The 57,671-nt window shown below is 29.4% G+C and carries 52 protein-coding genes and 1 riboswitch (2 of these 53 cut by a window edge); of the genes, 8 read left to right on the plus strand and 44 right to left on the minus strand.

Annotation, left to right across the window (positions count from 1 at the left end; genetic code table 11):
• A protein-coding gene (locus IC218_RS07190) for a PTS mannitol transporter subunit IICB (protein ID WP_227432700.1) crosses the window boundary here: on the minus strand, window positions 1-124 show its 5' end (the start). 1,298 nt of this gene lie to the left of the window's left edge; only the first 124 of its 1,422 coding nucleotides appear in the window; the start codon lies at window positions 122-124; its stop codon lies off the left edge, out of view.
• Between the two features lie 539 nt (window positions 125-663).
• Between IC218_RS07190 and IC218_RS07195 the strand changes: the two genes are divergently transcribed.
• A complete protein-coding gene (locus tag IC218_RS07195) occupies window positions 664-2,163 on the plus strand; it encodes an IMP dehydrogenase (protein ID WP_227432699.1) in 1,500 nt (499 codons plus the stop codon).
• Between the two features lie 77 nt (window positions 2,164-2,240).
• Here IC218_RS07195 and IC218_RS07200 read toward each other — a convergent pair whose 3' ends face one another.
• The 9 genes from IC218_RS07200 to IC218_RS07240 form a co-directional block, all read right to left on the minus strand.
• On the minus strand, window positions 2,241-3,398 hold the full coding sequence (locus IC218_RS07200; protein WP_227482794.1) for a toxic anion resistance protein: 1,158 nt from the start codon (window positions 3,396-3,398) through the stop codon (window positions 2,241-2,243).
• A gap of 118 nt (window positions 3,399-3,516) precedes the next feature.
• The gene (locus IC218_RS07205; RefSeq protein ID WP_227432697.1) at window positions 3,517-4,434 is read right to left on the minus strand and encodes a 5-bromo-4-chloroindolyl phosphate hydrolysis family protein; all 918 of its coding nucleotides are present in this window, start codon (window positions 4,432-4,434) and stop codon (window positions 3,517-3,519) included.
• A 283-nt stretch (window positions 4,435-4,717) separates the two neighbouring features.
• Window positions 4,718-5,836 carry a 4-hydroxybutyrate dehydrogenase gene (locus IC218_RS07210; protein WP_227432696.1) on the minus strand — a complete coding sequence of 373 codons (1,119 nt, stop codon included), beginning with the start codon at window positions 5,834-5,836 and terminating at the stop codon, window positions 4,718-4,720.
• 19 nt (window positions 5,837-5,855) lie between these two features.
• Window positions 5,856-7,163, minus strand: coding sequence for an acetyl-CoA hydrolase/transferase family protein (locus IC218_RS07215; RefSeq protein ID WP_227432695.1), 1,308 nt, complete (start codon window positions 7,161-7,163; stop codon window positions 5,856-5,858).
• 25 nt (window positions 7,164-7,188) lie between these two features.
• Window positions 7,189-7,464, minus strand: coding sequence for a hypothetical protein (locus IC218_RS07220; RefSeq protein WP_227432694.1), 276 nt, complete (start codon window positions 7,462-7,464; stop codon window positions 7,189-7,191).
• Window positions 7,465-7,606: 142 nt separating this feature from the next.
• The gene (abfD, locus tag IC218_RS07225) at window positions 7,607-9,103 is read right to left on the minus strand and encodes a 4-hydroxyphenylacetate 3-hydroxylase family protein (RefSeq protein WP_227432693.1); all 1,497 of its coding nucleotides are present in this window, start codon (window positions 9,101-9,103) and stop codon (window positions 7,607-7,609) included.
• A gap of 194 nt (window positions 9,104-9,297) precedes the next feature.
• Entirely contained in the window at window positions 9,298-10,689 is a 1,392-nt protein-coding gene (locus tag IC218_RS07230) for an aldehyde dehydrogenase family protein (protein ID WP_227482796.1), read from the minus strand.
• Window positions 10,690-10,720: 31 nt separating this feature from the next.
• A complete protein-coding gene (locus IC218_RS07235; RefSeq protein WP_227824131.1) occupies window positions 10,721-12,265 on the minus strand; it encodes an acetyl-CoA hydrolase/transferase family protein in 1,545 nt (514 codons plus the stop codon).
• A gap of 26 nt (window positions 12,266-12,291) precedes the next feature.
• Window positions 12,292-13,695, minus strand: coding sequence for a hypothetical protein (locus IC218_RS07240; RefSeq protein WP_227482798.1), 1,404 nt, complete (start codon window positions 13,693-13,695; stop codon window positions 12,292-12,294).
• A gap of 427 nt (window positions 13,696-14,122) precedes the next feature.
• On the opposite strand from IC218_RS07240, the gene IC218_RS07245 reads away from it, so the two are divergent.
• Window positions 14,123-14,995: a LysR family transcriptional regulator gene (locus tag IC218_RS07245; protein WP_227824132.1), complete on the plus strand. Its 873-nt coding sequence runs from the start codon at window positions 14,123-14,125 to the stop codon at window positions 14,993-14,995.
• Between the two features lie 186 nt (window positions 14,996-15,181).
• On the opposite strand, the gene IC218_RS07250 is transcribed toward IC218_RS07245, so the two are convergent.
• The 11 genes from IC218_RS07250 to IC218_RS07300 form a co-directional block, all read right to left on the minus strand.
• Window positions 15,182-15,790 carry a hypothetical protein gene (locus IC218_RS07250; RefSeq protein ID WP_227482799.1) on the minus strand — a complete coding sequence of 203 codons (609 nt, stop codon included), beginning with the start codon at window positions 15,788-15,790 and terminating at the stop codon, window positions 15,182-15,184.
• A 113-nt stretch (window positions 15,791-15,903) separates the two neighbouring features.
• A complete protein-coding gene (locus tag IC218_RS07255; RefSeq protein WP_227824133.1) occupies window positions 15,904-16,983 on the minus strand; it encodes a M24 family metallopeptidase in 1,080 nt (359 codons plus the stop codon).
• Window positions 16,984-17,330: 347 nt separating this feature from the next.
• The gene (gene grdD / locus IC218_RS07260) at window positions 17,331-18,476 is read right to left on the minus strand and encodes a glycine/sarcosine/betaine reductase complex component C subunit alpha (protein WP_227824134.1); all 1,146 of its coding nucleotides are present in this window, start codon (window positions 18,474-18,476) and stop codon (window positions 17,331-17,333) included.
• A 10-nt stretch (window positions 18,477-18,486) separates the two neighbouring features.
• Complete coding sequence (gene grdC / locus IC218_RS07265) at window positions 18,487-20,019, minus strand: glycine/sarcosine/betaine reductase complex component C subunit beta (protein ID WP_227432685.1); 1,533 nt, start codon at window positions 20,017-20,019, stop codon at window positions 18,487-18,489.
• Window positions 20,020-20,271: 252 nt separating this feature from the next.
• Window positions 20,272-21,582: a glycine reductase complex selenoprotein B gene (gene grdB, locus IC218_RS07270; protein WP_227432684.1), complete on the minus strand. Its 1,311-nt coding sequence runs from the start codon at window positions 21,580-21,582 to the stop codon at window positions 20,272-20,274.
• A 31-nt stretch (window positions 21,583-21,613) separates the two neighbouring features.
• The gene (gene grdA / locus IC218_RS07275; protein WP_227432683.1) at window positions 21,614-22,087 is read right to left on the minus strand and encodes a glycine/sarcosine/betaine reductase complex selenoprotein A; all 474 of its coding nucleotides are present in this window, start codon (window positions 22,085-22,087) and stop codon (window positions 21,614-21,616) included.
• Between the two features lie 134 nt (window positions 22,088-22,221).
• A complete protein-coding gene (locus tag IC218_RS07280; protein ID WP_227482802.1) occupies window positions 22,222-23,508 on the minus strand; it encodes a glycine/sarcosine/betaine reductase component B subunit in 1,287 nt (428 codons plus the stop codon).
• 269 nt (window positions 23,509-23,777) lie between these two features.
• Window positions 23,778-24,095, minus strand: a complete 318-nt coding sequence (gene trxA, locus IC218_RS07285) for a thioredoxin TrxA (RefSeq protein ID WP_227432681.1) — start codon at window positions 24,093-24,095, stop codon at window positions 23,778-23,780.
• Window positions 24,096-24,171: 76 nt separating this feature from the next.
• Window positions 24,172-25,119: a thioredoxin-disulfide reductase gene (gene trxB, locus IC218_RS07290; protein WP_227824135.1), complete on the minus strand. Its 948-nt coding sequence runs from the start codon at window positions 25,117-25,119 to the stop codon at window positions 24,172-24,174.
• A 97-nt stretch (window positions 25,120-25,216) separates the two neighbouring features.
• Window positions 25,217-25,588, minus strand: a complete 372-nt coding sequence (locus IC218_RS07295) for a GrdX family protein (protein WP_227432679.1) — start codon at window positions 25,586-25,588, stop codon at window positions 25,217-25,219.
• 103 nt (window positions 25,589-25,691) lie between these two features.
• Window positions 25,692-25,802, minus strand: a riboswitch (glycine riboswitch).
• Between the two features lie 319 nt (window positions 25,803-26,121).
• A complete protein-coding gene (locus tag IC218_RS07300) occupies window positions 26,122-27,816 on the minus strand; it encodes a M3 family oligoendopeptidase (protein WP_227432678.1) in 1,695 nt (564 codons plus the stop codon).
• Between the two features lie 506 nt (window positions 27,817-28,322).
• Between IC218_RS07300 and yidA the strand changes: the two genes are divergently transcribed.
• A complete protein-coding gene (yidA, locus tag IC218_RS07305) occupies window positions 28,323-29,144 on the plus strand; it encodes a sugar-phosphatase (RefSeq protein WP_227432677.1) in 822 nt (273 codons plus the stop codon).
• Between the two features lie 127 nt (window positions 29,145-29,271).
• Here yidA and saoL read toward each other — a convergent pair whose 3' ends face one another.
• The 12 genes from saoL to nadA form a co-directional block, all read right to left on the minus strand.
• Window positions 29,272-29,913 (minus strand): MerB-like organometallic lyase SaoL, encoded by a 642-nt coding sequence (gene saoL / locus IC218_RS07315; RefSeq protein ID WP_255606497.1) that lies wholly within the window; start codon window positions 29,911-29,913, stop codon window positions 29,272-29,274.
• Between the two features lie 12 nt (window positions 29,914-29,925).
• Window positions 29,926-30,678: an ABC transporter ATP-binding protein SaoA gene (saoA, locus tag IC218_RS07320; RefSeq protein WP_227482806.1), complete on the minus strand. Its 753-nt coding sequence runs from the start codon at window positions 30,676-30,678 to the stop codon at window positions 29,926-29,928.
• Complete coding sequence (gene saoP / locus IC218_RS07330; RefSeq protein WP_255606496.1) at window positions 30,678-31,484, minus strand: ABC transporter permease subunit SaoP; 807 nt, start codon at window positions 31,482-31,484, stop codon at window positions 30,678-30,680. The genes saoA and saoP overlap by 1 nt, the downstream gene beginning before the upstream one ends.
• Window positions 31,445-32,242 (minus strand): ABC transporter substrate-binding (seleno)protein SaoB, encoded by a 798-nt coding sequence (gene saoB / locus IC218_RS07335; protein WP_255613172.1) that lies wholly within the window; start codon window positions 32,240-32,242, stop codon window positions 31,445-31,447. Before saoB ends, saoP begins: the two co-directional genes overlap by 40 nt.
• A 4-nt stretch (window positions 32,243-32,246) precedes the next feature.
• On the minus strand, window positions 32,247-33,335 hold the full coding sequence (gene saoX, locus IC218_RS07345; RefSeq protein WP_227824137.1) for an ABC transporter substrate-binding subunit SaoX: 1,089 nt from the start codon (window positions 33,333-33,335) through the stop codon (window positions 32,247-32,249).
• A 35-nt stretch (window positions 33,336-33,370) separates the two neighbouring features.
• Complete coding sequence (gene saoC, locus IC218_RS07350; protein ID WP_227824138.1) at window positions 33,371-33,829, minus strand: Cys-Cys-COOH (seleno)protein SaoC; 459 nt, start codon at window positions 33,827-33,829, stop codon at window positions 33,371-33,373.
• A complete protein-coding gene (gene saoE, locus IC218_RS07355; protein WP_227482810.1) occupies window positions 33,822-34,907 on the minus strand; it encodes an efflux transporter SaoE in 1,086 nt (361 codons plus the stop codon). The genes saoC and saoE overlap by 8 nt, the downstream gene beginning before the upstream one ends.
• A 26-nt stretch (window positions 34,908-34,933) precedes the next feature.
• Window positions 34,934-35,191: a thioredoxin-like (seleno)protein SaoT gene (saoT, locus tag IC218_RS07360; protein ID WP_255613171.1), complete on the minus strand. Its 258-nt coding sequence runs from the start codon at window positions 35,189-35,191 to the stop codon at window positions 34,934-34,936.
• A gap of 87 nt (window positions 35,192-35,278) precedes the next feature.
• Window positions 35,279-35,611, minus strand: coding sequence for a DsrE-related protein SaoD (gene saoD / locus IC218_RS07365; protein ID WP_227824140.1), 333 nt, complete (start codon window positions 35,609-35,611; stop codon window positions 35,279-35,281).
• A 306-nt stretch (window positions 35,612-35,917) separates the two neighbouring features.
• Complete coding sequence (nadC, locus tag IC218_RS07370; protein WP_227824141.1) at window positions 35,918-36,754, minus strand: carboxylating nicotinate-nucleotide diphosphorylase; 837 nt, start codon at window positions 36,752-36,754, stop codon at window positions 35,918-35,920.
• Window positions 36,735-38,036: an L-aspartate oxidase gene (locus IC218_RS07375; RefSeq protein ID WP_227432664.1), complete on the minus strand. Its 1,302-nt coding sequence runs from the start codon at window positions 38,034-38,036 to the stop codon at window positions 36,735-36,737. The genes nadC and IC218_RS07375 overlap by 20 nt, the downstream gene beginning before the upstream one ends.
• A gap of 12 nt (window positions 38,037-38,048) precedes the next feature.
• Window positions 38,049-38,963, minus strand: a complete 915-nt coding sequence (nadA, locus tag IC218_RS07380) for a quinolinate synthase NadA (RefSeq protein ID WP_227432663.1) — start codon at window positions 38,961-38,963, stop codon at window positions 38,049-38,051.
• A gap of 419 nt (window positions 38,964-39,382) precedes the next feature.
• Between nadA and IC218_RS07385 the strand changes: the two genes are divergently transcribed.
• The 3 genes from IC218_RS07385 to IC218_RS07395 all read left to right on the plus strand — a co-directional run bounded on the left by IC218_RS07385 (window position 39,383) and on the right by IC218_RS07395 (window position 41,864).
• Entirely contained in the window at window positions 39,383-40,840 is a 1,458-nt protein-coding gene (locus IC218_RS07385) for a carbon starvation protein A (RefSeq protein ID WP_227824142.1), read from the plus strand.
• A 225-nt stretch (window positions 40,841-41,065) separates the two neighbouring features.
• Entirely contained in the window at window positions 41,066-41,494 is a 429-nt protein-coding gene (locus IC218_RS07390; RefSeq protein WP_227432661.1) for a hypothetical protein, read from the plus strand.
• 61 nt (window positions 41,495-41,555) lie between these two features.
• Complete coding sequence (locus IC218_RS07395) at window positions 41,556-41,864, plus strand: DUF1540 domain-containing protein (RefSeq protein WP_021385244.1); 309 nt, start codon at window positions 41,556-41,558, stop codon at window positions 41,862-41,864.
• Window positions 41,865-42,006: 142 nt separating this feature from the next.
• Here the strand turns inward: IC218_RS07395 and IC218_RS07400 are convergent, their stop codons facing one another.
• The 11 genes from IC218_RS07400 to IC218_RS07450 all read right to left on the minus strand — a co-directional run bounded on the left by IC218_RS07400 (window position 42,007) and on the right by IC218_RS07450 (window position 56,068).
• Window positions 42,007-43,029, minus strand: a complete 1,023-nt coding sequence (locus IC218_RS07400) for an AI-2E family transporter (protein WP_227432660.1) — start codon at window positions 43,027-43,029, stop codon at window positions 42,007-42,009.
• Between the two features lie 170 nt (window positions 43,030-43,199).
• Window positions 43,200-43,706 (minus strand): NUDIX hydrolase, encoded by a 507-nt coding sequence (locus IC218_RS07405; protein ID WP_227432659.1) that lies wholly within the window; start codon window positions 43,704-43,706, stop codon window positions 43,200-43,202.
• A gap of 60 nt (window positions 43,707-43,766) precedes the next feature.
• Window positions 43,767-44,468, minus strand: a complete 702-nt coding sequence (locus IC218_RS07410) for a YczE/YyaS/YitT family protein (protein ID WP_227824143.1) — start codon at window positions 44,466-44,468, stop codon at window positions 43,767-43,769.
• A gap of 216 nt (window positions 44,469-44,684) precedes the next feature.
• Window positions 44,685-45,755 carry a butyrate kinase gene (gene buk / locus IC218_RS07415; RefSeq protein WP_227824144.1) on the minus strand — a complete coding sequence of 357 codons (1,071 nt, stop codon included), beginning with the start codon at window positions 45,753-45,755 and terminating at the stop codon, window positions 44,685-44,687.
• 53 nt (window positions 45,756-45,808) lie between these two features.
• Window positions 45,809-46,384: an indolepyruvate oxidoreductase subunit beta gene (locus tag IC218_RS07420; protein ID WP_227432656.1), complete on the minus strand. Its 576-nt coding sequence runs from the start codon at window positions 46,382-46,384 to the stop codon at window positions 45,809-45,811.
• A gap of 1 nt (window position 46,385) precedes the next feature.
• On the minus strand, window positions 46,386-48,173 hold the full coding sequence (iorA, locus tag IC218_RS07425) for an indolepyruvate ferredoxin oxidoreductase subunit alpha (protein WP_227432655.1): 1,788 nt from the start codon (window positions 48,171-48,173) through the stop codon (window positions 46,386-46,388).
• A 60-nt stretch (window positions 48,174-48,233) separates the two neighbouring features.
• Window positions 48,234-49,493 carry a pyridoxal phosphate-dependent aminotransferase gene (locus IC218_RS07430; RefSeq protein WP_227482820.1) on the minus strand — a complete coding sequence of 420 codons (1,260 nt, stop codon included), beginning with the start codon at window positions 49,491-49,493 and terminating at the stop codon, window positions 48,234-48,236.
• Window positions 49,494-49,753: 260 nt separating this feature from the next.
• Window positions 49,754-51,745, minus strand: a complete 1,992-nt coding sequence (locus tag IC218_RS07435) for a sigma 54-interacting transcriptional regulator (protein ID WP_255616328.1) — start codon at window positions 51,743-51,745, stop codon at window positions 49,754-49,756.
• 21 nt (window positions 51,746-51,766) lie between these two features.
• Complete coding sequence (locus IC218_RS07440) at window positions 51,767-53,593, minus strand: diguanylate cyclase (protein WP_413926664.1); 1,827 nt, start codon at window positions 53,591-53,593, stop codon at window positions 51,767-51,769.
• 83 nt (window positions 53,594-53,676) lie between these two features.
• Window positions 53,677-55,308 (minus strand): GGDEF domain-containing protein, encoded by a 1,632-nt coding sequence (locus IC218_RS07445; protein WP_227824147.1) that lies wholly within the window; start codon window positions 55,306-55,308, stop codon window positions 53,677-53,679.
• Window positions 55,309-55,648: 340 nt separating this feature from the next.
• Entirely contained in the window at window positions 55,649-56,068 is a 420-nt protein-coding gene (locus IC218_RS07450) for a DUF3785 domain-containing protein (protein WP_227432650.1), read from the minus strand.
• Window positions 56,069-56,393: 325 nt separating this feature from the next.
• Between IC218_RS07450 and IC218_RS07455 the strand changes: the two genes are divergently transcribed.
• Together IC218_RS07455 and IC218_RS07460 are read left to right on the plus strand one after the other, a co-directional pair.
• Window positions 56,394-56,576 (plus strand): hypothetical protein, encoded by a 183-nt coding sequence (locus IC218_RS07455; protein WP_227432649.1) that lies wholly within the window; start codon window positions 56,394-56,396, stop codon window positions 56,574-56,576.
• A gap of 332 nt (window positions 56,577-56,908) precedes the next feature.
• Window positions 56,909-57,671, plus strand: partial view of an alpha-hydroxy-acid oxidizing protein gene (locus IC218_RS07460; RefSeq protein ID WP_227824148.1) — the 5' portion only. 254 nt of this gene lie beyond the right edge of the window; 763 of the gene's 1,017 nt are visible here — the first part of the coding sequence; the start codon lies at window positions 56,909-56,911; the stop codon falls past the right edge of the window.

A 57,671-nucleotide genomic window follows, 5' to 3' on the forward strand; every position in this document is an offset into this window, starting at 1 on the left:
TAAATAATGCTGTTATAAGACCCCATGCTATAAAAGCTCCTATATTTGGCATTACCATCCCACTTAAAAACTTTCCTACTCGCTGTATAGATGTCTTTATTGTCGATTGATTAGAACTGCTCATAATTTTACCTCCATTTGAATTATATTCTATATCGATATGATTCCCTTTTGTTATACTTTTATTATAGAGTTTATATTTTATAGTAACAACTTTAAGAAATCGTTTCTATGTCACTTAAGATAATGACATTTGTCACTTTAGTTTTTGTTTAATTTTATTTATGTAGTATTTTAAATTAAGAATTTAATGAAATAAATTTTTTAGGGACACTTTTGGACATACTAATATAGATTTAATTGACTTATACTTTCAATAAAAAATACTATATACACAATATTAACAACAGGAGTATATAGACATAATGTAAGATCTTATATAATAAGAATTAACTTCAAATTAGCTACCACCTTAAATAAAACATTATTTAATATACAGTTTGATTGTATAAAGCAACATATATTAAACAGATTCAGTTAAAATAGTTTAAATTTTTCAAAAATCTCAATATCTGACAAAATACTTTAATAAAATTAAAGAATAAGTTATAATTAATACTATCAATTATAATAAAGTATAAAAATATAAGGAGTGATTAAAAAATGGCGTTTTATTTTGATACACCATCACATACTTTCAGTGAATACCTACTTGTACCAGGTTTCTCTTCTACTGACTGTATACCTGCTAATGTAAGTTTAAAAACACCTGTTACTAAATTTAAAAAGGGCGAGGAAGCAGATATTCATATGAATATACCTTTAACTTCTGCTATTATGCAATCTGTTTCTGATGACAAGATGGCTATTGCACTTGCTAAAGAAGGTGGCATCTCATTTATATATGGTTCTCAATCTATTGAAAGTGAAGCTGCTATGGTAGCACGTGTTAAATCTCATAAAGCTGGATTTGTTGTGAGTGATTCAAATATTAAACCTGACAATACATTAAAAGACATACTTGAACTAAAAGAGAGAACTGGTCATTCTACGGTTGCAGTTACTGAAGATGGTACTTCAACTGGTAAATTATTAGGTATTGTTGCAAGTCGTGATTATCGTATAAGTCGTATGGACTTAGACACTAAAGTTAGTGAGTTTATGACTCCTATGTCGTCCATAGTTTATGCTAACAAAGATGTTACTTTAAAAGAAGCAAACAATATTATATGGGACCATAAGCTTAATTCTCTTCCTGTACTTGATGACAATGGTAATCTTGTATATATGGTATTCCGTAAAGATTACTCTTCTCATAAAGAAAATCCACTTGAACTTTTAGATTCTTCTAAAAGATATGTAGTTGGAGCTGGTATCAATACTAGAGACTTTGCTGAGCGTGTTCCTGCTTTAGTTGAAGCTGGTGCTGATGTTTTATGTATAGACTCTTCAGAAGGTTTTTCTGAGTGGCAAAAAATAACTCTTGATTTTATTCGTGAAAAATACGGTGATACGGTTAAGGTTGGAGCTGGGAATGTAGTTGACCGTGAAGGATTCCTTTACCTTGCTGAAGCTGGTGCTGACTTCGTTAAAGTTGGTATTGGTGGTGGTTCTATATGTATCACTCGTGAACAAAAAGGTATAGGACGTGGACAAGCTACTTCTATAATTGAAGTTGCTCAAGCTAGAGATGAATACTTTGAAAAAACAGGTATTTACATTCCAATTTGTTCTGATGGTGGTATTGTTTATGACCATCATATAACTTTAGCCTTAGCTATGGGTGCTGATTTTATAATGCTTGGTAGATATTTCTCTCGTTTTGATGAGAGTCCAACTAATAAGGTTAATATAAATGGTAGTTACATGAAAGAGTATTGGGGAGAAGGTTCTGCACGTGCTAGAAACTGGCAAAGATATGACCTTGGTGGAGATAAGAAACTTTCTTTTGAAGAAGGTGTTGACTCTTATGTTCCTTATGCTGGTTCTTTAAAAGACAATGTGACACTTTCTCTAAGTAAGGTTCGTTCTACTATGTGCAACTGTGGTGCTCTTAGTATTCCTGAACTTCAAAAAAATGCTAAGCTAACACTTGTATCTTCTACTAGTATCGTTGAAGGTGGAGCTCATGATGTTATGCTAAAAGATAACAGAAACTTATAATATAAACAAAAGTGTAGTTAATTGTAAATCAATCAACTACACTTTTTATTTTAATATAAGCTATTATTTATGAGTTATTATTTAACTGTAAATTCAAGAAGCTTACTTTTAAGTTCATTTTCTATTTTTGATAATTCAACTTCTGCTTCCTGTCTCTTTATTCTACCATCATTTTGTATCTTAACTACTTCATCAATAGTTGATATTAAAGATTGATTAGTTTTCTTAATTGTATCTATATCTACAATTCCTCTTTCTGATTCTTTGGCTGTTTCTATTGTTCCCATTTTCAATGTCTCTGCATTCTTTAGTAGAAGTTCATTTGTCATATTACTAACTTCACGCTGTGCTTTCATAGCTTGATTCAAATGAGATATTCCAAGAGCAAGTACTATTTGATTTTTCCACAATGGAATAGTATTTACTATAGTAGATTGAATTTTTTCTGCCATTAGATTATTGCTATTTTGAACCAATCTTATCTGTGGAGCCATTTGAAGTGATACCATTCTAGTTAATTCTAAGTCATGAATCTTCTTTTCAAATCTGTCACAAAGTGAAACCATATCGTTTACAGATTGAGCATCTTCTGTTGAACCAGACAAACTTGCTCTTTCTCTTAATTTTGGCATCTCAAGTTCTTTCATATCTTTTAGCTTTTGTTTCCCTGCTATAATATACATTGTAAGCTCTTTTGAATAAGCTAAGTTTAATTCATACATTTTATCAAGCATTGCTATATCTTTCAATATTTTAACTTGATGCTTTTGAAGTTCTTTACTTACTTTGTCTACATTTACTTCTGCGCTATCATACTTAGTTTTTAAATTTGAAATTTTATTATTTGCCTTTTTAAAAATTCCTAAAAAACCACCTTGTTCTTTTTCGTCAGCTGAGAATGATTTTAAATCAGTAACTAGATTTGTAAGCATATCACCAACTTCGCCTAAATCTCTAGTTTTAACACTCTTTAAAGCGGTTTCCGAAAATCCCGCTACCTTTTTTTGAGCCCCAGCTCCATATTGCAAAATCATATTTGTATTTGTAATATCTATTTTTTCTGCAAACTCTTTTACCATTTTACGCTCAGCTTCTGATAATTTTTCTTCTTCTGGGTCTTTTTCATTCTTTTTCATTAATAGGTCAGAATTATTTATATCATTTGTTTTTGTTTCTTCACCAAATGGGTCAAGTGTTAGTGTTGGCATAACTGGTATATCATCTAAATTATTCATTCTATAGTTCTCTCCTCTTCCTTCATAAAGTACTAATTATATACTTATATCTTACATATTTTTATCCTTCATAACTACTTAACTGTTCAAAAATAACAGAATATTTTTTATATTACAGTTAAAACTTTCCACCTGTTAATCCCTCTTGAACTAACATATTTTCTAAAACAGTAATATCTGTAGATATGTCAATAGCTTCATCCTCAAATAGAGAATCCAGTTGGTTTTCAAAAGCCACTACAATTGTACTCATTGTACTTTCAATGCTTTCCATAGTTGTTGTTATATTTTCTCTGTCTATTCCTTGTTCTTCCAATATATGATATGAATTTAAAAGCTTTAAAGTAGTTGGAATATAATAATCCATAAATTTTTGTATCTGAATAAGTTTTGATGGGTCATGTTTTACAACATCAAATATTTTACTTGTAACATCTTCTACTTGTATAATTTTCTTGCACATTGATTCTGATTTAATATTTTCATTAGCCTCTTTTATTTGTCTCAAATAGTCCATTCCCTTTTTAATAATCATATCAGCTTCATTGCTATTCTCAACTTCATCTTCTTCAACTTCATATACTACATCTTCATATGTTGGTGGAACTCCATCTTCATTTGTCAATACAATTTGATTATTTCTTTTATCAATATAAGTATTTATAAAGTAATTTTTATCTATCATCTTTTGCACATCTTTTATTATAAATTTTAGTGATTTAGATGTACTTTCTGCAATAAGTTCTACTGGAATAATATTTTTATTACTTATGATTGTACAGTATTTTTTATAACGAGAAATTTGGTCTCCTAATCTTTTACCTTTAAAAATACAAACTCCACCTATTATTAAGAATAAAGCACATACTTGAATAGGAAGTATAACTGCCCATCCAATTATAATTGAAATAGTTGACAATACTAAGGCTGATAGTGTAAATAAGCCTACTAGACCCCATCCAACGATCTTCAAAAACTTACTTAAAAACGAATTTATTAATACAGATTTTTTAGAAAAATTCTCTGGTTTATACATGATTTATATCCTTTCATTTTTACTAATATTATTATTATATTTCAGTTTGATTATACAATTACTTACTTATTACTGTCAAGGAATTTGAAATTCTACAAATTATTTCAAATAAAGTAATAGACTTAAATGTAAGTACATTTTCTAACTAAAAATGTACTTACATTTAATGCTATACAAAAATAAGAGAACTTAATTTTAAGTAAATTTAAGCCCTCTCATTTTTTATATTTATATAATTATCATTATTTATCTCATCTATACTTAATCCAAATAAAAAATTATATTAATAAAGATTTGCAAATATCTCTCTTATTTCTTCTCTACTAAGTTCTACATAATTATTGGCAAGTAATCTCTGTTGATTGGCTATCGTACTATCAGTAAATTCATCTATCTGACTTTCTACCATTCCATACTCTCTTAGAGCTTTCTTAGTTATTAATTTGTTTAAGAATTTCTCTAATTCTCCATAAACGTCACAATTAGAGTCACATTCAAGAGCATCTGCTAAAATTTTTGTACATTGCGTAATCTTTCCATTAGGATTTTTTCTAGAGTACATCTTAAATACTTCAGTAAAGAACTGATAATTTGCTTCCCCATGTGCAACATGGAAAGCTGCACCTATCGAATAAGATAAAGCATGCACTGCTGCACAACCAGCATTTCCAAAAGCAATTCCTGCATAGTTTGATGCAAGTACAAAGTCCTTAAGATGATTGAATCTCTCTTCTTCTCCTTTATCCACAATCTTTTTATATCCATCCATAATCATTTTTATAGCCTGTAAAGAATATATTTCTGTAAATGGACTTGCTTTTGGAGATAGATAAGACTCAATAGCATGTATAAGAGCGTCCACTGAACTTGTTACAAAAAATTTATAAGGCAATCCTTTTACTGACTCTGGAATTAATACTGCATAATCTGCATAAGTTTCTTCTACTGCAAGACCCTTTTTAGTATGCTTAGATTTTAACTCTGCAATGGCTACATTTGTTACTTCACTTCCTGTACCACATGTTGTAGGAACTACCACCAATTCTTTTACTTTTTTAGGTGCTACTTCTCCTTCAAATAAGTCAATAGACTTCTCTGGAACATCAAGTGCTAATATCTTGCATATATCAACTATTGTACCTCCTCCAAAAGCGATAATTCTATCGAAATTGTATTTCTTCATTTCTTTTGTCATAGAATCTATCATTTCATCAGATGGTTCACCTGTTCCAAATTTTTCTTGGAAAATTAGATTGGTATCTATTCCAAGAGGCTTCATATATGGTTCATATATAAATTCATTTGTAATTACTAAATCATTTTTTCCTATTTTAAATTCTTCATTGAATTCTTTAAATGTATCAAAATAAAATATTTTTGGAACTACTCTAAGTGCTTCCATACTTAACACCCCTCTACTATTAATATTTCTCCTTAAATCGTTTTTCAAACTCTAATGCTAGATTTTCTCTTACACTTGGATGAGCAATATTGATTAAATTTCTTGCCCTTTCTCTAAGAGATTTCCCTTTTAGTTCTGCTATACCATACTCAGTTACAACATAGTCAATATCATTTCTAGATGTTGTTATAGGAGCACCTTCATCCACAATAGAGACAATTTTTGAAATTACTGTCCCATCTTTTTTTGTAGTTATTGAAGGCATTGCTATAATTGCCTTTCCATCTTCTCCCATAGATACTCCACGTATGAAGTCAACTTGACCTCCAACTCCACTAAATTGTCTAAGACCCATTGCCTCTGCAACTACCTGTCCCATCAAATCAACTTGTATAGCAGAATTTATAGACACCATTTTATGTTGTTTCATTATAACTGCTGGATGATTTACATAGTCTACAGGTTTCACTTCAACTACTGGGTTATTATTAGCAAAATCATATAATTTTTTAGTTCCCATTAAAAATGTAACTGTCATTTTTTCTTTATCAAAATTTTTATATTTACCATTTATAACACCTTTTTCATAGAGAGCTAGGGTTCCATCTGAAATCATTTCTGAATGAATTCCTAAATCTTTTTTATCTGTTAAAAATAGCATAACTGCATCTGGAATTCCACCAATTCCAAGCTGTAAAGTAGAACCATCTTCAATTAGAGAAGCACAGTTTTTACCTATTGCTTCTTCTACTTCTCCAATCTTAGCAGGTTGCAGTTCATATAAAGGTTGTGACTTTTCAACTATATAATCAAACTCTGATACATGAACTACTTCACCATAAGTTCTAGGAAATTGGTCATTTACTTGAACAATTACTGTTTTAGCAGTTTTAATAGCTTCATAAGTATAATCAACTGATGTTCCTAGGCTACAATACCCATGTTCATCTGGTGGAGTTACCTGAGCTAAAACAACATCACATTTTAATCTTTTCTCTCTAATTAATTTTGGTACTTCATGAAAGAATGCAGGAGTAAAATCTCCATCTCCATTTTCAATTGCCTTTCTTACATTTCCACTTACAAACATTGGATTTACTCTAAAGTGAGTTTCCATTCCCTCACCAGTATATCCACCACTGCCTAGACTTACCATATGCTTAATCTCAACATTTTTATACTGTTTTGCATTTTCAATCATTGCCTCTACTAGTGCAGGAGGCTCACCTACACAATGTGCAAATACTACTGTATCCCCATCTTTAATATGCTTTACAGCCTCTATAGCAGTACATAACTTACTTTGATACAATTCTCGCCAATTCAATGAAATCACCCCATCTAACTCTTATTTAAGCCTCACAAATCGCTGATTCTATTATATTTATAGCTCTTTCTATATGACTAAAATCCCAAATTTTAATATATGATTTCTTAACTTTATATTGTTGGTAGGATGCACATAAAGTTGTGCATCCTCCAATTATAAGTAATAAATCATATTCTACATCTTCTTCTGCTACGCTAAAATCTACTCTACCATTGAAGTGCTCTTTGATTATTGCTAGAGCCTTCCCTCTTTCGTATCTAGGGTTACAGCCCCCACAAAATCTAACTCCACAGGTCATGTGTAAATTCTCCTTCTAAAAGCTCTTTTTATAACTCAAACTACTACTTTATAATCATTCTTATACGATATATTTTTTCATTAATTAGTATAAGTCAATATATTTTCCCATTTATATATCAACTTTTTTATATATTAACTTTTTATAAATTTAGAGCTTTTTCTTTTTTTATTCCTGCAATTGTCTTAGCTAATTCTTTCTTCTGATTTATATTTCCTTGTCTTGAAATCATTATTCTTTGTGCCTGTGGTGAACCTGCTCCATGCATTGACTCAGTTCTATAACCAACAGCAGATGAGCCAAGACATATATTTTCTAAGAATCTTAATATTCTCATTCTTTCTTCTGTTGAAGCTACTGAAGAAGCTTTAAAATATTTATTACATACTTCACCTATTGTCATTCCACTTGTTCCAACTTTTAAATCTGACTTGAAGTCTTTTTCTGAAGGCATAGTAACCATAAGCCCACCAGCTATATCTTCTGCAAGTCTCACTATTTCATAAGGGAATCTAGTTACATTTTGTTTACATACATTTGCAAGAAGTAAATCTATTTGATAGTTTCCAGCCTCTGTCTTATGTCCTTCTGATGAACATGCTATACCACAACAATATAAACTTTCATTAAGGTGAGTCATTTCTATTAATTTATCTTTTATATGAGAAGCTTTGTTTGCTCCATTGTAATCAGCTGCTAAAGCTGCTGCTCCTATTATTACATCACCTACTCCAACTTTACATCCACCATAACTTTGTCTATGATATCCAGCAAATCTTTCTACCAACATACCAGAGAAATCCCACTCTCCGCATAAGAAGATTCTATCATTTGGAACAAATACATTATCAAATACTACTAGAGCTTCTTGACCTCCAAACTCTTTATTTCCTAAGTCAACATCTGCTCCCTCTTCTAATTTTCTAGTATCACAAGATTGTCTTCCATAAATCATAAATACACCTTCAGCATCTGAAGGAACTGCAAATGATACAGCATAGTCTTTATCTGCTTCAGTCATGCTTATAGTAGGCATTATAAGATGTTCATGTGAATTTATTGAACCAGTTTGATGTGCTTTTGCTCCTCTTACCACTATTCCATCTTCTCTTCTTTCAACTATGTGAAGGAACATATCTGGGTCAGGTTGAGCACTAGGTGATAATGCTCTATCTCCCTTAGGGTCAGTCATAGCTCCATCAACTACTAAATCGTTTTCTTGTATATAAGTTAAGTATTTTACAAAATTATCATGATAATTAGTTCCATGCGCTTTGTCGCACTCAAACGTTGTTGAATATACCGCATTAAAAGCATCCATACCTACACATCTTTGGAAACAAGAAGCTGTTTTTTGGCCACATAGTCTTTGCATTTTAACTTTTTTTATCAAATCATCAGTACTTTGATGAAGATGACCAAATCTATTTATTTTTTCTCCTGTAATATTTGAAGTAACTGTCATTAAATCTGCATATTCTGGGTCATGTGCCAAATCATAAGTAGCTGCTACACAATTTATAGATGGTCTAATCATTGGATGGTCAACCCAATTTTTAACCTCTTCACCAAACATATAAACTTTAGTATTTAATTTTCTCAAACTTTCAATATATTGAGCTCCTGTCATTAATGCCATAATAAAACCACTCCTTCTCTTTTATAATAATTTTTATTTATGTTAATTTATAATACTTCCTTCTTTTGTTCGTCTTTCAATCTTCTAAATTCACTTCAATATTTTAAATTAAATTCATTTTTAGTTTAGATTCATTCTAAATTAAAATATATTTCTATTTTAATTTAGAATGAATACTTTTTTATATTTGAATTTTATCCCCAAAGTTCTTCATCTGTAGGTACTTCATTTTCTGGCATATAATAAGCAATTCTAGAAATATTAATTAAATGTTTGTAATCAAGATTTTCAGAAATACTATTATTTCCCCAAGAACCACAACCTAAGGTATTTGTAGGTGCAAGACCATTAAAGAAGCTTCCTCCAGCACTTGTAGCACAACATTGATTAATTACAAATCTTGATACTTCTATATTTTCTCCTGCATATTCTATGTTCTTAATTGTATTTGAATGTATAGATACACTATGTCCTTTTCCTTCTACATTTAGATTTGCTTTTGCAATAGCTACTCCTTCTTCAAAGTCTTTATACTTATATGCAGATATAACTGGACACATTTTTTCTTTTGCAAGTATGTCTTCTTCACCTGGTCCATCTGCTTCTATTACTATTATTTTTGTATCTTTTGGTATTTCAACTCCTGCAATGTTTGCGATTGCATGAACTGATTGTCCTACTGCATCTTTATTCATAGATTTATTCACAAACATGGCATTTCTAAAAGCTTCTTTTTGTGCATTATCTCTAACTATAAATCCTTTGTTACTTTCAAATTCATCCATTACTTTATCAAACATTTCTTCTGCCACTATCACTGATTGCTCACCTGAGCAAATTATACCATTATCAAATATTCTTCCAGCTATGATTTTAGGTACTGCTTCTTTAATATCTACATCTCTGTCTATAATACATTGGACATTTCCTGCTCCTACACCAAGAGCTGGTTTTCCACTTGAATATGCAGCTCTTACCATTCCCATTCCACCAGTAGCAATTACTACATCTGCTGATGAAATTAAATTTCTCGTATTTTCTCTTGATTGTTGGTCAAGTATTTGTATTAGATTTTCTGGTGCTCCTATTTTTTCTAATTCTTCATTAATCATATCAACAGTCTTAGTACTACATCCAATTGCTTTATGATGTGGTGTTATAATAATTGCATTTCTTCCCTTTAATGCAAACATAGCATTACTCATAGGTGTAACTATTGGATTTGTACAAGGAGTTATTGCTGCTACAACTCCAATTGGTTTAGCTACTTTTGTTATTCCTGTTTCTCTATCTATATCAATTATACCAACTGATTTCTTATCTTTTAAATTATTATATATAACTTTCGCTTTACTTTTATTTTTAGCTACTTTATCTTCATATACACCCATTCCAGTTTCTTCTACTGCAAGTTTAGCTAAATATTCGGCGTTATAGTATACTACCTTTCCAACTATCTTCACTATTTTATCCACTTGTTCTTGAGTATAACATTCAAACTCCCTTTGAGCTTTTCTAGCCCTCTCAATGTATCCATTAATATATTCTTTGCTTAAATCTTCAAAGTTTTCTACTGCTTTTTCCATTTTTAATATTCCTCCAATTTATTAAATATTTTTATAGTGCACTTTCAAAAGTTTCTGACTTCTTCATTGTACCTGTACTCATAAATTTACTATGCCATGATAAAGCTTCGTCTAATATATGAGGAGTTTGTTTTGCTCCATTTTGACATGCTCTATTTAGGTAATCCATAAGTTGATCTTTATAATCTGGATGAACACAATTTTCTATTATCTTAATAGCTCTTTCTCTAGGTGCAAGACCTCTTAAATCAGCATATCCTTGTTCTGTTACAATTACCATTACATCATGTTCAGTGTGGTCTACATGAGATACCATAGGTACTATTGATGATATATCACCATTTTTTGCAATTGATTCAGTACTAAATATAGTTATTGCTCCATTTCTAGCAAAATCACCAGAACCACCGATTCCATTCATCATCTTTGAACCCATGATATGAGTTGAGTTTACATTTCCATAAATATCAACCTCAATTGCAGTATTCATTGCAATTACACCAATTCTTCTAGCTATTTCTGGGTTGTTACTAATCTCTTGAGGTCTCAATATAATCTTATCTTTAAAGAAATCTATATCATTTTCAAATTTTATTAATCCTTCTGGTGATGGGCTTACAGATGTAGTTGATGCCATTGTAACTTTACCCATTCTTATTAAGTCCAACATAGAGTCCTGCACAACCTCTGTATAACAAGTTAAATTCTCAAATTCAGATTCACATAGTCCATATAAAACTGCATTTGCTACACTTCCTACACCAGATTGAAGAGGAAGTAAATTTTTTGACAATCTACCTGATTTTACTTCTTCTCTAAGAAATGCAATAATATTATTTGATATTTTTTTTGAAGCTTCATCTACAACACCCAATGGACGTGTTTTATCTTGCATATTAGTGATTACTATTCCTGCAATCTTATCTAAACCACAAGGTATATATGTCGTTCCGATTCTATCTTTAGGATGATTTATTTCTATTGGTTTCCTGTTTGGCGGATTTTCTGTAATATATATATCTGCCATACCTTCCATCTCCATTGGTTTTGCCAGATTTATTTCAACAATTACTTTGTCTGCACTTTTTACAAAAGATGGTGAATTTCCTATCCCACTAGTTGGTACAATATCTCCATTTTCAGTTATGGCAAGTGCTTCTATTATCGCTACATCCACTTTAGGTATAGTTTTATAGTTTAAAAATTGAGTAGAATGACTTAGATGCATATCTATATAATTGACATCACCTTTATTAATACTGTTTCTAAGTATTGAATTAGTTTGATAAGGAAGTCTTCTTTCAATTATTCCTGCTTCTGCCCATGCTCCATCTACTTCTGGTCCTAAAGATGCTCCTGAATATACAGTTAATTTTATCTTATCTCCACTTTTAACCCTTTCTGAAACCGCTAATGGTACTGCTTTTGGGTAACCTGAAGGTGTGAATCCACTAAGTCCAACAACCATCCCATTATTTATAAGTTTAGCAGCTTCATCTGCATTCATAATTAAATCACATAACTTTTTATTTCTTAATCTTTCGCTTAATTCTTCAAATACTCCTTCATTATTCATAAATATCCCCCCATATAAAATCTTATTTACATTGGAAGTTTGTGTAAAACTATAACCAATATAACTTTAGTTAACAGTGCAAATGGATAGGTAGCACCATACCCTGCTGCTGGGTCATCACTATCAAGAGCATCAACAGCAGCTCCAAGACCTGGTGTTGATGTCATACCACCACAGACAGCTCCAGATAACAAAATCCAATTTAGTTTGAATACATACTTACCAACTAAAAATCCAATCATCATAGCTGTAATTCCTACTACTATAGCTACTAAAGCTAGATGCATCCCAGATGTCATAATTGAATCAACAACTTTACCACCATATCTTAATCCAACTATTGCTAAGAAAAATACTAGCCCTATTTGTTTTAGAATATTTAATACTTTTTCTTCCATTCTGAAATTTACTATACCTATCTTACCTATATATCCAAGTATTAGAGATACAATTAAAGAACCACCAGTTGCCCCTAATGTAAAGTATCCTAATGGTCCCATGAACACGTGTATTCCTCCAACTAAATATCCGGCAAGACATGTTAAGAAAAATGTTATTATATTAAATGGAACTTCTGGTATCGTTTTACCACCAACGCTATCTCTAGCTTCTTTCATTTCTTTTTCATATTTTCTTCTTTCTTCTCTAAGGTCCATTCTAAATATTTTAGGAAGGAAATTTACTCCTAAAATCACTATTAATACTCCAAAAGGATAGGCAACTGCATGCCCTATACCAACACCTGCTTCAGCATATGCGATATACTTATCTATTTGCTCTTGAGTTAGTGATGTAGTTGTAGCTACATCCAATTTTCCCTCTGGATCAACTACTTTTAATATTTCTTTTTTATCTTTTATTGATGCTTTCTCAAACTCTTTTGATACATCTTCTGCATGTTTACCAGCTGTTTCTAGAGCAGCAGCTAGACCAGGAGAACTTGTTAGTGCTCCTGTATAAACACCAGAAACCTCATATGCACTACTTCCTTTATTACTTGATAGCAAAGTCATTGCATAAGTCATAGAGCCTCCTATAAAAGTTATAAGCACTCCTAAAACTACAAATCTAGCTCCATACTTCTTAAGTACAGCTTTCATATCCTTAGCAGCCAATAAACCAACTGCTGCAACAAATATAATTAGAAAAAAATCAAAGAAATCAGAAGAAATAATTCCATTACCCATCATGATAGTTGCTGCCTTATACCCTGCTGCTGTCTCTCCTTTTGCTATTACTGAATTTCCTAAGCTATACACAAGCCATCCAATAAATAATCCTGTAAATAACGCTCCTGACACTCCAAAATTAAACTTCCCAAATTTAATTTTTCCAAATAATATTCCTGTAATTACAGCAGCGAACATAAGGACAAAAGGGTTCATTAAAAAATCCATTAACTCAAATTTCACCAAACCACTCCCTTTCATATTTTGTTATTAAATTAACGATATTTATTAAAAAATATATCTCTCCCCTCTTTGCAAACTTTACAAAATTATATTTTGTTATTAAATTAACATTTCTAATTAAAAAAATTTCATCCCTCTAACATTAGTTTTTTATGTTACAATTTAGTTAACAGTTAAATTACATAAATGCTAATTATTTTTAGATAGTTAAATTTTTAATATTCATTGATATAACTAGGTTTTAAATAGTTGTTACCTAAATTATATCAGCTATCATCTTTTGTTAATTTAATAATAGCACTATTCTTAATAGATTGAAAATATCAAAAACTTATGATATGATAGTTTAAAACTATTCTATTTTTCTACAATAATATACAAAACTTATATTGTTGTTAATTATATACTTGTCACTAATTACATAAATGAAAGGAACTATTAACCAATGAACATAAATTATCTATATTATTTCCAAACTGTTTGTAAATATAAAAACATGACTAAAGCAGCAGAAAGTATTCATATTTCTCAACCATCTATAACCTTAGCTATTAAAGAATTGGAAAAGGAACTCGGTTTTGAACTTTTTTTTAGAATAGGTAATAAAATAGATTTAACTCCTGAAGGTAAGATTTTCTTAGATAAGTCAATAAATTTCACGAGACAATTTGAGGATTTTCAAAGTGATGCACTAGATTTAGGAAAAAAAAGAAAAGCATCTCTAAAAATAGGAATTCCTACAGTTTTAGGTACTTTTTTACTTTCAAAAATACTACCTAGATTTAATGTAATTTATCCAGATATTGAGCTTAAAATTTTTGAAGTCCCAACCTTTGTGGGTGCCAAAATGATTGAAGAATCTACACTTGATTTTTGCATTGGTATAATTGATAGTGATATTTATGATGATATAGATTCAAAAACAATATATAAAACAGAATTATATTTAGTTACAAATCCTAAAAATGAATTAGCAAAACAGTCCATTATTTCAAACTATATGTTGAAAAATATTCCTTTTGTCATACTATCTGAAGGTTCTTATCACTACAAAATTATTACAAAAAGACTTGAGAAGGTTAAACCAAATATAATTTTACACTCAAATCAACTTTCTACTATTCGTTATTTATTAGAAAATGATTTAGCTTCAACGATACTATATAAAGAAATATTCCAGAATACCGAAAATCTCTGTTCAATTCCTTTAGAACGTGCAATTACTGCCAATATTGGTGTTCTTTGGAGAAAACATCAATATATATCTCATAGTATGAAACTTTTTATTGAATATATGGCTTCTATTCATATAAATTAATATTTCTACATATTATGTAAATACAGCATTATATATATTTTGATAAATATTATAAATATTTTTGAGTATCAGTATAACAATAAAATATATTATCTCAAAAGAATTACAATGATATACATTCATAACTTAAATATTATTATACTGATACCTTTAATATTAATTTTACCTATTTTAATACTCATATTTTTAATTGGGTTTACTTGGACAACCTAGCAAGAAACCCACGCATCCAGAGACAAAATCTCTCATCTGTGAAATAGTTCCTAGAGATGCTGTTGCTGGTGTTGTAAAATTTCTTACAATAAAAAGTACTATTAATGCTACTATACAAATCACAGTAGCTATAACAATTTGCAATTCACTAGTTTCTCCTTTTTCAATCTCTTCATCATTATTAACAGTCACTTTTTTATCATTATTTTGATAATTGTCACTTTCTAACTCAAATCCAATAGTATTTTTCACATTCATTATATTATTTTGACTTGGTACTTGACCGTTATTAGAAGAATTATCATCTATAAAAATATTTGAATATGCATCAGTATTTGTAACTTTTCTTGAAGTTCTACTTATAAAATTAGCACTTAAAAAGTATCCAAATATTGCTGCTGAAGTAGTTCTTATCACTACATCAATAGTAGTAGTATCTTGTGAGTTAACTTCATTGACAAACAATGTGTATATAGATTCAAACATGAGTATTGCCATAACAATTATAAGACATCTATCTATCAATTTAATTTTGTACCAGGCTTTTTTTATGTTTTTCATAAACTTATGTTTTTTATTCATGGATATTATCACCTCACATAATAAAATTAAGCCCTCTTTACTAAGATATGTAGAGAGAGCTTAATGGTGAGATTACAATATTATTTTGTGTAAAAAATTATATAAAAATTAAATTATTTGTCTAAAATCATCAAATTTTTAGGGAATTTAGTTAATCTTTCAGGTCCATTTTTTGTAATTAAAACAGTATCTTCTATTCTAACTCCTCCCCATCCTGGGAAATAAATACCTGGTTCCATTGTTATTATACATCCTTCTTCTATTGTTTTATCACCATAATTACCAATAAAAGGTTCTTCATGAACATCTCTTCCAACCCCATGTCCTATCCCTTGATAATAGTAATCTTCATATTTCTTAACAACTTTTCTTATTTCTGCATCTGGAATTGTAGCATGTACACCAGCCTTCATGTTTTCAACTCCAACATCTTGTGCTTCTTTAACTAAATTATAAATCTCTAATTGTTTTTCAGATGCTTCTCCAACTATAAAAGTTCTAGTTGTATCAGAAATATATCCATTGTACATAGCTCCATAATCTACAAGTACAAAGTCACCATTTTCTATAACCTTGTCACTTGGTTTACCATGAAGCAATGAAGTTTTTGCTCCTGATATCAATATAGTTTCAAATCCTATATTTTGAGCTCCATTCATTTTCATAAAATATTCTAGTTTTGTAGCTAATTCTATTTCAGTAACTCCAGCTTTTATATGTGGAACTAACTCTTCTAATGCTTTATCAGCTATTTCACAAGCTTTTCTTGTATTTTTAATTTCTTCTTCATCCTTTACATATCTAAGAGTCTCTACAATATTTTCTGTAGGTATCAATTCCCCTCCATCTTGTTCAACTAAATTTTTAAGTTCTTCATATTTATCAAATATTATATTTGTGCTTTCAAATCCAAGCTTTTTTATACATACTTTATCACACACACTTTTTACAGCTTTTGCCACACTTCTATCAAAATTATGCCAGTTTATAATTTCAAAACCTTTACAAACATTTTCAGCAAGCTCCATATATCTACTATCAGTAACTAAAAAATTTCCATCTTTACAAATAACTGCATATGCTTCTTCATCAGGAAAGCCACTTATGTAATTTACATTTGTTTTTTTTGTTAAGTATAATGCATCAAGTCCTTTAGCTTCTAACAATTCTACTACTTTTTCTACTTTACTCATGATTTTGCCTCCAAAAAATAATTTTTGCTTTAGTTATATTATATCACTAATAATGTTATTTTTTATCTTATAGATGCTTTATTTCTAAAATTTTTTCATATGTTATTAATATTGTTTATACATTTCCACTAATTTTTTACTTAGTATAAGTAACAACAAATAAGTAAAAAAATATTACTATGATAAAAACCCTTCCTATTTCTGTTTTATCAGTTATAAATATTTAATTATCTTTATATACTTACTTTGATAATAAAAATAATATAAGTTGAGTAACAAAAATAACATATAGTTATAGCGTAGAAGGCTATAACTATATGTTATTCATTTACATGTATAATTTATATTTATTTTGCAGTGTATCCAGCCTTGATTAAAGTTTCAACAGCTAAATCACCTTTAGCATCATTTACAAGAACTATTGGCCCTGTACAACCCATACCACTTTCAGCATAGATTCCATTTTTCCATAATTCAGATACTGCATCTTCTAAGTCCATTATATCAACACCAGCTATTTGACGAGTAACAACCTCTTTATCTGGCATCTTAACTTCTACTTTTTCAGCTTTAACTTCTTTTTTAGTAAGAGAAGCTATAATATCATCAAATTTTGCACTTTTAACTTTTGTAAATTCACTTCTTGCAATATTATTTATTTCTCCTTTTACAACATCATAAGCATATTTTAATGCATTAGCTACTACTGGAGAACCTGATGCTCTTGATACTATAAGTACTCTTCTATCATAGTCTTCTCCTACTCCAGGACCATACCCAAAGCCTTGGGCTTCATAGTCTCCACCTGTAGTATATGAAGAAAATACTTTCATAAATATATTTCCAGATAATGTATCAGTAACCATAACATCAGGTGCACCTACAAGTAAATCATTACCTCTCATAACACATCCACCATCTGCTCTAATTGAATCTGCAAATTCTATATCATATCCATTATCTTTTAACTCTTTTAAACATTTTTCAACTTGTCTAGCTCCATCAACATTAAGTATTCCAACTTTTGGATGTTTATTTCCCATTGATTTAGCTGTAGCAATACCATAAATAGCATTTCTTACCATTGCTTCTATTCTATTAGTAGCACTTGTTCCTGTTGTTGTTGCAAGTATCATTTCTTTTCCTTTTGCTGGAGTTATTACTCTACCTACTGTAGATACTCCTATTGGAAAATTATAATGCATAGTAACACAAGCATCTATATATCCTGAATCTAATAATTCTTCCATTTTTCCATGCATTTCTTTTTCATCATTAACTTCAACTACTTCAAGGTCAGTTTCCACTTTTGGACCAATAAGTACTATATCAAATAAGTTAGATTTTGCTAAGTGTGCACCATTAACCATGTTCTCTACACCATGTTCACTTCCAAGTGTAGTCACACCAATTCTTATTTTTTTGCCAAATTCGCCGCTTTCTATTGCATTAGCTACTTCTAAGAATACATCTGCGATTACTTTTTTTGACATATCCTCACCCCTATTCTTCTAACATATCTAATGCTAGTTTTTTCATAGATTCAGCTATTATCTTCTTAATTTCATCTTTAGATATTCCTGAAGTCTCTTCAGTAACACCTGTATTTCTTTCAGCTATAAAAGATACTCCATCAAATAAATTAGTCATTCTTCCTAAGAATAAACTACCTTTTCCAACTATCATAGCTCTATTTCTATCTCCTGTAGTTAAATCATCTATTAAAAATCCTATATAAGGAGCTCCTGATGGTATATGTCCTTGAGTTGGTGCCCATCCTGGTAATCCTTTATTAGTCACAAAATCTTTTAATTCTTTCTTCTCTAAGTCTCCACGCTTAACAGCAAGTGCACCTATCATTTTGTAGTTTGCTTCTGGAACATCTCCTGCTCCTGCTGGCTTAGTTATATCTGGATTTTGCATTTCAACTGAATATACATCAACATCTGTTATTTTTAAATTAGCTCTATCAAGACCTGAAGTTATAAGTGCTGTCATAACTGCTTGAGGTGAAGAACCAGTTCCCACTGTATGCTTACCTGTTAAATCAGTTCTTATAACTGGGTTTACACCATCATTTTCAGATACAAGTACTGCAAATCCTCCAACAACATCTTCAAGTACAGGAAGGCCTTTTTTAACATGGTCTTTAGCATTCATTCCAAGTTTAGCACTTGCTCCACCTGCTACTACCATTACATTTTTGTGTATCCCAGATTTTACTAAAGCTGCAGCTTGAATTAATGCATGTGTTGGTGCTGCACAAAATCCTCTTGTATCAGAACCAGTTGCGTTTTGAAGTCCAGCTATTTCAGCTATTGATTTAGCAAAGTTTCCTCCACCTCTTTGGTTTATATCTCCACAAGCTTCTTCTGAACACTCAATAACATAATCTATTTCAGCAGGGTCTATTTTACTATGTCTTAGCATTTGAATAGCAGATAAAACTCCAGATGCTTTTACTACTAAATTTTCAAACATTGTATGAGCATTTAAGTTAACATCTACGTCATGTGCTCTTTTTACATAGCCAACGAATTTTCCATCATGGTATAATCCTTCTGCTATGTGTGTTGCTACTAATTCCTTACCTTCTTCTATATCATCACCCTTTAATTTTCCTACAAATGGTGCAATTTCAGGGTAGTTATTTTCGATTTTTGGTTTTACTTCATCAATAAATTCTTGCGATAACTTTACTAAGTCAAATGCATCACTTATTTGCATTAAAGCTATAAACTCATCTTGAGGCATTATTTCACCAAATTTACCATTTCTAGTTCCCTCAACTTTTTGTTCACACCATGGCATTGGCAAATCTCTTAATTCTTCTGGTCTTCTGTTTCCTATGTAAACTTGATTTGGCATGTAGTTAACTACATCCTCATAACTTCTTATATGATTACCTACTTCTTGTAAAAATTCTGAATCTGGATTTGTTGCTCTTTCAACTGTACAAGTACTTCCATTTTGCACTATCATATCTGGAGTATGAATAAGTACATAGCCTGCCCCTTTTAAAACTGGATAAGTCATTTTGTGCACCTCCATAAATTTTATGAACACCTAATTTTAATTTCATTAAAGACTTCAATTATTATATTTTTATTTTATTGTATATTTTATTTTATTCTTTTTTTATGTATTTTGGTATTTTTTAAGATTTCATGAATGAATAACTCACATTTACCCATTCATGAAATCTATATTATTTTTTTGTGTATAGTTATTTTTTATTTTTAGTGTGTGTTTATATTTTTATCTATATAATATATGTGTGTGTTATTTTTATTTTTCAAATACTGTTTGACCATCAACTTCTGTAGTTAAAGCGTTTAATGCTTTTTCTACAAGGCCTCTTCTTAGGGCTTTTTCTTCTGTAGGGTCAAGTGCTGGATTTCCAAGTGGATGAGGTATTGCTATAGTTGGAACTATTCTGTTAGCCCCTACTGTTAACGAAATAGGTACTACTGTACACATATGAACTACTGGAAGTCCAGTTTTTTCTATTTCTTTTACCATCGTTGCACCGCAACGAGTACAAGTACCTCATGTAGAAGTTAAGATTACTGCATCTACACCATCAGCTACCAACGCTGCTCCAATTTCAGAAGCATATTTTTTAGAGTTTGCAACAGATGTACCATTACCTACAGTTGTGTAGAAAGTTTCATGTAATTTTCCTATTACACCTTCTTTTTCTAAGTCTCTAAGAACATCAACAGGTAATACTCTATCTGCATCTAAATTTGCATATACTGGGTCATATCCACCATGTGCAGTTTCATAAGTTTCTTCTGTTAAATCCATAACTCCTGCTATAGAATAAGTTCCATATTTAGAAGCTGAAGAAGATTCTATTCTATCTGGATTTCCTTTAGGAACTATACCACCAGAAGTAACTAAAGCTATTTTGCATTTTGATAAGTCTTTTACAGGATTACTTGGGTCAACTCTATCAAAATTTGGCATTGGATATTCAGTTTCAAATGACTCGCCTTTTATTTTCTTAATTAACATGTCAACAGCTCTCTTAGAACCTCTGTCTTCATGGAAGTAGTTAACTCTTATTCCTCTAGCTATGTATCCTTCTTCTTTAGGAGTTCCAATTTCTTCACCTTTAGCAAGTTTTATTGCAAGTTTAGCTATCTTAGGAAGTGCTTTTCTCATACCCGCTGCAGAATCAGAAGTTTCTACTACATAAACATCCTTTTTGAACATATCTGCACCTGGATTTTCAATGTACATACCTGTTAAAGCTGGTATACTTAAAGCATCTTTTACAACTTTAGTTATTGTTCCAGCAGCAACCCCATATCTACCAGCATTAAAGGCAGGCCCAGCTATAAAAAGTTGTGGTTCAAAACCTTTTATCATTGCTAAAACTTCTTCACTTGCGCTATCTATATTTTCATTGAAATAACTGTCTCCGCACACTACTGTACCAACTACTTCAATATCTTCACCTAATAATTTATCAAGTTGTAAACTTATTGGAGGTAAAGTTTCTGCCACATGTGGCTTAGTATCAGCTTTTTCTTCTCCACCTATACCAGCAAAGAACTGATTAATATAATGTACTACTCTTAGTTTTCCCATCTCTTAGTTTCACCCCTTTTGCTTTTAGGCATTAAAATTTGCAAAATTCTTCTCTTATACCAGACATTTCTTCTGCTATTTCTTCAACTTCTAAAACCATTTCCATCATACTTATTTGATCTTCATATACAGTTTCATCAAATAATTCTTTCATTTGTTCCTCTACAACATGGTAAACACTTAATCCTAAAGCAACTCCAGCAAGTGGTCCAGCGAAAGTTGGATCCCCCGCAGTTACTGTTTCGGCTGCAAGACCTGCAGCTTCGGCTTCAGCAGCACCTAGTAAAATCACAACATTTTCAGCTCCGAATTTATCAGCAGCTTCTTTAACTCTGTTTTGATTTTCTAAGTCCATAGCCCCAGCAGCTGTTCAGACAAAGCATTCTGTAGATGAGAAAACAACCTCTGCTCCTTCTACTGTTTTTACACATTCTTCTATTGCAGGTCCTGGTATACCATCACGGTCACCTATTATAAGAACCTTTTTATTACTAAGTAAACTCATAATAATCCTCCTCATTATATTTCTAATTATTTATATATCCATAACATTCATTATGTTTTGATAGATTTATTTACAATCTTTTTAATTGATATTACTCAATCATGATATTACTAAATCGTTTAATGAAATAACTCTTAATATCCTTTAGCAGTTAAATGACCAAATCCTGTTTCATTAGTTGCACCTGTTATAGCTTGTATTTCAACTTCAATAGTTCCATCAGCTTTTAAACTTCCATCAGAACCACCAGCTATTACATCTACTACTTCTAAGTGTCCAATTACCTTATCTAACTTAGGAAGTACTACAACTTGGTTAGCATTTCCACCTGTTACAACAGCATCTGCTCTTACATCTGCATCTGCAAGTGATTGAGAACCTCCATCACGTCCAGCATATTCATCTGTAACTATAACTGTTTTTACACCTTGCATTTCTATTTTTTTGCAGTTCATTATAAGGTCAGTATCTGGATTTCCAAAACCTTCTTGTGAAACTATAACTGCGTCTAATCCTAAGTATTTACATAACTTAGAAGTCCAGTTTGAAGATCTTTCTTTATCTGCTAGGTAAACATTTTCATTAGTTATAATTACACCTACAAAATTTATATCTTTACCATGTCTTGCATATAAGTCTTCAACAACTCCATTGTTTATATGAACATAACTTGGATTTTTATCACATGCAGAAACACAGTTACCACTTACAATTGCTCCGTCCATTAATTCTGTTGGATATAATAAAGTTGGTACTATTTGTTTTGCATCTACACCATATACATAAGTGTCATGTAATAATCCTTGAGTTTGAAGCATGTAAACATATCCTACTTTTGGAAGTTCTGGATACTCTTTTATTGACTCAAGAAGAGGTTTAGTTTCATACACTGAAACTTCGTCTGGAGTAAGATTTCTTGCTGCTTCTCCTAAATACATTGCTGCTTTGAATCCTATCATTCTAACAGCTTTCTCATGAGCGTATTGTTTTAAACCATCAATAGGTTCAGCTACTACTACTACATTATTTAATTTAGAAAATGGAGTGTATTTAGCCCCTTCTCCAGTCATATCTACTATACCTTCTTGGAAACCTACTATCTTTCCAGTAGTTACAACAGCTACACCTTTTAAAGCATGAGTTTTTCCTTCTCCTACAGTGTCAACCTTAGACATGATACCTGGGAATATTCCCCCATTACCTTCAACTTTTACTCTTGGCTCAATAACATCTTTTACAGGTGTTATTCTTATGCTTTCACCTGGACGAGCTAATTCTATATCTATAGACTTAATATGCTCATCTCCACCAATTTCTTGTAGCATCTCTTGCTTATTGATGAATAATACTCCATCTTTCACTTCTGTTACATCACCAAATTGAATATCTTTTATAAAGATTTTCCCTAATTCAAGACGCATACTTGCACCTCCTGTTATTTAATTTTGTATATATGCATTTGAGTTTTTCTCAAAGTTATATCAATATTTTCTAACTTATTTTAAAGATGTTTTCATATTGTGTTTTTATGTCTTGATATTTGTTTTATTACTAAAAATTCTTTATCGTAAAAAAAATATTTTATCCAAAATTATTTTTTTAACAAACTAAGACATAAAAATCCTTTTTATTTTACTTCTAGACTTAAATCGATTTTTTCTTTGTTTTTTGTTAATATTGTATCAATGTATTAAAGATATTTTTTAATCATATCTTCTATATTAGTAATTGTAGCATCATCCTTAGTAACTTCGTCTACTTTTTCTCCATCTTTGTATATAGCCATAGTTGGAAGTCCTAATACTTTTTGTTTTATCGCTAATCTTCTAGCTTTTGTTGTATCCATTTTACAGAATTTTATTTTATCCCCATAAGTTTCAGCTAATTTATGAACATCTGGCATTAAAGCTTTACAAGGTTCACAACCTTCACTCCAGAAATCAACAAATACAAAACCTTCTGCGTTTAAAACTTCTTCATCAAAAGTACTTTTATCTAAATCTAACATTTTCATGTTCCCCCTTGAAATTTTTATTTTATTTTAATATTTTAAATATTATTCATTAACTTTACTTTATAACTTTTTAGTTTTCAAACTTTTTATCAATATATTTTTCAGCTACTATAGATGCAATTGCTCCATCGTTAGTTGCAGTTACAACCTGTCTTAGAGTCTTAGATCTGCAATCACCTGCTGCAAATACACCTGGTATATTAGTTCTCATGTCTTCATCAGTTATTATGTAACCTTTTTCATCCATATCAACTTTGCCTTTGAATAAATCAGTTTGAGCATCTAATCCAACGAAAACAAATACTCCCATTGTTCCATCCTCTTCATCTGCAAAGTATTCATGAGTTTCTCCAGTAACTTTATTTTTAAATACAACTGATTCTAATATTCCATCACCTTTTATTTCTTCTATTACTGTATCTAGTAAAAACTCTATCTTTGGATTAGCCTTTGCTTTTTCTTCAACACTTTTAGCGCATCTAAATCCTTGTCTTCTATGTACAATTGTTACTTTTCTAGCAAACTTAGTTAAATACATTGCTTCCTCTAATGCACTGTCTCCTCCGCCTACAACAAAGACTTCAAAGTCTTCAAAGAAATCTGCATCACAAGTTGCACAATATGAAACCCCTTTACCAGTAAGTTCTTTTTCTCCTGGGCAACCAATTTTTCTTGGTGTTGCTCCTGTTCCTATTATTACTGCTTTTGCTCTATATTCTGCCTTTTGTCCTTTTAAAACTTTTATATCTCCATCTAGTTCAGTATCTACAATGTTGTCTCTTAACATTTCTGCTCCGAACTCTTTACATTGCTCAACCATTCTAGCTATTAGACTTGGTCCTGTTGCATTTGGAACTGACCCTGGATAATTTGCAATTTCATGTGTTATTACAATTTGCCCACCAGTCTTATCTTTTTCTAGGATTAGAGTTTTCAACTTTGCTCTTGCTCCATAAAGACCTGCTGCAAGCCCTGCTGGTCCTGAACCAATTATTACTAAGTCATACACATTTTCCATTTTGACTTATCCTCCCCAATTAAATTTCTTAATTTTTATTTAATATTAAATCAGATTTAATATTTATGCTATTTTAATAACTTTTTAACAAATTCATTTATTCATACTGCATTCTTTGTATTGTATTATAAAATATGTCATAATCGATTACTCTAAAGTCATCTTGAACGCTTTCTGTCCATGCTGGAGTCTTTTTATTATTCTGAAATTTACTTGCAGTTATGATTGCTTCTTCAATTAAGGTTAAAGAGTTTATATCCAAACGATTTCCTTGTTTTAGTATAACTGTTCTATAAGGTGTCTCATTTGGTTTTACACTCCCATATAGTGGATGAGATAAAAGTTCATATCCTTCATGTATCAAATCTCTACTTGTTTCTAAGATTCCAATATAAGTTGTATCTTTAAATAAAACTTCTCTGTCTTGAACTTCTTCTTTTACTTTTGGATTATTTGTGATTATTATCATTTTTTTACTCTCTTTCAAATTTTTATTTATTGCTCGATAAATAAAAAACAGGAAAAACAAATCTCCCAATTTGTCTTCCCTGTTAAAATCATTTTCAGAGACCCGTCCAAGTACAGTCATCTTTACCTGAGAATTTCATTTAATCTTCTGGGTATGTAAGATTAAATTTGTCCCTTCGGTCGCTTTTTATAAAGCAGTCTCCCATACTCTTCCCCCGGATTATTATATTTTCAGAAAATTGAAAAGTTAGCAATTTATCTTTTTATTTTTATAAATAGCTTTTTTCTATCTCTGTTGACTTAAGTATATAAACATTCTATAAAATTTGCAATAGTTTTTTTATATGTATTTTGTATACATTTTTACTTTTTTTTCCAAATGTTGATATTACATATTTCCTGTATTTTCTTTTTTTTTTAAGTACAAATCTTTTTTGGTTTATTATTTCATATTGATTAAAAACATAATCATTTTTGTAAGAAAGATATATGTTTTTAATTCTTAAGCTGGGAAAACAAATTTCTCATAATTTTTTACAAATTGATGTCATTTATTTCATCAAACCATGATTTCACATCACCTATAACAGATTTTATACAATCATTGTCAAATGGAGAATATAGATTTCCTATACTTACAATATCTAAAAATGACTTTGTTCCACCTACTTTACAGATGTTTATATAGTCATTCCATCCAGAGTCTTTGTCTTTAATCATTTTTTTCCAAAATTGTAATGCACAAATTTGAGCTAATGCATAATCTATATAGTAAAAAGGATTTTTAAATATGTGACCTTGTTTAAACCACCAGCAACCTCGTTCTAAAAAAGAATTATCATCATACTTTCTATGTGGTAAGTATTTTTTCTCTAAAAACCTCCATATTTCTTTTCTTTTTGATTTGTCAATATTAGGATTTTTATAAATATAATGCTGAAATTCATCAACAACTACTCCATAAGGTATAAATTTAATTGCAGATGATAAATGAGTAAACTTGTATTTATCTGTGTCTTCCTTAAAAAATAACTCCATCCATGGCCATGTTATAAATTCCATACTCATTGAATGAATTTCGCAACTATCCAGTGTAGGAAAATTAATCTCTGGCATTTCAATCCATCTGGACATATACAATTGAAATGCATGACCTGCCTCATGTGTCAATACATCTATATCATCAGATGTTTGATTAAAGTTAGAAAAAATAAATGGCGCCTTGTAGTCTGGTATATAAGTACAGTACCCGCCAGCCCCTTTTCCTTTCTTTGTTTCTAAATCCATAAGTTCGTTTTCTAACATAAAATTAAAAAATTCACCAGTTTCTTTAGATAATTCAGCATACATTCTTTTTCCATTTTCAATTATGTATTCTGAATTGCCCTTTAACGTTGGATTTCCTGTTAAAAATTCTAAGCCTTCATCTATGTAACTCAAAGATTCTAGACCGGTTCTCTTAGCTTGCTTTTCATAAAGTTCATCAGCCAGTGGTACAATATATTTTAATACTTGTTTTCTAAAATTTTCAATCCTATCTTCTCTGTAATTACTTCTCATCATTCTAATATATCCAAGCTCTACAAAGTTTTTAAAACCTAGTTTTTTTGCTATTTTATCTCTCAGTTTAACTAATTTATCAAATATATCATCAAATTTAGGTTCATTTTCTTCAAAGAAATTATAATATGCCTTATTCGCTAATTCCCTTGTTTTTCTAGACTTAGAACACATAAACATTCCCATTCCAGATAAGTTTCTCTCTTCTCCTTCAAACATTATCTGTGCAGATGCTAAAAGTTTAGTATACTCTGAACACAATTTATTTTCTTCTTGTAATTCCTTTATTATCTCTTTAGAAAAACTTTTTAAAGAATAATCCACTATTGTAAAAAATTGTTCTCCAAATTCTTTTTTTAAATTAGATTTAAATTTAGAATTTACTATAACATTATAAAAATATGAATTTAATTCTTCATATAAAGGCATGTATTCGTCCCAATATTTTTTTTCCTCTTGATAGAGTTTATTAAGAGTATTTATACTGTATCTTATAGATGCTATGTTTGACAACGTTTCTATTTTATTTCTCAAAAAATTAATTTTATGTATATTTTCTTGTTGTTCATCATAACAACAAGAATTATCTATTTCCTCTACACACTTTAAAAACTCTTTTTTTATACTATCATAATTTGGTCTTTCATACTTAAACTCTGAAAACTTCATTTAAAACTCTCCTTTATAAATTTGTTCTTTATTTATAAATATAGTTTTATATGCATTACATGCTATTATTTACATGTATTACATACTACTATGACTTTATAAATTATTATTTTGAGTAATATTTACATTATAATCATGTTGAATAATAACATATGATTATTGTAATTACAATATTTTATAGAATAAAACTAATTACTATACAAACTTTAATAAAGCTTTCATATAAAACTATTAACCTTTATAGTATAAGCTTATCTCTACATCAAAATGCAAACGATGCCATTTTTTATAGTTAACTTTTATACACTCATAAAAGATACAATTTTACATAAGTATGTTATATAAGTAATAATTTTATCAAAAAATTAATACTATTAAACTTTCTAAATTGCTTATCTCTTGGTATAATAATATACACATTAAATTTTCTACTGAAATTTTGTTCAACACTAGTTGTGTCAACGTTTTCATTAGGAAATTGAGGATATAAATTACTGGAGGTTGATATGTACAAATTAATCGCACTAGATATTGATGGAACAATATTAAATACAAAAAGAAAAGTTACTCCTGAAGTATTTGAATCTATTCAAGAAGCAAAGAAAGCTGGAGCTAAAGTAGTTATAACAACAGGTAGACCCCTTCCTGGTGTCAAAGGACTTTTAAATCAATTAAATCTAACAGATGAAGGTGATTATGTTATATGCTTCAATGGAGCTATGATTCAAGAGGTTAAAAGTGAAAAAATAATACATAATGTAGAGATGACTTTAGACGACTTTGATTTTATATACAACAATGTTTGCAAAAAATATAATACCAAAATACACATAAATACCATGACAAATTTAGTTACTCCAAACGAAATTCCTGGTAAGTACACACTTCATGAAGCTAAATTGAATGATATAGAAGTTAAATATATACATAAAGATAAAATTGATAAATCTATTAAAATCTGTAAGGTTATGATAGTTGATGAACCAGAAAGATTAGAAGAAATTATAAAACAACTTCCTAAGAATTTATTCAATAGATATACTATAGTAAGGTCTGCTCCCTTTTATTTAGAATTTTTAGGTAAAACTACTAATAAGGGTACTGCACTTCAAACATTATGTAATAATCTAAATATACCTATAGAAAATGCTATTGCTGTTGGTGATGAAGAAAATGACCAACATATGATAAAATATGCAGGGCTTGGTGTGGCTATGGGAAATGCACGTAGTAGCATAAAAGAAATTGCTGATTATGTTACTGATACCAACAATGAAAATGGAGTTGCAAAGGTTATAAACAAATATATACTTAATAAAGCTATCTAAATATCTATAAAAACTAAAAATATCCCTTTAGATTTAAATCCATCTCATATATATGTTAAATACTAATAGTGTATATTGTATGGATATTTTGTCTAAAGGATATTTTTAGTTTTTGATAGGTACATTCCTATACTAATACTTTTTGTTCAAGTTTAAATATTTTATACGATTCTACTATTGCTTCATTAATGTCCAAGCAATATATATCTTCATCATCTGATAATCCAGCTTCTTTTGTCCATGCATCAAAATCATTCTTCGTCCAGAAGAAATTCATTACATTTCAGCAACTTGCTGCCCAATTTGAATGCTTATCAAGGTTTATATGAAGCACTCTTAAATCTGGATTGTTTACATATTCAATTTTTTCATCTTTTATAAATATTTCTATTTCTTTACCTGTGGCACTACAAATAGAATTTATTCTTACATCTTGATTAAATGTGCAAGAAGTTCCTATTGCATCTATAGCACACATTGCACTGAAGCTTCTATTATCACTTAATGTAACTTTATGATTAGTAGGTAATGCTGATACTGGATATATAAAATTTATGCTATCTCCATCAACAACCATTATATTTTTATCAATAAAATGGTTCAGTGTAGTTTCTAGATATTCTTTTTCTAAGCTTAAATTTATACTTATATGTTCAATTACTTCTTTAAGTGTAACACTAGAACAATTATCTATTATCATATCCATAATAGATATTCTTATCTTTCGTTGTGTGTCATTTAAACTATTGTATTTTTCTATTTGACTCATTTCTACTCCTCTTTAAACATCATAACATTTTGACAAAATGTCAGTTAATTTATTCTTATATTCTTCATATTCTTGGCTCCCTCTAGCCCTAGGTCTTGGAATGTCTATATTTATATCGTCAAGAATTCTTCCCTTATCCCTTGACATTACTATAACTCTATCACTCATATATACAGCTTCATCAACATCATGAGTTACCATTAATGCAGTTATTTTCTTTTTTGTCCATATTCTTTCAAGTTCTTCTTGTAAGTTTTGTCTCATTTGAAAATCAACTGCTCCTAGTGGTTCATCCATTAATAATACTTCAGGATTACATGCTAAAGCTCTTATCATAGCAACTCTTTGTTTCATTCCTCCAGACAATTGATGAGGAAACAGATTTTCTTTCCCTTTTAAATCAGACATAACCAAAAGCTCTTCCAACATTTCTTCTCTCTTTTCTTTCGGTATTTTCTGCTGTTTCATAGGAAATAAAACATTGCCCCTTATAGTCTTCCAAGGAAATAGAGCGTAGTTTTGAAATATGAAAGCTCTATCTATACCTGGTTTTTTAACTATTTTATCATTTATAAAGACATCTCCACTTTCTGCCTTTTGAAATCCACCTATTATAGTAAGTAAAGTTGTTTTTCCACATCCTGAGGGTCCTAAAAGACAAACAAATTGACCATTTTCTATATCTATACTTATATCTTCCAAAACCTTTGTATGTATTTTGCTATTTACAAATGTTTTATTTATATCTCTCACACTTAATTTCATTAATCTGCAAACCTCCATCTACAAAGGATTTTATTTATAAATTTTAGTACTCTATCTATTATAAATCCTATTAAAGCTGCAAATATCATAAGCCCAATTAATACATCTGTATGCATCAATGTCTGAGCTTGTACCATGGAGTAACCGAGACCGGCACTCGTAGCTATGAACTCGGCTCAGATAACAGACATCCATCCTGTACTTATGGCAATTCTTGAACCAGTCAATATATCTGGAAGAGATGCTGGTACTATTACATTTGCAAATATTACAATTGGCGATGCCCCCATACTTCTAGCTGCATTATAATAATCCTTTGATATTGCTCTTACACCTTGAATAGTATTTAAAATTATAGGAAAAACTCCTGAAAAAGCTATTAAAAATATTGTTGGACCATCCCCTATACCAAACCATACTATTGTAAGAGGAACCCACGCCATTATAGGAACTTGTCTTACAGAATCTACTACTGGAGATAAAAGCTTTTCAAAAGTCTTAGAAAATCCCATAATAAATCCTATTGGAAGTCCAAACAATAATGCATACATAAATCCTTTAAGCACTCTTTGCAATGTTATAAACAGATTAGTCACTGTCTCTACATCTGTCACACAGTAAAAGAAACCTTTTATTACATCTACTGGCATTGGGAGTAATAAAGAACTCCCTATATCTTTTGCTGCAAAATGCCAGACTAAAAATATACTAACTAAAAGTATTATTTTATATAAAATGTCCATACTACTTTTAGATTTTTTCTTAGCTATTGTATCTCCTCTATCTTTAGAAATTTTAATTTCCAACTTCTTATTTCCTCCATATCTATATTTCTTATATTCTTATACTCTTTTAATGCTTTTTTAAATATAGTTTCTTTCCTTAAATTATCAACACTTTTATTGTATAGTTTTATAAAATCACTATACGACTTGCTTTTCTCAAACTCCTTATTCACAACTAATACATAGGTATCATAGTCACCTAATTTAGCTGTAGATTTTTTTTCGCCTTCTAATCCAATTGCTTTTATACAGTCTATTACAACACCATCTACTAAATTACTTTCTAGCCCATATGCTAGTGCTGTCCCTAATAATGGAGAAATTTTTATATTTTCATAGTATTTTTTTACTAATTCAGATTGATAATTTCTATTTTGAATTATTCCTATTTTTTGAGGATTGTTCTTCTTTAATAAAAATATATCTGAATTTTGAACTACTGTACCAACAATTTCAAACTCACTAGTTGCATTTATATACTGTTTTGCTGCATCTTTACATATGATTGCTATATCTATTTCCTCTGAACTCAGAGCCCATTGCATTGTACTTGCTCAGCAATCATTAATTGTAAAAGTCTCCATTACATCACTTACTTTTATGCTTTCAAAGTAATCTTTGTTTATCATATAATTTATTACAAAACCAGAGGTATCATCAGATACCCCTATTCTTAATTTTCCTTTTATTTCTTCTTTATCTTCAAAATTAAAAAATATTATAAATATACTTCCTAAAATAATGACAAAAAGTATTATTATATTTTTTATTCTCTCCATTTATTTATAATACCTTTGCTTTCCAATCTTCATAACTCATACCTTTTGGAAATTTGGGATTAACTTTTTCTTTTATAAACTTATCAAAGTCGTCTGCCCCACAAGAATCTAATAAGCTTGTATCAATTGTATCTTCATATTTAGGTATCTCATCTAATGCCTTTAAATCTTTATACATTTGTAAATTGTTTTTGTATTCTTCTCCTGTAACTTTCCAAGTAAGCGTTCTACCTTCTCCAACTGTCTTTTTATAAATAGTTCTAAGTGCAACTTCTTCTTCTACATTATAATATTTTGCAAATATTTTAGCTGCTTCTGCTGGATTTGTATATATATATTCTATTGCTTTAGTATGAGCTAAAACCAATTTTTTTGCTAAGTCTGGGTGCTCTTTTATAAAGTTTTTATTTAATGAGAATGAACAACAGTTATATTCTTTATTATTAGCTTTTTCTTTATATTGAGTTGATGCTATTATTTTTCCTACTCCATCATTTTCAGCTACAGAACCCCAAGGGTCACAAGATGTAAATGCTTGTATCTTTCCAGTTTTAAGAGCTAAATATTTATCTTTATCTGAATCCATATTTACAACTTCATATTTTGATGGGTCAGTTGGTAAACCTGTTTCTGGACCATAATCACTTATCCATAAGAAATCACTCATATCTGTTGCAATTTTTTTGCCCACTAAATCCTTAGGTTCTTTTATATCATTTGAAACTATTAAATATTCAGACCCACCAGTGTGATTATTTGCTGCTATTGTTATTGGTGAACCTTTAGGTATAGCTCCTACTAGACCCTTTGTTCCTATATAACCAGCATCCATCTTACCTGCTGCCATTGCTTCAGGAACTTTACCATTCCCAACAGTTTTTACATTAAGACCTAAATCTTCATATATTCCTGCTGCTTCTGCTACTGGTCCAGCTGTCATATGGTCACAATTATAATACCCTACTGTTATCGCATAATCATCTTTTCCACCTTTTTTCCCCTCTTCCTTTGGTTTACTGCTACATCCAGTTAATATAGATGCCCCCACTGCACTAACTAAGATTAATGCTTGAATCTTTTTAGATACTTTCATTTCAATTTCCCCTCTTTTATGTATTATTTTTATTTTTAGCAACACTTGTCCATATCTTCTCCAAATAAATCGACAAGTTTTTTACCCTCTACTCTATAAATAGCGTATCCTACATTGCCATTTTTAGAACCTGACACTATTACTTCTATTGGTGGCTTCTCATCAATATTTTTAAAAGTTATAGTTTGATTCTCTATAGGTGCTGGTATTGGTTTTGTTATATAATGGCTCTCCGCATCAGAAACTACCACTGCCATTTCATTTGAATTATTACCTTTTTTATATATAACTACTAAATCTTTTTTTCCATCATTATTTAAGTCTTCTTCAGCACAGGTTATTATATCTTCCTTATGATTTTTCTTGAAATATGTTAATGTTTCTTGATTTACATTTGGAATAGAGTCATTTTGTTTAAGGTTATCATCTACTACCCTTGATAAGACTATTAATGCAATTACTACACATGATATTATAACTACCTTTTTAAGCATGATTTCCTATGACCTCTTTCATCTTTGGTATTACTGCTTTAAGTGCAAATAAAATAATCAAAATAGTGCATATATATTCAAAACTATCTGGTATATTTAACATTAGTTTATTTGCTAATTGTATTGAAGAATTTGTTGTCTCTAAATTCACAGTATTGTTGTTTGCCAAAAGTAAATTGGTTATATAACCTATTATTATTGAACAGAGTGTTAGTGTAACTGAATATATAACAACAGTTCTTTTTCCAATAAGTTTACACATACTTATAAGTTCTGGTAAGTTTGTCGCTGCACCAGCTATCAAAAATGTTATCGCTATCCCAGGAGATGCTCCACTTGCAACAAGGGCTGCTATAAATGGAATATGTCCTACAGCACATACATACATAACACATGCAAGTATTGATATGCTTCCAAGAGATAGTAAACCTGGATTTCCTAAGTATTTTTGAATTATACTATTTGGAAAAATTGTTGTTATAAATCCCGCAAAAAGCATTCCCATTATTACATATTTACTAATAGTAAGTGCTAACTCTCCAAAGGACCATTTAAGCCCATCAACCATATTTTCTATAAAGCTTCTCTTTTCTTCTTCTAATTCTATAGCTTCTTCATCTGAGTCATTTTGCAAAAATAATTCTTCTTTTCCAAAGGTATTCCCCAAAACTCCTACTAAAAATGGTACTAAAAATCCAGATATAAGATAAATGATTGTAATTTTAGGTCCCAAAAGACCTAAACAAAGAACTACAGCTATTGGATTTATTATTGGAGTTGATGTCATAAAGGCAAGTACTGGCCCTAAGTATGCTCCGGAATAGTACATACTTATGCCCAATGGTATTACGCCACAACTACAAATTGGTAAAAACATTCCTGAAATAGTGCTTTTAATCAGAGAAGAAAACTTCTTATTTCCAAGTTGCTTTTGAAACCTTTTTGGTGTTAAAACATTGTGAAGAACTCCTGCCAATATAAAACTTATCATAAGCCATCCTGATGCTCCATTTAGTGTAACTATAGAAGCTACCACAGTGTTTTTCACTCCACTTAAAACAATTTCTAATATATTCATTTTTACTGCTCCTAATTTTTAAACTTTTAACTATTATTTATAGCTTCTACTATTGCCTTTTCAATGTTATCTTTGTTTAATCTATCATACTTCTTTTTTTGGTTTATTATTAAGGTTCCTTTTGTTATGATTCCATACTTCTTGACATATGAGAAATCTTTACCTGCTTGGTAAAGTTTTACTTCTAACTTGTCAGTATACTTCTCAGAAATTTTTTTTATAAACACTCCATGCTCATCACAAGATGGTCAAGTATTTATGAATTCAACTAAAATTTTAGACATTTGTTCATCCCCTACTCTAAACAATTTATCTTTTACTTAAAATAATCCACAGAAAAATTTTTTCTATGGATTGTATTCCGCAAGATTTTATAATGTTATAACTTGGTCTATACCTGCACCACCTAAACAAGCATATAAATTTGGGAAACATCCAATTGTAGCTCCATCGACCAACTTATCCTCTATCCCTCTTTCCATAGCACACTGGTCACAAGCCATTATTATCATATCTGTCTTTTCATGTAATTTACTTAATCTTTCTCCCACTGGGTTACCTTTAGACAAAAATAAGGTATTATCCATAAAGAAAAACATACCTAGGACATCTACCCCATGAGTTCCTTGTTCTAATTGTGGTATTATCATTTTGTCTAGAATTTTATGTGCGTTAGTACTACTAAAAATATAAGCTACTTTCATTTTTATTCCCCCTATACTTTTTTATCTAAATTTTATACAAAATTTTACATATGTAATTATATTATAAGTTTATTCGTATTTATCTGTAAAATAGATAATAACAATATTATCCAATAGAAATATAGTGTTTTTCTATATTTATTTAATTATTTTTTGATTATTTCATCATTTTGGTTAACTTTAATAAATAAAAAATAGATTACTTAAATTTATCTAGCTTATTTAAGTAATCTATTTTAATTATTTATCACATTATTAAATTAAATCTGTTCAATACTTTTTTATTAAATTTATTTTAGTCCTGTCTTATATATTTCTTAAGTTTTTCATACTTATATCAAGTGCTTTCACTGAGTGTGTAAGCGCTCCCACAGAGACAACATCAACACCAATTTTTCCTATAGATTCTATTGTATCTAAATTTACATTTCCAGAAAACTCTACAACTGCTCTCCCATTTATCATTTCTATAGCCTTTTTTGCTGTCTCCAAATTCATATTATCTAACATTATTATATCTGCTTTAGCTTCTATAGCTTCTTTTACCATTTCTAGAGTTTCCACTTCTACCTCTATTTTTCTGACAAAAGATGTGTTTTTTCTAGCTAATTCAACTGCATTTTTAACGCCACCTGCAGCTCCAATATGATTATCTTTAAGTAATATTCCATCAGATAAATTAAATCTATGATTGCATCCTCCACCTACTTTTACAGAATATTTGTCTAAAATTCTAAGATTAGGTATTGTTTTTCTACTATCCAATAGTTTAGTATTTGTACCTTCAAGTTTTTCCACATACATACTTGTAGCAGTAGCTATTCCGCTCATTCTTTGTAAATAATTTAACGCTACACGTTCTCCCACAAGTAAGTTTCTAGTATTTCCAGTTAATACAGCTATCTTTTCTGCATTATTTACCCTATCGCCATCATTTTTATACAACTCTACCTCTACATCTCCAAGTATTTCAAAAACCCTTTTAAACACACCTAAACCCGCTATTATACCATCTTGTTTACAAATTAAATCTACAATAGACTTAGAATTTTCATCTACAATAGAATTAGTTGTTATATCCTCACTTGGAACATCTTCTATTAAAGCATCTTGTATCATTTTATCAATAATCAAATAATTCATCGCCAAAATCCTCACTTGTTCTTTCTATTTCTTTTATAACTAATATTTTATTCTCTTCCTTTATTTTTTCTACATCCACCTCTATATTTGCTACTTCTATAAACTTCACTTCTATACTACCTATAACTGAGTTTATATTTTTAGCTGCTCTTTTTGAAAATACAAGACCTTCAAGTAGTGAATTACTTGCTAGTCGATTAGCTCCATGAACACCTGTACAACTAATTTCACCCACTGCATATAGGTTCTCCATAGATGTTTTTGAATCTAAATCAACATGTATCCCTCCCATAAAATAATGTTGTGCAGGAGATACTTTTATATATTCTTTGGTTATATCTGTTCCTCTATTTAAACATTCATTGTATATAAAAGAAAATCTATTAATTAAATATTCACTATCTAAGTGTGTTGCATCTAAATATACATAAGGCAAATCATCTTTTTCCATTTGTTCAAAAATAGCTTTTGAAACTACATCTCTTGGAAGAAGTTCATCTACAAATCTTTCTTTGTTTTTGTTTAAAAGTTTAGCCCCTTCTCCTCTCAAAGATTCAGATATAAGCATCCTTCTACCTTCACTATTTTCTTCATAGAAAGCTGTTGGGTGTATTTGAATATATTCTAAATTTTCTATTTTAATATTATTTCTTAATGCTATAGCAATTCCATCTCCTGTAAGGTGTCTTTGATTCGTAGAATTTTTAAAAAGTCCACCAATTCCTCCTGTAGCTAAAACTACTACCTTTGAAAAGATATGAATTTCTTTTTGAGACTTAAAAATTCTAGCTCCTATACACTTATTACCATCTTTTAATATATCTAAAAGATAAGCATCTTCTATAAGAGTTATATTTTCCCTAGTTTTAGCTTCTTTTAATAGAGTCTTAAAAACAACTTCTCCTGTATTATCTTTGCTATGAACTATTCTATTTACGCTATGAGCTCCCTCTCTTGTATAGTCTATCTCTCCATTTTCTTTGTCTAAAGGCATACCATAGTCTACTATTTGACCTACATTTTCTATAGATTCATCTGCAAGAACTTTGACTGCTTCAACCCTATTTTTATACTGACCAGCCTTCATTGTATCTTCTACAAAAGATTCTATATCATCAATATTTCTAGCAGTTGAAATTCCTCCTTGTGCAAGATATGTATTGTTGTTTTCAATTGTAGATTTTGATACTACTAACACATTTAAATTTTTATCCAAATTTAATGCACAATATAGTCCCGAAACACCACTTCCAATTATTAAAACATCCTGTTCTAAATTCATAAGTCTATCCCTCTATCCTTCTGCTAATCTGTGCATATTAAGCAGTGAATTTAAAGCCTTTTCCATAATTTCATCTTCTACAATAACTTCGTTTTCCATATTTTTAAGAGTACTATACAAATTCTCTAATGTTGTTTTTTTCATATCTGTACATAGTATTCTTCCACCAGGAATATAAAAATTTTTATTAGGATTGTTTTTCTTTAATTCATGTAAGATACCCTCTTCAGTTGCTATTATAAAATCTGTATTTTTGCTGTCAGTAGCATATTTTATTATTCCTGATGTACTACCTACATAATCACCTAAGTCTCTTATTTCTTTTTTACATTCTGGATGTACCAATACTTCTGCATCTTTATACTTTTCTTTTAATTCAATTATTTCTGCAACTTTTATATTGTTGTGATATTTACAATATCCATCCCAAAATATAAATTCTTTATTAGGGAATTTTTCTGCAATATATCCTCCTAGGTTCTTGTCTGGGAGGAATATAATTTCTTTATTATCTATGTTTTCTAATATTTTAATTGCACTAGATGATGTAACTGAAACATCACAATGTGCTTTAACTTTAGCTGTAGAGTTTATATAACATACAACCAAAGCATTTGGATACTGTTGTTTTAGTTTTATCACGCCTTCTTCATCTACCATATCTGCCATAGCACATCCAGCGTTACTTACTGGCATCAATACAGTTTTTTCAGGTGATAATATCTTAGCACTTTCTCCCATAAATCTCACACCACAAAATACAACCACTTCTTCTTTACAATCTCTAGCAATTTCACTTAAGTAATACGAATCTCCAACTGCATCTGCTAATTCTTGTATTTCTGGTGGTTGATAAAAATGAGCAAGTATTATTGCATTTTTTTCTTTCTTTAGCTCTTTGATTTGATATGTTAAATCTTTATCCATAATTGCACCGCTTTCTATATGTACTAGTGTATATACACCTGTAAATTCATTATATCACTTGACTATTTTTTCTTCAAGAATTTTAGACCTCTTAATATTGTTAAGATATAGACACTTACACTATCAATTAATTTATCATTTTTTTACCTCTATTTAAATTATTTTTTTTGTATTTTTTAATTTTTTGTAGAATATTATCAGAATATTTTTTATATTCTTTCTTGTTATAATATTGAATTTTTTTCCAAATACCTGTATACTAAGTGCATGATTATGTATATGTATTTATTTCTGAAATTATATTAGTTTTAATACTTTATAGAATTTGTAAGTGTTTTAAGTATAAAATCTTATAAAAACTTACACATTCAGACAATATGTATACAGAATCCAAAAAATTTTATAAATGGGGTGATGTTATGACAACATTCTTAATTGGTTTGGCTATTTTACTAATAGGAGGTGCTTTATACGGCGCTTATTGTGAAAAAGTATTTGGCCCAGATGACAGAAAAACACCTGCACTTGCTCAGAGTGATGGAGTAGACTATGTTCCAATGAAAAAATGGAAAAATAGTCTTATTGAGTTGCTTAATATAGCTGGTACAGGACCGATTTTAGGACCTATACAAGGTATTTTATTTGGTCCAATTGCGTTTATACTAATTCCTATTGGTTGTGTATTAGGAGGAGCTTTACATGACTATATGAGTGGAATGATTAGTATAAGAGAAAAAGGAGCACAGATGCCTTCTCTTATCAGCAGATTTTTAGGTAATAAGGTCTTTCAAGTTTATAATATCTTCCTTTGCTTATTAATGCTTTTGGTTGGTGCAGTTTTTATTTATACACCTGGAGATTTGGTAGTTACTCAAATTCTAAATATGAAATCAACTATCAATAATCCAGTCGTTTGGATAGTTTATGGAATCATCTTTGTATATTATTTATGTGCAACACTATTTCCAATTGATAAAATAATAGGAAAAATATATCCAATATTTGGAGCCATTCTACTTTTATCTGCTGCTGGTGTTGGAATTGGAATATTTACACAGGGTTATGACTTAGCCAATTTAAGCCTAGCAAATTGGAAAGGTATCCATCCTAATGGAATTCCTCTTATCCCTACATTCTTTGTTACAGTTGCTTGTGGTATTGTTTCTGGATTCCACTCAACTCAAGCTACTCTTATAGCAAGATCAGTTTCAAATGAAAAAGAAGGTAGAAGCACTTTTTATAATATGATGATTTTGGAAGGTTTAATTGCCATGATTTGGGCGGCAGCTGCTATGGGTATTTACAATAAAGGAATACCTAGTGAATTAATAGGTTCTCCTGATGTAATAGGTTTAGTTGCTAGAGACTTACTTGGTTCTGTTGGTGGTATTATAGCTATAATAGGTGTTATTGTTTTACCAATAACTTCTGGAGATACAGCTTTAAGATCTTTAAGATTAATGCTTGCAGATTATTTCCATTATGACCAAAAAGAAAAGAAACATCGTGTTATATTATCAATCTGTATATTTATTCCTGTTATAGCCATCCTTATATTTGCAAAACTTAGCACTTCTGGATTTAATATATTATGGAGATATTTCTCTTGGAGTAACCAAACTATTGCTATATTCGCCTTTGCTATGATTACAGTTTATCTTATAATAAAAGAAAAAAATTATATCATAAGCTTAATCCCAGGTATGTTTTATTCTTTTGTAATTTCTAGTTATATATTCAATGCTCAAATTGGATTTAACTTAAGTATAAATATATCATATATTTTAGCTACCATTTTTACTGTTTTGTATGCTGTTTTAACTGTATACTATGGCAGAAAACTAAAAAGCAAAATGGATACAAATCTAGCTAGCTAAATATAAATATTATTAGATTTTTATTAAAACTTTTAATTTTAAATAACTCAATAAAAAGAGGCTGTCTCAAAATAGAGATTAGCCTCTTTCTTATTAAATACATTAATAAATAAACAGCCACCTTTTATTGGAATATTTATCCTATATATTTAATATAAATAAATAAAAGATTTAAAATAATCTACATTGTTTATATACTCAAAATAATTTTTTGGAGGAATACTTATGAATAATAAATTACATGAACTAGAAAAAAATTTACCAGAAACATCTTGTTCTTTTTGTACACACCTTTCATTGAAGGGGCCTAGCCTAGATTACAGATATGATATTAAATGTGTTATTTCAGATACCAAACCTGATTTTAGAGGATGTTGTGAATATTTTGAGCCAGAATATACAGACTTAAATACAGGAGATTTAGATAATCTATACATAAACTTTCTTGAGACATGCCTTAAGGTAAACTATAATGATTATATTAATTCTATGTACTGGAAGTTGTTTAGAGAAAGAACTTTACTAGAGAACAATTTTAAATGTTCTATATGTGGTTCAACTGAAAATATTGATGTGTATCATATTAATAAAAATTTAGGAAGAGAAACTTCTGAAGATATAATTGTTAAATGTAAGAAATGTAATTGTAAATAAGTGTATAAAATTCAAATAACTTCACATAATAAGTTTAAATAAAAAACTTAGGAGGTTATTTATGAAAAATAATAATTTAAATTGTGATGCTACTAACTGTGCTTATAATACTAGTGGATATTGTTATGCTGGTAGCATAAAAGTAGATGGAATGCAAGCAACTACTACAGGAAATACTTACTGTGCTTCTTTTGAAGACAAATATACATCTGGTATAACTAGTCGTTCTAATGACACTAACCAAGTTGATACAGATAATATTCATTGTGAAGCTGTAAAATGTAAATACAACAAGAATGAACTTTGCAAAGCTGAAAAAGTTCATATAAACTCAGGAAATGCAAGCTGTGAAACTTTTGAAATGAAATAATTTCATTGATACTTAACTATTTAGTATTTATAAAAAATAAAATGGAACCTATAAAACAGATACCTTTTAAAAGATATCTATTATAGGTTCTTTTTTACAATTAAAGCATTATGTATTAGGAAGTAAATGTAATTATAAGTTATCATCTTGAACTAAATTTTACACCAAATATATCCATAAGAAACATAAATATTGGAACTCCAATTAATAATCCCCATACACCTAAATAATGCTCTCCTACAAGTAAAATAATGAAAACAAAACAAACTGGAAGTTTTGTTCTATTTGACATCAACTTAGGATTTAATATATATGTTTCCACTGCATGCACTATACAAATCATGGCCAAAACGCCAAATACTTTTGCTATTCCTCCTATATTAAGGGCTATTACTGTTAATGGAATTAGAGACACTATAACTCCAGCTACTGGAATAAGACCCAAAACAAAAATCATAAGCCCTAAAGCCCATATTTGAGGAAAACCCATAAATCCTAAAAAAATCATAGAAACAATAGAATTTATAAATGCAATCATTACTTGTACTTTCATTACATCACCAAAATTTTTCACAAAACTTTTTCCAAAAAATACAAGAGAATTATAGATGAAAGAAATTTTACTTTCTGCAAGTTTATTTCCAAATTTTTTAATATCATTTTTTTCAAGTAAAAGCAGTAAACTAAGTAAAAAAGCTAGTAATATATTTATCCCAAAACTTCCAACTTTAGTTGCTGCTGATGCTATTAACAATCCTGCCTGTGAAATATATTTATTAAAATCCAACTTTGAAACAATAGGATAAATCTTTGGCCCTAAAGATTGAGCAAATTGATTTACATCAAAATTACTTAAAATCCTACTTAACTCTGTAAGTTGAACTATAATTATTGGCACAACTGCATAACTAATTAGTACTAATAATATAGCAAATAACGAATATAATACTATAATTATTAATGAATCAGGAACATAGAAAGAAAATAATTTCCTAATTCTTTTTCTTATGGAAACTAATAAATTATAAAAAACAAAAGTCATTATAAATGTTAAAAGCACCATATTTAACATATACCAAAATGTAATTAAAATAATCACTACCACAGATATAGAAACAATCTTATATTTTGAACTATCGGGTGTCAATTCTTTATTATTCTCCACAGCGTAATCCTCCCCAGATTTTTACTACTTAACAATCAAACTTATTACTCTAATTCTAAAATCTAATTAGGAGAACATTAAAAATAATGCATTAATTCTTCCTAATACAACATTAAATTTTAGAGAAGATAATTTTAGATAATACATACTTATATCTAATTCTGCCTACATTATATATTTAAATCATTATTATCTATATCAGATAGTAAATCATATATCTCTGGATATTCAAAAAATAAGCCCTTTTTTAATAATTGTCTTATTTCACCTGTACTTACCCATTTTATATCACTTACTTCTTCTTTTTGTAAAATTGCATTTGATACATCATACTCTTTTTTAACTAAATATACATCCCATAAAGTATCTCCATGAATCATACTTCTAAAAATCTTTATCTCATCTTTGGATATATCAATTCCTATTTCTTCCTTAGCCTCACGAATTGCACCATCTAAACTTTCTTCTCCAGAAACAATACATCCAGTTGTCATCCCCCATATATTTGGCAGTGTCTTTTTATTTTCAGACCTTTTCTGAATTAAAACCTGAAAATTACTATTTACAATCCACACTTCAACTGCTAAATGATAATATCCTTCTTCAATAGAATTATCTCGCTCTATAACATTTCCTGTTTTAATTCCATCAGCATTATACAAATCCCATAATTCCACTTTCAAATCTCCTTACTTTCCTTATAAAGTTAACTAAAATATAGATACATTTTAGTATAATTAATTTTGTTCATTTTTTATTACAATGCTTGATTTACATTTATGTTCATCATTTTTCTTTTCTTTCCACTCTTTTATATCATCTATAATGAATCTATGTTTAAGAGATTTTGTATCAAATTTAAACATTCTAAACACTATTTGTAATACATACCCTAAACCTAAAGCACTTACAAGTGTACCAATTCCTACAGAACCACCTAATAACCAACCAGCAACGAGTGCTAATATTTCAAGAACTGTTCTAACAAGACGTACAGACCTATTAGTTTTTTTCTGAAGAGCAATCATAAGACCATCTCTTGGCCCACTTCCAAGGCAAACTCCTAAATACAAAAAACTAGCTATAGCAGCTAAGATGATTCCTATAGCAACCATGAATACTCCTATATAAGTATTACTTGCATGAGGTATCACACCTGAAAATATTACTAAATCAATGAAAATTCCTATAAATGTCATATTTAGCAATGTACCCCATCCTATATTTTCACCAAAAACTGCATCCAATATAACGATTATAACACCTACCAATATGGACGCCTGACCTATAGTTATACCTAATTTTATAGATAAACCTTGATGAAGCACATCCCAAGGCATAAGACCAACATGTGCATTAACCATAAGCACAGAAGAAATTGCAAATATAAAAAAACCTGAAAACAACCTTATCATACTTTTTAAATTAATTTTTCCCATTAAAAATCACTCCTCATAATAATAATAACAATAAATACCAATAAAATATATATATAAGTACAAAGTTTTACAAAATTTTTCATCATTTTAATATAGAATTTCAATCATAAAAAAAGTGGCAATCCATATTTTACACGTCTTCACCTATATTCTAAGCTTTAGTGTAAAAATAGATATACCACTTTTCTAATATTTAAACATTTTTAGTTAATTTAATTAATTTTCACTATAAATTCTAGCTTCTTCTTCTCCATTTAGTACTCTAAGAGTTCCAAAAGCAAGTGATTCTAACTCATTTTCTCCTGCCATAATTTCTACTGGAGCTATAAATTCAACTCTCTTTTTAACCATTGAAGTAAACATTTCAGAATATGCAATTCCACCGGTTATAATTATAGCATCAACTTTTCCATCTACTACAGTTGCTAATTCTCCAATTCCTTTTGCCAATTGATATGCCATTGCCTCATAAATAATTTTGGCTTCTTCATTTCCTTCTGCTATCATCTTTTCAACTTCTCTAGCATCTACAGTATTTAAATATGAAACTATACCACCTTTACCTCTTATCTTTTTAGTCATTTCTCTTTCTGAGCATTGACCTGAATAACAAGCAGCTACTAATTTTGTAGCAGGAACTCTTCCTGATCTTTCTGGTGAAAATGGCCCTTCATCATCAGATAACATATCAACCATTCTTCCTTTTTCATGAAGATAAATACTTACTCCTCCACCAATATGAGCTACTATTAAGTTTAAACTCTTGTAATCTTTACCTCTATCTTTAGCATATTTTAAAGCCATTGCTCTAGTATTTAATGCATGCCCTGCACTTGCTCTATCCATTCCACAAAGCCCAGATACTCTTGCTATATCTATAAGTTCGTCTACTGCAACAGAATCATAGATATATGAATTTATTCCAAGTGGTTCTGATATTGCATGTGCAACAACTGCTCCTAAATTTGAAGCATGCTCAAGTACTGGTCTATGTTTAAGTACATCAATCATTTCTTCATTTACTAAATATGCCCCTGATTTTACTGGTGGTAAAACTCCACCTCTTCCAACTATTGCACTAAGAGATTTTAAATCTATATTGTTTTCTTCAAGAATACTTAAAACTGCCTCTTTACGCATTTCAAATTGGTCTTGAATTGTATTATATTTTGCAATCTCCTCTGCTGGGTGGTCTATCGTCTTCACAAGAATTTGTTCTTCTCCATCATATACTCCTATTTTTGTAGAAGTAGAACCTGGATTTATGGCTAATATTCTATAAGTCATACTTTTCTTCCTTTCGCATTAATTTCTATAGTTTATCTTATATATATTATAAACTATTTGCCAACCATTTCCATACCTTCATGGAAAGCTTTTATATTTAACTCGACAAATTTTGGTTTAACATTTTCACTTATAATTTTTTCCCAGTCAATAGACTCTAGTTCCATAGATTTAACTAGACATCCTAATAAAATAACATTCATTATCTTTGCATTTCCTAATTCTTCAGCTTTATCTGCTGCATTTATCACTTTTGCATTTAATCTATTTAATTCTGCATCTATATCATTTTCTTGATATTCAGCTCCTCCGATTAAAACAGTCATAGAGTCTATTCTATGATTATTTACTAAAGCTTTTCCTTCTGGCTTTAGATAATTAAACCATCTTAAAGCCTCCATCTTTTCAAAAGATACTAAAATGTCTGCTCCTCCAATTTCTATAACTGGAGAATGAACACAATCTCCATATCTAACTTGTGAAGAAACTGAACCTCCTCTTTGGCTCATACCATGTATCTCACTCATTTTTACATCATATCCAGCTTCCATCAATCCCATAGTTAATAATTTACTAGCAAGTATAGTTCCTTGACCTCCTACACCTACCAAAAGTATACTCTTAGTCATATTATTTTTCCTCCTTAACTATTGCTTGTTTTGGACAAACTTGTGAACATACTCCACATCCTACACACTGATTTCTATCTATATTTGATAATTTATTTTCTTTATCAAATGATAGTGCTGGACATCCAGTTTTTAAGCATAATTTACATCCTATACACTTATCATGGTCAACCTTACACTTAGTTTTAAATGGATTATTAAACTCTTCTATATCTTCTTTAGAGAATTTTTTAAGTACACATGGCCATCTTGTGATTATTACAGATGGTTCATCTTCTATAGCCAAAGCCCAATCTAATGCTTCATTTACTTCTTTTAGATTATTAGGGTCTATAACTCTTACATGTTCTATTCCACAAGCTTTGACTAATCCTTCTATGTCAACATCTTTAGTTTTATCACCTTGTAAAGTATATCCTGAACCTGGATTTTCTTGATGTCCTGTCATTCCAGTTATTCTATTGTCTAATATTACTGATATAGAATTACCTCTATTGTAAACTACATCTAAAAGACCATTTATTCCTGTATGGAAGAAAGTTGAATCTCCAAGTACACCTACTAATCTCTTTTCATTTCCTTCTTTCATGTTAAGAACTTTTTGAGCACCATGTGCAGTTCCAAAGGCAGAACCCATACAAACAACATAATCTATTCCATTATATGGAGGAGCAAATCCAAGAGTATAACATCCTATATCTCCACCAACTATTAAATTTTTTCTCTTTCCAAGTTCATAGAAGAATCCTCTATGTGGACATCCTGCACAGAAACTTGGTGGTCTTGGTGTTACTAATTCAGTTTTATATTCTATAGTGTCATTTGTTTTTCCAAATATAGCTTTTCTTAAAACATCTGGTGTCATTTCTCCATATGGAGGTATTACATCTTTTCCAATACAATCTATTCCATACGCTTTTATTTGTTCTTCTATAAATGGGTCGTTTTCTTCTATTACATATATTTTATCTACTTTGTCTGCAAATTCTTTTATTTTTTCATAAGGTAATGGATTTGTAAATCCTAACTTCATATATGATGCATTTTTTTCAAATACTTCTTTAGCAAAATTACAACACATACCTGAAGCTATAACACCTATTTTTGTATCATTTATTTCATAGTAGTTTAAGTCAGTTTCATTTGAGAATTTTTTAAGAGTTTCCATTCTCTCTTCAACAACGCCTCTTCTTATTTGAGCATTTGCTGGAACAGTAACCATTTTTTTAGCATTTTTCACATACTCTTTAATTTCAACTTCTTCTCTATCATAACACTCTACTAAACCTTTTGAGTGACAGAGTCTTGTTGTAACTCTATATAAAACTGGTGTATCATATTTTTCACTTACTTCAAAAGCTTCTTTTATCATATCTTTAGCTTCTTGGCTAGTTGATGGTTCAAATAAAGGTATCTTTGCAAACTTTGCATACATTCTATTGTCTTGTTCATTTTGAGATGAATGCATTCCCGGTTCATCTGCAGTAATAAGTACCATACCACCATTTACGCCTGTATATGCATAAGTAAATATTGGATCCGCTGCAACATTTACACCAACATGTTTCATAGAAGCCATAGTTCTTGCTCCTGCAATTGAACCCCCTATAGCAGCCTCAAGTGCTACCTTTTCGTTTGGAGCCCATTCTGCAACTATTGCATCTTTATATGTTGCTAAATTTTCTAGTATTTCTGTACTTGGAGTACCTGGATATGCAGATGCATATTTAACACCAGCCTCATAGGCTCCACGTGCAATTGCCTCATTACCTGTCATCAATTGTTTCATATAAAATTCCCTCCATCTACAATTATTAAATTCATAGTCCACCCAATTTGTTCAATGAAATTAATTATTTATTTTTACTTCTAAACTTTCAAGTGCTTCTTTTATAATACTTGGTGCTTTCTTACATTTTTCTTCTGAAACTGCACAAACTGCAAATCTTAATCCCATCTTCAATGGAATTGCAAATACATTGTGTTTAGTTAATTCTTCACATACTTCTCTTGGATTATCACATGGTATACTTACAAAGAAACCTGCTATATATGGAAGAATTTCTAATCCTACTCTTTCAGCTTCTTTTACAAATACATCTGCTCTTCTAGTCAGCATTTTTTTGTATACTTCTTTTTCCTCCTCATATTCTTTGAATTTTTTAGGGTCATTTACAATATTAGATAGAACTGCCATAGCACTTCTATTGCAATTTGACCAGTTTGCTCTACATGAATGAACACATGAATAATGGAACTCTTCTGCTACATCTTCACTTGAAGATATACAAATTATAGCTCCCATTCTCATTCCATAAGCTGTAAATCCTTTTGACATACTAAAACCAACTAATATAAGAACGTTTTCAGGCAAGTTGGAAAATTTCTTAAAGAATTTTCTACATACATCATCATCACCTGCAAAGTCAATATATGCTGAATCTACGAAAAATATTATCTTTTTGTCTTTATCTTGTGCAACTTCTTTTGATAAGTCTAATATTTTATCCCACTCATCATCTGCAACACTATATCCTGTTGGATTGTGAGCTGGTGTATTTATAATTGTAAAAACTCTTCCTTGTTTTTCTGCTATATTCACAAAATTTTCTTTGAATGAATCAAAATTAAATTTTCTATTTTCATCAAACAATTGGTAGTTTACTACTTTTCTATTAGCTTCTTCAGCTATACTAACATATGGACTCCAAAACCAATCAGATGTTAAAACTTCGTCACCTTCATTTGTATAATTCCATACAGCTAGTTTTATTGCACCACTTCCTCCCGGTGAAGCTAATACTCTTATATGTCCTTCTGGTAAGTAATCTCTAAAAAATACTTTTTTAACTGCTTCTAAGTAGTCTGGCTGACCTTCAAGGGCTGCATATGCACCTATATCACAGTTATCTAATGCTTTATATTCATCATATACAGTTTTCATTGTTATTAATTTTCCTGAGTCATCCATTAGAGCGCCTATTGTTGCATTTATTACATTATCCATACCTAAAGCTTTTTCTGCTGCTTGAGCTCTTCCAGATAAGCTAAATATAACATCATTTTCTTTTGGCCACATTGCATGCTTACCAACCATACTTTGACTCATACCATCACCCCTAAAATTGTATTTACTCTCACATTTATATTAAGCAATTAGCATGCCAACAAATTTAACTTTATGTAAAACTACTTTTGTTTAGAATTCTGATTTTTTTCACTACTAAAATTAAGTGTTTAAGTTATTTTTCTTACAAATCTATGTGCTTGTCTGAAAAAATAAAATTCTACAAAAAAATAATGTTAATTTTTCTTAACATTCGTTTTGAAAAATTAACATCACCTCAAAATAATTTATATGTAATTATGTCAAATATTTTTATTATACTTTTTCCATAGAGATGTTCTACTTATTCCAAGAACTTGTGCAACTTCATTTTTGGAAAGCCCCTGATCAAAAAGCATGCTTATTATTTTTTCTTCAACATACTTATTTACTTCTTTTATATCTATACTTACCTTACCATCATTTATCTTACTTATATCTATGACTTTATCTGTAGTTTCCATACTTGCTGTTGTTTCAACATTAAATTCTTCTACACTGGAACTAGGTACTGCTTCTTTAGCCTTAAAGTTTTGCTCTTTTCTTAATTTAATTTTCCCTGTCACAACATACTTTTGAGCTATTGTTTTTAGCTCTCTAACATTTCCAGGCCAACTATAATTATATAGCGCATTTATCTCATCCTTAGTTAGAGCAAAATTTTCATCTATACTGTTTATTCCATGTAAACCATCATCCTTTAAAACTTCATTTACAAAATTATTAAACAATGGTATTATATCTTCTCTTCTATCTCTTAAAGGAGGGATATTTATCTCTAAACTACTTAATCTATAAAATAAGTCAGCTCTAAATGTACCCATAACTATTTTTTCTGTTAAAGATTCATTGGTAGCTGCTATGATTCTAATATCCAAAGGTATTATGTAGTCAGAGCCAATTCTCATTATTTGTCGCTCCTCTATTACTCTTAATAGTTTTGTCTGAATATTAAATGAGAGACTGTTTATTTCATCAAGAAAAAGAGTTCCTCCATGAGCAAGTTCAAATAACCCTCTTTTTCCACCTTTCCTAGCACCTGTAAATGCACCTTCTTCATATCCAAAAAGCTCACTTTCAAGTAAATTTTCTGCTATAGTAGCACAGTTTATAGCCACAAAAGGCCTGTCTTTTCTTTTGCTTATATTATGTATACTATGGGCTATAATTTCTTTACCAGACCCACTTTCTCCATAAAGTAGTGTTGTGTAATCACTTTTCCCAATTTTTTTAGCTTCTTCAATAAATTCCTTTGTTAATTTATCTTTAAATAAAAAATCATCAAAAGTATATCTAGCATATAGACCTTTTTGATTTAAATCAAACCTTATTTTTCTTTCTAAATTTTGTAGCTTAGTTATATCTTGTATTATTCCTAAAACTCCATAAGTGCTATCATCTACTTTTATTAATGTTGTTCTAGTATTAACAATCAAGTTGTTTATATTTCTTATCTTCCTATCTTCTACATCATCTTTCTCATGTAGACAATCTAATAGCCATCCCATTTTTGGAAATACATCTAGAATATATTTATTAAGCGCGCATTTTCTTTCTACTTTAAGCATGTTTTTTGCACTTTCATTATACAAAATTATACTTCCATTACTATCTATAGCAATTACTCCATCTTTTATACCATCTAATATATTTCTTAATACTTCATTATTAAATTTTTCCTCGCCTAATGTATCTAATAATTTCTTACAATACTCAACAGCTTCTCTTATAGATTCGTCACTGGCAGTTGCAAATACACTATCAATACCATATTGTCTCGCAAAAGAACATGCTAGACCTCCACCAACTATTACAACTTCATCTTTTTGGTCTATATACTTTACAACCTTACTTCTTATTTCGTATTTAGATTCAAACCATTCTTCAGTTATTTCAGTACTTATGACATTTCTCCAACCAACATAATCAAAAGAAACTTCATTATCTCCAAGTATTAATACTACTTTTTTAGAATATCGCTTTGCCATTTCTATTGCTCTTAGAAGGTCGGTTGATTTCATATTCATGGGTATTACAGGTACACTTACTGTGTCTATTACTAAACTATAACCTCCTCCTCTACCGATTATAGCTTGAGCACCTTTCTCAACAAGTATACGTCCTTGATTTTCCATTAAATCAAGATTAAGTATGTCGATTATTATAGTTCCATTTTCTACATCTTCTCTATATAATTCTTCTATTCTTTCTTTTAATTCAATATCAGAGGCTATAATTCCTATCTTCTTTTGCAATAAAATCACCTCAATTTTAAATTATAGTATATACTGATTTCTACCTGCTTTTTTTGATTTATATAGGTTTTTGTCTGCATCTTCAATTAATATCTCGACATCTTTTCTACTACGACATCTTTTTATACTTACTCCAGCACTTATAGTCACATAGTTTTCTACTTTAGAGTATATATGTTCAATTCCTTCAAATTCAAGAAGTTTAAAAATTCTTTTAATATATATTTCTATCTTATCAATCTCTTCAACATTTATTGATTTTATAGAATCTACTAGTATTAAGATTTCCTCTCCTCCATATCTAATTATGTGTTCAGTAATATCTATAAATACATTTTTTATAATGTCAGTTACTTTAATTATAACTTTATCTCCTGCTGGATGACCATAGTTATCATTATAGCTTTTAAAATAATCTATATCAATCAATATTGCCATCATATTTTTATCTCTATCTTCATTGAATAAATTCAATTGTTGTTCTAAGTATCTTCTATTATATAGTCGAGTTAGTCCATCAGTTAGAATATCATTTTCCAATTTCTTATTATTATCTACAAGTAATCTTAAACTTTCTTGTTTTTGTCTTAATTCATATTGTTTATGAATACCTTGTGATGTTTTATAAGAATTGTTTTTTTCCCACTTATCTGAATACCAATCCATACTTTTATAATATTCAATCGCTAGTTTGAACTCTTTTTTCAATTCATATCCTTTTGCTATTAGGCCATAAAATATCGACAGTTTTTTAGGATTTAATGAACTTTTTTTAACTAAGTTTAAACCTTTCAAATAATATCTTATTCCTTCATCTACATTGTTAAATTTTATATATAAATCTCCATATAACTTATAAATATAATCTAATTTAGAATTATATATAAAAACATCTCCAAAACTTTTATATATGTTTTTTGATAAAATCAAATATGCATTTACTCTTTCAAAATTACAAGTATCTTTCTTTAACTCTATTTCGGCTGAATATAAAAATATGAATGAGTACAAATAATCTTTATATACGCCTTCAACAACATCCATCAGTTCTATAGTTTTTTCTAAAACAACTTCTGCTTCTTTATTCATATCTTCTTTTAAATATGCCCATATAAGGTCTATTTTTATTGCTACTCTTTCAGTTAAACATACTGAATTATTATTATGTGCAACATCTAGTGCATTTTTTATATACTTTATGGCTTCTCTGTTATTCCCACTTTCTAAATAACAGAGGCTTATTATACATTTGCAAAAAGCTTCTATAGAATATAGATTATTTTCCTGGGCTAATCTTAGACATTCAATCAAATACTCCATACTTTTTATAAAGTTGTTAAATAAGTATAGATATACCCTACCAAATATATAATTTGCTCTACTTACAAGAACTTTATTTTTTAATTTTTTAAAAAAAGATACTTCCTCTACTAAGAGTACTACTTCAGATTTAGTTTTATATAGTGCACTTATTTCTACACATAAACTCATATTAAACAAAACCAATAATTCATTCAAACGTTGTTGTTTTATAATTTTTTTGGCTAAAAAATAAAAATGATTTGCTTTATCGTATTTTTTTATAGAAATAGCAGATAGAGTAAGATAAATATAAATCTTAGATATTATATCTGCATCATCTTTTAGTGATAATTGTTTAATATCTTTTAGTGAAACTATCAAATAATTATACGATGCTTCTCTATCTTTTTTTACATAGTTTATTAGACTAATTAAATATAAAATATAGACTCTATCTTTAGCATCTATTTTTGTATTTAAAAGGTCTTTGTGATAATCCAAGATGTAGTTTAAATCGGTCAAATTCAGATAGAACTTAGTCAACATATCATATTCTATCTTTTTTATATTTCTCTTTAAATCTTCTATTAAACTCCCTTTCAAGTAAATCACCAATCCTATTTCAAGAGTTAAAAATTCTTAAAATCATAATAATGCAAACATCTATTTCTTCCAGTTTGTTTTGCTTTGTATAAGGCTTTATCCGCATTTTCAATTATTTCACTTATATCTATACTACTATTTTTACAAGTATCAATACCAATACTAATCGTCAAATCATCATTTAAGAATTTTTTTACAACCTTACATAACTTTTTTCCAAATACTTTGCTTTTTCTATAATCTTTGCATATAGACAATATTAAAAATTCCTCTCCTCCATACCTTATAACAGACATGTCCTCTTTTAAATATTTTTTTATTATCATAGTTATATTTTTAAGAGCAATATCTCCATTATAATGACCATGAGTGTCATTGTATTCCTTAAAATAATCTACATCTATCATAAATGCAGAACTGTACTCACTAATCTCTTGTTTTTCTAAGAAATTATTTAAATATGCTCTATTATAAGCATTTGTCAAAGGGTCGATGTATTTTTTCTTATCTAAATCGAGTTTTATTTTTTTCATATTATTTATTTCTTTTTCGATATGCTCATGTCTATAATTTAAGGAGTCTATATAATTTCTATTCCTAGCTTTCATATACATCTGTTTTAACTCATAGTACATTTTAAAGTATCTCATACTCATTTCATAATCTTGTATCTTCTCAAAACACATGTGTATAGTTTTATATGCTTCTTTCACATAATTATAATTTTTAGCTTCTTTAGCCTTTTCAAGAAGTTTTTTGCTTGTAATCAAGGACTTTTCATAATCTTCAAATATATAATATATATTAATCTGATGATAAATCACTTCTAAATCATATATTATATACTCTTCTACATTATTTATGTTATTTAACAAACTTTTAGCCCGATTTAAATAACAAGTTGATTTCTCAAATGATTTTTCATTACTTTCTGCATAGTACATAGCTAGATTTATACATAAGTCTAATTTTTCTACTTCTTTTAAATCTTGATTCTTAAATTTTTCCAAATATACTTCAGATTTTGCTAAATTATTTATAGCACCTGAATAGTCTTTAGTTTTTATTAATAATTTAGTTATGTTATTTGATGCTCTATACTTTTGAATCATATTTACGTTTGTATATTTCTTATTCTTTATTACTTCATTAAAGTATCCTCTTGCTCCTTCATAATTTTCAAAGGAACATTCACATTCCCCTAGCTTTATATCGCATAGTGAGCATACTTCTATATCTTTTGATAACTCTGCATATTTTCTTGCTTTTAAGAAATTCATTTTAGCAATTAATGCATCATCTAAAAACAAAAAATATATCTTACCAATTATAAAAAAATATATTTTTTTACAATTAAAATCATTAGTTTCTTTTACTTTTATATATAAGTCTTCTATTTCCTTAATTATTATAGAAGAATCAATACATTTACTTGCTTTAATATAAATCAATTGAGATTCAAAGATAATTTCTTCCACTAAAAAATTGCTCCCCTTACAAATAAGATTAAATTTATCTATATATAGATCTGCTCTATTTACATCTTCATTCTTTAAACTTAAAATGGCTATTTGTGAATAAAATCGTGCTAAAAACACATAATCTTTAGGTAAGTATTGTTCAATATATTTACAGGAAATCAAAATATACTTTTTCATTTTTTCACTAAATCCTTGAATACCATACAGTAAAGCTAGCAAAAAATTTAATTTTAATAACATTAAACTACTTTGTTCAGTTTTGTAGGAATTAATTGAATTGTTAATTTCATCAATTCTTTTTTCAAAAAAGTTATCATTATTTAATAGTTTTTCATTCAAGGTCAGCTTAAACATTGAATCTAAAATTATACTATCTATATCTTCCAAATATTTATTATATATTGTAACCCACCTCCGACTTTCATTATCTCACAAATTTAGTAATTTTCCATACTATTTTTAAAAAAAGTCGGTGTCTTAATTTAGAAATTTCTCCTAAATTAAGACATAAATTACACTAAACTATACAATTTTCTATTTGAATTATATAATCTTGACAATTTTCGCAAATTATCACACTTACAATGTAACTATTATCAACTTTATTTGCTCTTGATAATTTATTAAAAGACATCCCTTTATAATCACTAGATATATTACTTATTACATATTTTCCATCCTTACTAAAAATATAAAAATGATATTCTAAAAACGGAAAGAATTTTTTCTTTTCTTTTACACCCTCCAAGCATAATGGGCATGCTTCTTGATAGTATTCTATATCAAAATCAACATCTTCTGATTCATTAAGTATCTCAATTATTTTTGGAATGCTTATTTCTTGAATTGGACTTTCTTCATCATTTATTAAAGCACTGCAATTATCTTCTTTTAATAAATATTCCTTGTCTTCATATATAAACTTGTACAAACTCATATTATATCCTCCTAATAATTATTAATCTCCCAAGTTATTCTACCACTTAAACATTCTTAATAAAAGTAATTGTTATATAATTTTATAATATTTCTTATTAAGTAAGTTATATACATATATTGTATACATATAATTTACTTAATTATCTTAAAACCCAACTTTACGTTTTGAACATCCAGTTTTTCAAAACCTATTGTCAAAATTCACTTTACCTATTAATATAAGTATATGAATACAGAGATTGGATATAGATGTAACACACTTAACTATTTTATAAGATACGATTTAGTATCAAATTTTATATATTGTATAGGGGGAGATACAGATGTATAAAGATAAAAGTGATGAATGTATACACTTAATGACTGCATATATTGATAGCATAAGTGGATATTATTCATTTATAGACACACAATTAGATGACTTTATGGTGAAGTATGGTGAAAACATTGTTGATTCAAATTTACATAGCATAATGATGTTGCTTTGTAAATGGGGATTAGCCTAACATTTCGAGCAACTTTTTTGTATATTGTATTCTATATTATTTATTCATTGATAAAAAAGAAATTGACATAAATTTAAAGGCTATATATAGATTAAAAAAATCTATATATGGCCTTTTTGAATTTTAATAAATATCCTATATATATACTATATCAACAAAAACAATTTAAGTTTATTTATCTAATATGCTATAATTTACTTACCTACAATAATAAAAATATCTAATATGTATTATTCAGTTTAACTAATCACAATATCATCTCTTCATTTACAATTAAGATATTTTCAATATAGTAATACTCAATTTTAATATAATGAAAAGGAGAATTTGATATGAACTATAATGAATTATTAGAATCTGCTAGAGATAACTTTAATGGAAAGTGTAAAGTCTGTAAGATTTGTAATGGATTAGCTTGTGCTGGAAATGTTCCTGGCATGGGAGGAAAAGGAAGTGGCTCTTCTTTTATAGAAAATAGAAGAAGCTTGGAAAGAGTAAAAATAAATATGAGAGTAATACATAATGTTTCAAATCCAGATACTACTATCGAGTTATTTGGTAAAAAAATGAGTGCTCCTATATTTGCTGCACCTGTATCAGGTACTATGTTAAATATGGGTGGTAAGATTTCTGAAAAAGAATACATAGAACCTGTTGTTAGAGGTTGCTATAACTCTGGAATCTATGCCATGGTTGGCGATACCAATGTAGATACTTTTTTATTGGATAATTTAGGCGTTTTAAAAGATAATGATGGAGATGGAATTGTATTTATAAAACCTTGGAAAAATTCAAAGATAATAGAAAAAATTAGATTATCTGAAGAGGCTGGTGCTTTTGCAGTTGGTGTAGACCTTGATGCTTGTGGATTAATTAATAATCAGCTTCAAGAAAATCCTTTTTCACCTAAGACAGTTGAAGAGATTAGAGAGTTGGTTGAAGCGACTAGATTGCCTTTTATAATAAAAGGGATTATGACTGTGGATGATGCTTTGATGGCTGTAGAGTCTGGAGCTAGTGCTATTGTTGTTTCAAATCATGGTGGAAGAGTGCTTGATTACACGCCTGCTACTTGTGAGGTGCTTCCAGATATAG

This window comes from Clostridioides sp. ES-S-0005-03 (assembly GCF_020658455.1).
GTDB lineage: Bacteria > Bacillota > Clostridia > Peptostreptococcales > Peptostreptococcaceae > Clostridioides.

Bases quoted from the DNA above. Each gene is read 5' to 3' on its own strand.
- IC218_RS07195 (WP_227432699.1), top strand. From the start codon at position 664: ATGGCGTTTTATTTTGATACACCATCACATACTTTCAGTGAATACCTA.
- IC218_RS07200 (WP_227482794.1), bottom strand. From the start codon at position 3,398: ATGAATAATTTAGATGATATACCAGTTATGCCAACACTAACACTTGAC.
- IC218_RS07205 (WP_227432697.1), bottom strand. From the start codon at position 4,434: ATGTATAAACCAGAGAATTTTTCTAAAAAATCTGTATTAATAAATTCG.
- IC218_RS07210 (WP_227432696.1), bottom strand. From the start codon at position 5,836: ATGGAAGCACTTAGAGTAGTTCCAAAAATATTTTATTTTGATACATTT.
- IC218_RS07220 (WP_227432694.1), bottom strand. From the start codon at position 7,464: ATGACCTGTGGAGTTAGATTTTGTGGGGGCTGTAACCCTAGATACGAA.
- abfD (WP_227432693.1), bottom strand. From the start codon at position 9,103: ATGGCATTAATGACAGGAGCTCAATATATTGAAAGTTTGAGAAAATTA.
- IC218_RS07230 (WP_227482796.1), bottom strand. From the start codon at position 10,689: ATGGAAAAAGCAGTAGAAAACTTTGAAGATTTAAGCAAAGAATATATT.
- IC218_RS07235 (WP_227824131.1), bottom strand. From the start codon at position 12,265: ATGAATAATGAAGGAGTATTTGAAGAATTAAGCGAAAGATTAAGAAAT.
- IC218_RS07240 (WP_227482798.1), bottom strand. From the start codon at position 13,695: ATGAAAGGGAGTGGTTTGGTGAAATTTGAGTTAATGGATTTTTTAATG.
- IC218_RS07245 (WP_227824132.1), top strand. From the start codon at position 14,123: ATGAACATAAATTATCTATATTATTTCCAAACTGTTTGTAAATATAAA.
- IC218_RS07250 (WP_227482799.1), bottom strand. From the start codon at position 15,790: ATGAATAAAAAACATAAGTTTATGAAAAACATAAAAAAAGCCTGGTAC.
- IC218_RS07255 (WP_227824133.1), bottom strand. From the start codon at position 16,983: ATGAGTAAAGTAGAAAAAGTAGTAGAATTGTTAGAAGCTAAAGGACTT.
- grdD (WP_227824134.1), bottom strand. From the start codon at position 18,476: ATGTCAAAAAAAGTAATCGCAGATGTATTCTTAGAAGTAGCTAATGCA.
- grdC (WP_227432685.1), bottom strand. From the start codon at position 20,019: ATGACTTATCCAGTTTTAAAAGGGGCAGGCTATGTACTTATTCATACT.
- IC218_RS07280 (WP_227482802.1), bottom strand. From the start codon at position 23,508: ATGCGTCTTGAATTAGGGAAAATCTTTATAAAAGATATTCAATTTGGT.
- trxA (WP_227432681.1), bottom strand. From the start codon at position 24,095: ATGTTAGATTTAGATAAAAGTACTTTTGATGAAGAAGTTTTAAACGCA.
- trxB (WP_227824135.1), bottom strand. From the start codon at position 25,119: ATGGAAAATGTGTATGACTTAGTAATAATTGGTTCAGGACCAGCAGGG.
- IC218_RS07295 (WP_227432679.1), bottom strand. From the start codon at position 25,588: ATGATAATAATCACAAATAATCCAAAAGTAAAAGAAGAAGTTCAAGAC.
- IC218_RS07300 (WP_227432678.1), bottom strand. From the start codon at position 27,816: ATGAAGTTTTCAGAGTTTAAGTATGAAAGACCAAATTATGATAGTATA.
- yidA (WP_227432677.1), top strand. From the start codon at position 28,323: ATGTACAAATTAATCGCACTAGATATTGATGGAACAATATTAAATACA.
- saoA (WP_227482806.1), bottom strand. From the start codon at position 30,678: ATGAAATTAAGTGTGAGAGATATAAATAAAACATTTGTAAATAGCAAA.
- saoX (WP_227824137.1), bottom strand. From the start codon at position 33,335: ATGAAAGTATCTAAAAAGATTCAAGCATTAATCTTAGTTAGTGCAGTG.
- saoC (WP_227824138.1), bottom strand. From the start codon at position 33,829: ATGCTTAAAAAGGTAGTTATAATATCATGTGTAGTAATTGCATTAATA.
- saoE (WP_227482810.1), bottom strand. From the start codon at position 34,907: ATGAATATATTAGAAATTGTTTTAAGTGGAGTGAAAAACACTGTGGTA.
- saoD (WP_227824140.1), bottom strand. From the start codon at position 35,611: ATGAAAGTAGCTTATATTTTTAGTAGTACTAACGCACATAAAATTCTA.
- nadC (WP_227824141.1), bottom strand. From the start codon at position 36,754: ATGAATTATTTGATTATTGATAAAATGATACAAGATGCTTTAATAGAA.
- IC218_RS07375 (WP_227432664.1), bottom strand. From the start codon at position 38,036: ATGAATTTAGAACAGGATGTTTTAATAATTGGAAGTGGTGTTTCGGGA.
- nadA (WP_227432663.1), bottom strand. From the start codon at position 38,963: ATGGATAAAGATTTAACATATCAAATCAAAGAGCTAAAGAAAGAAAAA.
- IC218_RS07385 (WP_227824142.1), top strand. From the start codon at position 39,383: ATGACAACATTCTTAATTGGTTTGGCTATTTTACTAATAGGAGGTGCT.
- IC218_RS07390 (WP_227432661.1), top strand. From the start codon at position 41,066: ATGAATAATAAATTACATGAACTAGAAAAAAATTTACCAGAAACATCT.
- IC218_RS07395 (WP_021385244.1), top strand. From the start codon at position 41,556: ATGAAAAATAATAATTTAAATTGTGATGCTACTAACTGTGCTTATAAT.
- IC218_RS07410 (WP_227824143.1), bottom strand. From the start codon at position 44,468: ATGGGAAAAATTAATTTAAAAAGTATGATAAGGTTGTTTTCAGGTTTT.
- buk (WP_227824144.1), bottom strand. From the start codon at position 45,755: ATGACTTATAGAATATTAGCCATAAATCCAGGTTCTACTTCTACAAAA.
- IC218_RS07420 (WP_227432656.1), bottom strand. From the start codon at position 46,384: ATGACTAAGAGTATACTTTTGGTAGGTGTAGGAGGTCAAGGAACTATA.
- iorA (WP_227432655.1), bottom strand. From the start codon at position 48,173: ATGAAACAATTGATGACAGGTAATGAGGCAATTGCACGTGGAGCCTAT.
- IC218_RS07430 (WP_227482820.1), bottom strand. From the start codon at position 49,493: ATGAGTCAAAGTATGGTTGGTAAGCATGCAATGTGGCCAAAAGAAAAT.
- IC218_RS07440 (WP_413926664.1), bottom strand. From the start codon at position 53,593: ATGTTGACTAAGTTCTATCTGAATTTGACCGATTTAAACTACATCTTG.
- IC218_RS07445 (WP_227824147.1), bottom strand. From the start codon at position 55,308: ATGAAAAAGTATATTTTGATTTCCTGTAAATATATTGAACAATACTTA.
- IC218_RS07450 (WP_227432650.1), bottom strand. From the start codon at position 56,068: ATGAGTTTGTACAAGTTTATATATGAAGACAAGGAATATTTATTAAAA.
- IC218_RS07455 (WP_227432649.1), top strand. From the start codon at position 56,394: ATGTATAAAGATAAAAGTGATGAATGTATACACTTAATGACTGCATAT.